Origin of the sequence: Streptomyces sp. NPDC058685 (assembly GCF_042714725.1) — a bacterium.
Lineage (GTDB): Bacteria > Actinomycetota > Actinomycetes > Streptomycetales > Streptomycetaceae > Streptomyces.
Window position 1 is genome coordinate 1 of record NZ_JBHXSL010000028.1, and the last position, 55,700, is coordinate 55,700.

At 70.7% G+C, this 55,700-nt stretch carries 51 protein-coding genes, 1 tRNA gene and 2 pseudogenes (1 of these 54 running past the window's edge); 29 read left to right on the forward strand and 25 right to left on the reverse strand.

Annotated features, from left to right (window positions below; all coding sequences use genetic code 11):
* Window positions 1-72 precede the first annotated feature (72 nt).
* The 3 genes from ACFWU3_RS22010 to ACFWU3_RS22020 form a co-directional block, all read right to left on the reverse strand.
* Window positions 73-3,279, reverse strand: coding sequence for an alpha-L-rhamnosidase (locus ACFWU3_RS22010; protein ID WP_384440068.1), 3,207 nt, complete (start codon window positions 3,277-3,279; stop codon window positions 73-75).
* A 248-nt stretch (window positions 3,280-3,527) separates the two neighbouring features.
* Window positions 3,528-4,430: a serine hydrolase gene (locus tag ACFWU3_RS22015; RefSeq protein WP_384440071.1), complete on the reverse strand. Its 903-nt coding sequence runs from the start codon at window positions 4,428-4,430 to the stop codon at window positions 3,528-3,530.
* Window positions 4,427-5,377, reverse strand: a complete 951-nt coding sequence (locus ACFWU3_RS22020) for a LysR family transcriptional regulator (RefSeq protein WP_384440073.1) — start codon at window positions 5,375-5,377, stop codon at window positions 4,427-4,429. Before ACFWU3_RS22020 ends, ACFWU3_RS22015 begins: the two co-directional genes overlap by 4 nt.
* Window positions 5,378-5,542: 165 nt before the next feature.
* Here ACFWU3_RS22020 and bla point away from each other — a divergent pair, with 165 nt between their 5' ends.
* The 3 genes from bla to ACFWU3_RS22035 all read left to right on the forward strand — a co-directional run bounded on the left by bla (window position 5,543) and on the right by ACFWU3_RS22035 (window position 8,334).
* Window positions 5,543-6,478, forward strand: coding sequence for a class A beta-lactamase (gene bla / locus ACFWU3_RS22025; protein ID WP_384440076.1), 936 nt, complete (start codon window positions 5,543-5,545; stop codon window positions 6,476-6,478).
* Window positions 6,479-6,715: 237 nt separating this feature from the next.
* Window positions 6,716-7,693 (forward strand): magnesium transporter CorA family protein, encoded by a 978-nt coding sequence (locus ACFWU3_RS22030; protein ID WP_384440079.1) that lies wholly within the window; start codon window positions 6,716-6,718, stop codon window positions 7,691-7,693.
* A gap of 92 nt (window positions 7,694-7,785) precedes the next feature.
* Window positions 7,786-8,334, forward strand: coding sequence for a YciI family protein (locus ACFWU3_RS22035; protein ID WP_384440082.1), 549 nt, complete (start codon window positions 7,786-7,788; stop codon window positions 8,332-8,334).
* Window positions 8,335-8,372: 38 nt separating this feature from the next.
* Here ACFWU3_RS22035 and ACFWU3_RS22040 read toward each other — a convergent pair whose 3' ends face one another.
* Entirely contained in the window at window positions 8,373-8,918 is a 546-nt protein-coding gene (locus tag ACFWU3_RS22040) for a hypothetical protein (RefSeq protein WP_384440085.1), read from the reverse strand.
* A 369-nt stretch (window positions 8,919-9,287) separates the two neighbouring features.
* On the opposite strand from ACFWU3_RS22040, the pseudogene ACFWU3_RS22045 reads away from it, so the two are divergent.
* The 5 genes and pseudogenes from ACFWU3_RS22045 to ACFWU3_RS22065 all read left to right on the forward strand — a co-directional run.
* Window positions 9,288-10,163 (forward strand): annotated as a pseudogene (locus ACFWU3_RS22045) (endonuclease/exonuclease/phosphatase family protein); the annotation flags it as partial.
* Between the two features lie 156 nt (window positions 10,164-10,319).
* The gene (locus tag ACFWU3_RS22050; protein ID WP_384440088.1) at window positions 10,320-10,703 is read left to right on the forward strand and encodes an MmcQ/YjbR family DNA-binding protein; all 384 of its coding nucleotides are present in this window, start codon (window positions 10,320-10,322) and stop codon (window positions 10,701-10,703) included.
* Between the two features lie 522 nt (window positions 10,704-11,225).
* Entirely contained in the window at window positions 11,226-14,573 is a 3,348-nt protein-coding gene (locus ACFWU3_RS22055; RefSeq protein WP_384440091.1) for an RHS repeat-associated core domain-containing protein, read from the forward strand.
* A gap of 48 nt (window positions 14,574-14,621) precedes the next feature.
* Window positions 14,622-14,756 carry a hypothetical protein gene (locus tag ACFWU3_RS22060; protein WP_384440094.1) on the forward strand — a complete coding sequence of 45 codons (135 nt, stop codon included), beginning with the start codon at window positions 14,622-14,624 and terminating at the stop codon, window positions 14,754-14,756.
* A 372-nt stretch (window positions 14,757-15,128) separates the two neighbouring features.
* Window positions 15,129-15,689 carry a peptidase inhibitor family I36 protein gene (locus tag ACFWU3_RS22065; RefSeq protein WP_384440097.1) on the forward strand — a complete coding sequence of 187 codons (561 nt, stop codon included), beginning with the start codon at window positions 15,129-15,131 and terminating at the stop codon, window positions 15,687-15,689.
* Window positions 15,690-15,819: 130 nt separating this feature from the next.
* Here the strand turns inward: ACFWU3_RS22065 and ACFWU3_RS22070 are convergent, their stop codons facing one another.
* Window positions 15,820-16,248, reverse strand: a complete 429-nt coding sequence (locus ACFWU3_RS22070) for a TIGR03668 family PPOX class F420-dependent oxidoreductase (RefSeq protein WP_384440100.1) — start codon at window positions 16,246-16,248, stop codon at window positions 15,820-15,822.
* A gap of 15 nt (window positions 16,249-16,263) precedes the next feature.
* Complete coding sequence (locus ACFWU3_RS22075; RefSeq protein ID WP_384440103.1) at window positions 16,264-17,088, reverse strand: LLM class F420-dependent oxidoreductase; 825 nt, start codon at window positions 17,086-17,088, stop codon at window positions 16,264-16,266.
* 260 nt (window positions 17,089-17,348) lie between these two features.
* On the opposite strand from ACFWU3_RS22075, the gene ACFWU3_RS22080 reads away from it, so the two are divergent.
* Complete coding sequence (locus ACFWU3_RS22080) at window positions 17,349-18,887, forward strand: hypothetical protein (RefSeq protein WP_384440106.1); 1,539 nt, start codon at window positions 17,349-17,351, stop codon at window positions 18,885-18,887.
* Here the strand turns inward: ACFWU3_RS22080 and ACFWU3_RS22085 are convergent.
* Window positions 18,877-19,359, reverse strand: coding sequence for a hypothetical protein (locus tag ACFWU3_RS22085; RefSeq protein WP_384440109.1), 483 nt, complete (start codon window positions 19,357-19,359; stop codon window positions 18,877-18,879). The genes ACFWU3_RS22080 and ACFWU3_RS22085 overlap by 11 nt on opposite strands.
* 111 nt (window positions 19,360-19,470) lie before the next feature.
* Window positions 19,471-20,517, reverse strand: coding sequence for a GlxA family transcriptional regulator (locus ACFWU3_RS22090; protein ID WP_384440112.1), 1,047 nt, complete (start codon window positions 20,515-20,517; stop codon window positions 19,471-19,473).
* Between the two features lie 131 nt (window positions 20,518-20,648).
* On the opposite strand from ACFWU3_RS22090, the gene ACFWU3_RS22095 reads away from it, so the two are divergent.
* The 3 genes from ACFWU3_RS22095 (at window position 20,649) to ACFWU3_RS22105 (ending at window position 22,194) form a co-directional block, all read left to right on the forward strand.
* Window positions 20,649-21,062 (forward strand): hypothetical protein, encoded by a 414-nt coding sequence (locus ACFWU3_RS22095; RefSeq protein ID WP_384440115.1) that lies wholly within the window; start codon window positions 20,649-20,651, stop codon window positions 21,060-21,062.
* On the forward strand, window positions 21,059-21,487 hold the full coding sequence (locus ACFWU3_RS22100; protein WP_384440118.1) for a hypothetical protein: 429 nt from the start codon (window positions 21,059-21,061) through the stop codon (window positions 21,485-21,487). The genes ACFWU3_RS22095 and ACFWU3_RS22100 overlap by 4 nt, the downstream gene beginning before the upstream one ends.
* Window positions 21,488-21,633: 146 nt before the next feature.
* Entirely contained in the window at window positions 21,634-22,194 is a 561-nt protein-coding gene (locus tag ACFWU3_RS22105; protein ID WP_384440121.1) for a cysteine hydrolase family protein, read from the forward strand.
* An 85-nt stretch (window positions 22,195-22,279) separates the two neighbouring features.
* On the opposite strand, the gene ACFWU3_RS22110 is transcribed toward ACFWU3_RS22105, so the two are convergent.
* From ACFWU3_RS22110 to ACFWU3_RS22135, 6 genes are all read right to left on the reverse strand, one after another.
* On the reverse strand, window positions 22,280-22,837 hold the full coding sequence (locus ACFWU3_RS22110; protein ID WP_384440124.1) for a GNAT family N-acetyltransferase: 558 nt from the start codon (window positions 22,835-22,837) through the stop codon (window positions 22,280-22,282).
* Between the two features lie 642 nt (window positions 22,838-23,479).
* Complete coding sequence (locus ACFWU3_RS22115; protein WP_384440127.1) at window positions 23,480-24,151, reverse strand: response regulator; 672 nt, start codon at window positions 24,149-24,151, stop codon at window positions 23,480-23,482.
* Window positions 24,148-25,503 (reverse strand): sensor histidine kinase, encoded by a 1,356-nt coding sequence (locus ACFWU3_RS22120; protein ID WP_384440130.1) that lies wholly within the window; start codon window positions 25,501-25,503, stop codon window positions 24,148-24,150. Before ACFWU3_RS22120 ends, ACFWU3_RS22115 begins: the two co-directional genes overlap by 4 nt.
* Window positions 25,496-26,686: an acyltransferase gene (locus tag ACFWU3_RS22125; RefSeq protein ID WP_384440133.1), complete on the reverse strand. Its 1,191-nt coding sequence runs from the start codon at window positions 26,684-26,686 to the stop codon at window positions 25,496-25,498. The genes ACFWU3_RS22120 and ACFWU3_RS22125 overlap by 8 nt, the downstream gene beginning before the upstream one ends.
* Window positions 26,679-27,671, reverse strand: coding sequence for an alpha/beta hydrolase (locus tag ACFWU3_RS22130; protein WP_384440136.1), 993 nt, complete (start codon window positions 27,669-27,671; stop codon window positions 26,679-26,681). The genes ACFWU3_RS22125 and ACFWU3_RS22130 overlap by 8 nt, the downstream gene beginning before the upstream one ends.
* 229 nt (window positions 27,672-27,900) lie before the next feature.
* Window positions 27,901-28,785, reverse strand: a complete 885-nt coding sequence (locus ACFWU3_RS22135) for a hypothetical protein (RefSeq protein WP_384440139.1) — start codon at window positions 28,783-28,785, stop codon at window positions 27,901-27,903.
* Between the two features lie 89 nt (window positions 28,786-28,874).
* Here ACFWU3_RS22135 and ACFWU3_RS22140 point away from each other — a divergent pair, with 89 nt between their 5' ends.
* The 3 genes from ACFWU3_RS22140 (at window position 28,875) to ACFWU3_RS22150 (ending at window position 31,581) form a co-directional block, all read left to right on the forward strand.
* Window positions 28,875-29,495, forward strand: coding sequence for an L-threonylcarbamoyladenylate synthase (locus ACFWU3_RS22140; RefSeq protein WP_384440142.1), 621 nt, complete (start codon window positions 28,875-28,877; stop codon window positions 29,493-29,495).
* Window positions 29,496-29,609: 114 nt separating this feature from the next.
* Window positions 29,610-30,704: a hypothetical protein gene (locus tag ACFWU3_RS22145; RefSeq protein ID WP_384440145.1), complete on the forward strand. Its 1,095-nt coding sequence runs from the start codon at window positions 29,610-29,612 to the stop codon at window positions 30,702-30,704.
* Window positions 30,705-30,795: 91 nt separating this feature from the next.
* The gene (locus ACFWU3_RS22150) at window positions 30,796-31,581 is read left to right on the forward strand and encodes an HAD-IIA family hydrolase (RefSeq protein ID WP_384440148.1); all 786 of its coding nucleotides are present in this window, start codon (window positions 30,796-30,798) and stop codon (window positions 31,579-31,581) included.
* Between the two features lie 91 nt (window positions 31,582-31,672).
* Here the strand turns inward: ACFWU3_RS22150 and ACFWU3_RS22155 are convergent, their stop codons facing one another.
* A complete protein-coding gene (locus ACFWU3_RS22155) occupies window positions 31,673-32,170 on the reverse strand; it encodes a GNAT family N-acetyltransferase (RefSeq protein ID WP_384440151.1) in 498 nt (165 codons plus the stop codon).
* Between the two features lie 40 nt (window positions 32,171-32,210).
* On the reverse strand, window positions 32,211-32,621 hold the full coding sequence (locus ACFWU3_RS22160; protein ID WP_384440154.1) for a hypothetical protein: 411 nt from the start codon (window positions 32,619-32,621) through the stop codon (window positions 32,211-32,213).
* Between the two features lie 211 nt (window positions 32,622-32,832).
* Between ACFWU3_RS22160 and ACFWU3_RS22165 the strand changes: the two genes are divergently transcribed.
* Window positions 32,833-34,107 carry a hypothetical protein gene (locus ACFWU3_RS22165; protein WP_384440157.1) on the forward strand — a complete coding sequence of 425 codons (1,275 nt, stop codon included), beginning with the start codon at window positions 32,833-32,835 and terminating at the stop codon, window positions 34,105-34,107.
* A gap of 215 nt (window positions 34,108-34,322) precedes the next feature.
* On the opposite strand, the gene ACFWU3_RS22170 is transcribed toward ACFWU3_RS22165, so the two are convergent.
* A complete protein-coding gene (locus ACFWU3_RS22170) occupies window positions 34,323-36,446 on the reverse strand; it encodes a transglycosylase domain-containing protein (RefSeq protein WP_384440160.1) in 2,124 nt (707 codons plus the stop codon).
* Between the two features lie 272 nt (window positions 36,447-36,718).
* Here ACFWU3_RS22170 and ACFWU3_RS22175 point away from each other — a divergent pair, with 272 nt between their 5' ends.
* Window positions 36,719-36,925, forward strand: a complete 207-nt coding sequence (locus ACFWU3_RS22175) for a hypothetical protein (protein WP_384440163.1) — start codon at window positions 36,719-36,721, stop codon at window positions 36,923-36,925.
* Between the two features lie 73 nt (window positions 36,926-36,998).
* On the opposite strand, the gene ACFWU3_RS22180 is transcribed toward ACFWU3_RS22175, so the two are convergent.
* A complete protein-coding gene (locus tag ACFWU3_RS22180) occupies window positions 36,999-37,559 on the reverse strand; it encodes an NADPH-dependent FMN reductase (RefSeq protein WP_384440166.1) in 561 nt (186 codons plus the stop codon).
* Between the two features lie 117 nt (window positions 37,560-37,676).
* Between ACFWU3_RS22180 and ACFWU3_RS22185 the strand changes: the two genes are divergently transcribed.
* Both ACFWU3_RS22185 and ACFWU3_RS22190 read left to right on the forward strand, forming a co-directional pair.
* Window positions 37,677-38,135, forward strand: coding sequence for a MarR family winged helix-turn-helix transcriptional regulator (locus ACFWU3_RS22185; protein WP_384440168.1), 459 nt, complete (start codon window positions 37,677-37,679; stop codon window positions 38,133-38,135).
* A 68-nt stretch (window positions 38,136-38,203) separates the two neighbouring features.
* Window positions 38,204-39,268, forward strand: coding sequence for an LLM class flavin-dependent oxidoreductase (locus tag ACFWU3_RS22190; protein ID WP_384440171.1), 1,065 nt, complete (start codon window positions 38,204-38,206; stop codon window positions 39,266-39,268).
* An 18-nt stretch (window positions 39,269-39,286) separates the two neighbouring features.
* On the opposite strand, the gene ACFWU3_RS22195 is transcribed toward ACFWU3_RS22190, so the two are convergent.
* The gene (locus ACFWU3_RS22195) at window positions 39,287-40,498 is read right to left on the reverse strand and encodes a cytochrome P450 (protein ID WP_384440174.1); all 1,212 of its coding nucleotides are present in this window, start codon (window positions 40,496-40,498) and stop codon (window positions 39,287-39,289) included.
* 140 nt (window positions 40,499-40,638) lie between these two features.
* Between ACFWU3_RS22195 and ACFWU3_RS22200 the strand changes: the two genes are divergently transcribed.
* From ACFWU3_RS22200 to ACFWU3_RS22210, 3 genes are all read left to right on the forward strand, one after another.
* Complete coding sequence (locus tag ACFWU3_RS22200) at window positions 40,639-41,253, forward strand: TetR/AcrR family transcriptional regulator (protein WP_384440176.1); 615 nt, start codon at window positions 40,639-40,641, stop codon at window positions 41,251-41,253.
* A gap of 102 nt (window positions 41,254-41,355) precedes the next feature.
* Window positions 41,356-41,994, forward strand: a complete 639-nt coding sequence (locus tag ACFWU3_RS22205; RefSeq protein ID WP_384440179.1) for a LysE family translocator — start codon at window positions 41,356-41,358, stop codon at window positions 41,992-41,994.
* Window positions 41,995-42,290: 296 nt separating this feature from the next.
* A tRNA-Leu gene (locus ACFWU3_RS22210) sits at window positions 42,291-42,378 on the forward strand.
* A 144-nt stretch (window positions 42,379-42,522) separates the two neighbouring features.
* Here ACFWU3_RS22210 and ACFWU3_RS22215 read toward each other — a convergent pair.
* Window positions 42,523-44,352, reverse strand: coding sequence for an AMP-dependent synthetase/ligase (locus tag ACFWU3_RS22215; protein WP_384440182.1), 1,830 nt, complete (start codon window positions 44,350-44,352; stop codon window positions 42,523-42,525).
* 465 nt (window positions 44,353-44,817) lie between these two features.
* On the opposite strand from ACFWU3_RS22215, the gene ACFWU3_RS22220 reads away from it, so the two are divergent.
* Window positions 44,818-45,300, forward strand: coding sequence for a GtrA family protein (locus ACFWU3_RS22220; RefSeq protein WP_384440184.1), 483 nt, complete (start codon window positions 44,818-44,820; stop codon window positions 45,298-45,300).
* Between the two features lie 40 nt (window positions 45,301-45,340).
* Here the strand turns inward: ACFWU3_RS22220 and ACFWU3_RS22225 are convergent, their stop codons facing one another.
* Window positions 45,341-46,126: a CDP-alcohol phosphatidyltransferase family protein gene (locus ACFWU3_RS22225; RefSeq protein ID WP_384440187.1), complete on the reverse strand. Its 786-nt coding sequence runs from the start codon at window positions 46,124-46,126 to the stop codon at window positions 45,341-45,343.
* 109 nt (window positions 46,127-46,235) lie between these two features.
* On the opposite strand from ACFWU3_RS22225, the gene ACFWU3_RS22230 reads away from it, so the two are divergent.
* The 5 genes and pseudogenes from ACFWU3_RS22230 to ACFWU3_RS22250 all read left to right on the forward strand — a co-directional run.
* On the forward strand, window positions 46,236-47,228 hold the full coding sequence (locus ACFWU3_RS22230) for a zinc-binding alcohol dehydrogenase (RefSeq protein ID WP_384440189.1): 993 nt from the start codon (window positions 46,236-46,238) through the stop codon (window positions 47,226-47,228).
* A gap of 78 nt (window positions 47,229-47,306) precedes the next feature.
* Entirely contained in the window at window positions 47,307-47,705 is a 399-nt protein-coding gene (locus ACFWU3_RS22235; protein ID WP_384440192.1) for a 6-pyruvoyl tetrahydropterin synthase family protein, read from the forward strand.
* Window positions 47,706-47,761: 56 nt separating this feature from the next.
* Window positions 47,762-48,832: a glycosyltransferase family 4 protein gene (locus tag ACFWU3_RS22240; RefSeq protein ID WP_384440285.1), complete on the forward strand. Its 1,071-nt coding sequence runs from the start codon at window positions 47,762-47,764 to the stop codon at window positions 48,830-48,832.
* Window positions 48,829-49,674, forward strand: a complete 846-nt coding sequence (locus ACFWU3_RS22245; RefSeq protein ID WP_384440194.1) for an SAM-dependent methyltransferase — start codon at window positions 48,829-48,831, stop codon at window positions 49,672-49,674. The genes ACFWU3_RS22240 and ACFWU3_RS22245 overlap by 4 nt, the downstream gene beginning before the upstream one ends.
* Window positions 49,671-50,501: pseudogene (locus tag ACFWU3_RS22250) on the forward strand (lysylphosphatidylglycerol synthase transmembrane domain-containing protein); the annotation flags it as partial. The gene ACFWU3_RS22245 and the pseudogene ACFWU3_RS22250, both read left to right, overlap by 4 nt.
* 99 nt (window positions 50,502-50,600) lie before the next feature.
* On the opposite strand, the gene ACFWU3_RS22255 reads toward ACFWU3_RS22250, so the two are convergent.
* Both ACFWU3_RS22255 and ACFWU3_RS22260 read right to left on the reverse strand, forming a co-directional pair.
* The gene (locus ACFWU3_RS22255) at window positions 50,601-51,446 is read right to left on the reverse strand and encodes a RibD family protein (RefSeq protein ID WP_384440197.1); all 846 of its coding nucleotides are present in this window, start codon (window positions 51,444-51,446) and stop codon (window positions 50,601-50,603) included.
* On the reverse strand, window positions 51,443-52,195 hold the full coding sequence (locus ACFWU3_RS22260; RefSeq protein WP_384440200.1) for a creatininase family protein: 753 nt from the start codon (window positions 52,193-52,195) through the stop codon (window positions 51,443-51,445). Before ACFWU3_RS22260 ends, ACFWU3_RS22255 begins: the two co-directional genes overlap by 4 nt.
* Before the next feature lie 138 nt (window positions 52,196-52,333).
* On the opposite strand from ACFWU3_RS22260, the gene ribA reads away from it, so the two are divergent.
* Window positions 52,334-52,984 carry a GTP cyclohydrolase II gene (ribA, locus tag ACFWU3_RS22265; protein WP_384440203.1) on the forward strand — a complete coding sequence of 217 codons (651 nt, stop codon included), beginning with the start codon at window positions 52,334-52,336 and terminating at the stop codon, window positions 52,982-52,984.
* A gap of 167 nt (window positions 52,985-53,151) precedes the next feature.
* Here ribA and kstD read toward each other — a convergent pair whose 3' ends face one another.
* Both kstD and ACFWU3_RS22275 read right to left on the reverse strand, forming a co-directional pair.
* Window positions 53,152-54,930 (reverse strand): 3-oxosteroid 1-dehydrogenase, encoded by a 1,779-nt coding sequence (gene kstD / locus ACFWU3_RS22270; protein ID WP_384440206.1) that lies wholly within the window; start codon window positions 54,928-54,930, stop codon window positions 53,152-53,154.
* A gap of 257 nt (window positions 54,931-55,187) precedes the next feature.
* Window positions 55,188-55,700: the 3' end of an amino acid transporter gene (locus ACFWU3_RS22275; RefSeq protein WP_384440209.1), read on the reverse strand. The gene runs 1,455 nt beyond the window's last position; 513 of the gene's 1,968 nt are visible here — the last part of the coding sequence; its start codon lies off the right edge, out of view; the stop codon is at window positions 55,188-55,190.

The following is a 55,700-nucleotide window of genomic DNA, read 5'->3' on the forward strand; positions in this document are numbered from 1 at the left end:
CCACCGTGAGGTGGTGCGAGCCGGTGCGCGTTGAACCCGCAGACGCCGGCCCGGAGGGCGAACCGCCCCCGATCACACCGTGAAGCGGTGGCTCCCCGACCCCACGTCGAACACCGCGCAGCCGTCCTCCGCGCGCGCCGGGCCTCCGGCCCTGTGCCGCACACGGTCGGGGTGGTTCGTCGGGATCCACACCTCCGCCGTGGTGTTGGGCGGCACGGTGCACGACAGCGTGAAGCCGCCCGGCCGCTGTTGCCAGTCCGTCGAGACCGGGCCGTAGAGCGAGGCGAACGTGGCCCGGGCGGAGGTGACCCCGCCTCCCGGGCGGGGGCGGACGACGATCTGCCGGTAGCCGGCCCGGCCCGGGGCGATGCCGGCGATGTTGGTGTACATCCACTCACCCACGGAGCCGTACGCGTAGTGGTTGAAGGAGTTCATCTCCGGGGTCTGGAAGCCGCCGTCCGGCCTGATGGAGTCCCAGCGTTCCCACATCGTCGTCGCGCCCCTGTCGATCTGGTAGCCCCAGCTGGGGAAGGTGCGCTGGTGGAGCAGGCGGTGGGCGACATCGGTGTGGCCGGTGTCCGTGAGGACGGGCAGCAGCCGCGGTGTGCCGAGGAAGCCGGTCGACAGGTGCCAGTCCTTCGCCCGGATGAGGTCCACCAGGCGGTCGGCCGCCGCCGTGCGCAGGGCGTCCGGCATCAGGTTCATGGACAGGGCGAGGACGTACGCCGTCTGTGTGTCGCCCTTCACCCTGCCGTCGGACGCGACGTACGCGGTCCGGAACGCGGTGCGTATGCGGGCGAAGAGATCGGCGTAGGGCGCCGGATCCTTGCCGAGCTCCGTCGCGAACCGTGCCGCGAGGTCGGCGCTGTGGGCGAAGTAGGCGGTCGCGATCACGTCCTTGGGCGTCTCGTCCGACACGTTCAGCCAGTCGCCGTATCCCGCCGCCGGCCGCAGCAGTCCGTTGCTGTGCTTCTCCAGATAGCCCAGCCACGCCTGGACGGACGGCCATGCGTCCGCGAGGACCTGCCGGTCTCCGTACGCCTGGTACAGCGCCCAGGGGACGGTGACACCGGCGTCTCCCCAGCCCGCGACACCGTTGCCGACAGTGCCGACCATCGGTGCCACATCCGTGAACGAACCGTCGGCCGTCTGCGCGTCGCGCAGGTCGACCAGCCACTTGGTGAGGAAGCGGGCCGACTCCATCGTGTAGGCCGCCGTGGGAGCGAAGACGTTGATGTCACCCGTCCACCCCAACCGCTCGTCGCGGGCCGGTGTGTCCGTCGGGACGGAGAGGAAGTTGCCCCGCTGCCCCCAACCGATGTTGCTGTGCAGCGTGTTGAGCATCGGGACGTTCGTCTCGAAGTCGAACGTGAACGGCGCGGAGGTGTGCATCACCCGACCGGTCACCGCCGTGGTCGACGGTTTGCCGGGGAACCCGGTCACCTCGACATAGCGGAAGCCGTGGAAGGTGAAGCGCGGCTCGTACGTCTCCTCACCGCGCCCCTTGAGGATGTAGGTGTCCGTCGCGGCGGCCGACCGCAGGTTCGCCGTGTAGAGGGTGCCGTCGGGGTTGAGCACCTCCGCGTGCCGCAGCCGCACCGTGGTACCCGCCACGCCGGACACGCGCAGCCGCACGGAACCGACCATGTTCTGTCCCAGGTCGAACACATGGACGCCCGGTGCGGGCTCGGTGACCCTCCTGGCGGCGAGTTCCTTCGTAACGCGTACGGGACCGTCCACCTGAGCGACGATCCGCTCCGGGACGTCGTCATCGGCGGCGCCGCGAACGGCGTGCCACGACCCGTCGTCGTAACCGGGCGAGGTCCACCCGGCGGTCTCCTTCCGCGCGTCGTACGACTCGCCCGACAGGAGGTCCGCGGAGGTGATGGGACCCGAAGTCGCGCGCCAGTCGGGCCCCGAGATGATGCGCTCGCTCGTTCCGTCCGCGTAGTCGATGTCCAATTGGGCCAGGAGAGCCGGTCGTTCGCCGTACTGGTGTGGGCCGAACATACCGACGTTGCCCGCGTACCAGCCGGGGGCAACATACGCGGCGAGGGCGTTGGCGCCCGGGCGGAGGGAGGCGGTGACGTCGAAGGTCTGGTACTGCACCCGCTTGCGGTAGTCGGTCCAGCCCGGGGCGAGCTGATCACGTCCCACGCGCCGGCCGTTGAGATGTGCCTCGTACAGTCCGAGAGCGGTGGCATACAGACGGGCGCGACGCACCTTCCTGCGCGGCAACCGGAATTCGTGGCGCAGTTGGTTCGCGGCGAAGACGGCCGGCACGACGCGTCCCCACGGTCCGGCTCCCCACGCGGCGACCTCCTTCGCCGCGCCCCACGCGCTGTCGTCGAAGGCCGGCTCGCGCCAGTCGTCGGCGGGCTCGCGGTCCGTGGACCTCCACGAGGCGTCGGTGAAGACCTTCTGCTCGCCGGAGGCCGTGGTGAGGACCAGCACGCAGATCAGACCGGCGGGTCCCACCGTGGCGTTCACGGCGGAGACCGCGAGGGTGTTGGCGCCGGATCGGACGTGGCCGAGGACATCGACGACGGCCGGGCGGCGCCAGCCCTCGTTGTCCGTCTCCAGGTCGGTGTGGGCCAGTTGGGCGCCGTTGAGGGAGACGGCGTAGACGTTGTCCGCGGTGATGGCCAGCGTGGCCGCGGTGACGCCGGCCGGCAGGTCGACGGTACGGCGGAACCACCGGGTCGCCGCCGGAGCACTGCTCGCCGGATCGCCCTCGGGGAACCAGATCCACGAACTGCCCTCCAGGGACGGCGCATCCGTGAGCACGGAGGGAGCGGAGATCCACTTCGCCGACCACTGGCCCGCGCCCATCAGACCGGTCTCCCACCACGAGGGCGCGCTCCATTCCGAGGCGCCGCCTTCGCCGTCCCACACCCGTACCGACCAGAAGTAGCGCGTCCGGGGCTCGAGCGGGGGACCGGCGTACGGAACGAGGACGGATGCGTCCGAGGCGACCTTGCCGCTGTCCCACACGTCCGGTTGGGGCAGGCCCTCGGCGCTCGTCGCGACCCGCACCTGGTAGGCGCTCTGCCGCTGCCCCGGCAGGGCCGAGGTCATCGGCCAGCTCAGTCGCGGGCGGTCGGCGTCGAGGCCCAGGGGCTGCCGGACGTACTCGACCGTCGGGGAGACGATCCGTAAGGCGCTCCTGCCCGCGCGTTCCGCGATGGGCGCGGGAACGGCCACGGCAGGTCCGGTTCCGGCGGCCACGGCTCCCGCGGTGGCGACGGCGCTCGCGAGGATGTTCCTTCTACTGATCACAGCGGCCCCTAGAGGGAGAAGGTGAATCGATTCACGGCTGTGAAGGTAGGGGTGCGTGGGGTGGGCGTCAATGCGCGTGCGCGCCATTTCTCACCTGTGCAGAGGCGAGCTGCGAAAATGGCTGACGACAGATCAGTTGGGCTGTGTTGAACGGCGATTGAACCCTTTCAATCGTGAGTCGACCGTGAGGGTACGGACGACACCGACACCGACAAGGGGAGGGGCAACGACAACGACGCCGAGCCGGGCTACAACTGCCGCAAGTGGTCCCGGAGTCTGCGGGCCGCCTGTGCCATGAGGGCATCGGCGCCCGGCTGAGTACTGGCCGGTACCAGCGACTCGGTGAAGGCGGCGACGGCGAACGCCTGGCCGTCGGAGTGCTCGACGACCCCGACCTCGTGGCGGAGGTTGAGCAGCGTGCCGGTCTTGGAGGACCACGAGGTGGCGTCGGAACTGAAGTCGGGGGCGAGCCGGTGCCGGAGGATGTTGTGGGCCATGAGGTCGCGCACCCGCTCGGCCACCTCCGGGTGGATCGCCGACGGCGTCCACAGGGCCTGGAGCAGATCCACGTAGGCACGCGGGCTGCCGGTGTTGGCGCGGGTGGTGTCGAGTTGCGGCACCCGGTGCCCCCTGCCGCTGGTGCCGGCGTCGATCGCGAGGGCGTGCGCGAGATGGGCCTCGGCGGCGTCGAAGCGCTCCACGGGGGTGTCGGACAGCTCGCGCATGCTGTGCCGGACGGTGATGCCGCGCAGGCCGAACCGATAGAGGATCTCGGCGACCCGGGCCGGCGGGGTGAGGTCGAAGAGGACGTCGGCGGCTGAACCGTCACTCACGCATGTGCTCAGATAGAGAAGATCGTCGATCGCGATCCGGGCGGGGTGGCGGAAGCGGCTCAGTCCGGTGGGGCCCGGTGTGGTGATCCGCCCGGGGCGCACATCGAGCACGGCCGCTCCGTCCAGTTCGCCCAGGCGGATGCGCTCCGCCGTCGCCAGCGCGAGCGGGACCTTGACCACGGAGGCGGTGGGCAGTTGGGTGTCCGGCTCGATCCCGAGTTCGTCCCCGGTGTGCAGATCCCGGACGAGCAGACAGCCGTGCAGACCGCCGTCGTCGAGCTCCCGGCGCAGGTCGCTCAGCAGGGCCTCGGTGCTCATGTCGCGGTACCTCCCGTGCTGTCCCCCGGTGTCCCTGCCGTGCTCTCTGCCGGAGTGCGGGCCGCGCTGCCCACCGAAGTGCCGGCGCCGAGACAGCGGGCGATGGCCTCGCCCAGGCGGGCTTCGACGGTCTGGGCATTGCCGCCCCCGGAGGCGGCGAGAGCGAACCCCCGGCTGAGCGCGATCTCGCCGATGGGCCGCCAGTGCAGGGCGAGTTCCCCGGCCTGCGCGGGGGAGCACAGCAACAGATCGCGTGAGCAGAGGACTTCCGCCGCGGCGGAGGTCAGATCGGCCGCGGCGACGAGCTGGGCGGGGCGCAGCCCGAGTGCGTCGCGGAGTCGGGTGAGTGGATCGCGGATGTGCGGCACGTCGTCTTCCGGCTGGATCCAGACACGGGCCGCGGGATCGACCGAGGCGCGGCCGACCCGCAGTGTTTCAAGGTAGAGGCGCTTCACCCCGGGATCCCGGGCACCGGCGAACCCGAGCGGCACGGACCACGTCGCCTCGTCCGCCGGCACCGCCAGCAGCGCGGCCCGCACCTGCTGCGCATGGACGAGTTCCCTGCGCTGGGCGGGTGTGGCGATACGGAGGTCGAGGGTGACACCGTGCCCGCGCGCCTCGGCGACGAGGCGGGCGAGAGAGGCCACCGAGCAGATGCCGGGCACGGCGAGCCGCCAGGGCTTGCGCTTGGCGGCCTCCGACTCGTTCAGCAACACCTCGGCCGCCTGCACGAGCTGCCTGGCCGTCGGCAGCATGTCCCGGCCGAAGGGGGTGAGGACGGCCCGCCGCGAGGTGCGCTCGAACAACTGCTCACCGAAGCGTTCCTCCAGGGCGGCGACGCGACGGCTGGCCACCGGCTGCGACATCCGGGCGGCCGCGGCGCCGACGGTGAAGCTCCCGTGCTCGCTCACGCTGACGAACGCGCGACATGCTGCCACCAGATCCACACCTCGACTCTATGCCGTTTCGGCATGGAACAGCGCAGGACCGTATTGGACCGCATGGTCGTCGGAAGGTGAGGGTGGTCCCGGCACACATGACCACGTACCGGGACGGAGCCGAGCTCCGTCCCCTATGCGCCCTGCGTGCGGGGCGCCCCGGAGGTTCGGACCTTGCACCACACCCGTGTCCGCGACGCCCTTCTCGGCGCACTCGCCACGCTCGCGCTCGTCCCTCTGGTGGCCTGCACCGGCTCGCAGCAGTCGTCGTCCCCGGCCGTGTCGTCCTCGTCCGCCACGCCGGGGACCACGCGTACGGACGCGAAGACGTTCGCGGGCGAACTCCAGGCGCTGGAGCGCACGTTCGACGCACGGCTCGGTGTGTACGCCATCGACACCGGCACCGGGCGCGAGGTGGCCCACAACGACGGCGAGCGGTTCCCCTACGCCTCCACCTTCAAGGCGCTGGAGGCCGGTGCCGTGCTGCGCAGGTACTCCATGAGCGGGATGGACCGGGTGATCACCTACTCCAGAAACGACCTGATCGCCAACTCCCCCGTGACCGAGAAGCACGTCGAGACCGGGATGACCCTGGCCCAACTCTGCGAGGCCGCCGTCCGCTTCAGCGACAACACGGCGGCCAATCTGCTCTTCGACGCGTTGGGCGGCCCGAAGGGTCTGGGCGCCGTACTGAAGGAGATCGGCGACGACGTCACCCGGATGGAGCGCCGCGAGCCCGAACTGAGCCGATGGACCCCGGGCGACACACGGGACACGACCACACCGCGGGCACTGGCCGAGGACCTGCGCGCCTTCGTACTCGGAGACGTCCTCGGCAGGGCCGAACGCGCCCAGCTCACGAAGTGGCTGCGGACCAACACCACCGGAGCGAACCTCATCAGGGCCGGAGTCCCGAAGGGCTGGGTGGTCGGGGACAAGACCGGCACGGGCAGCGGCTACGGCGCCCGCAACGACATCGCGGTGGTGTGGCGGCCGGGCGCTGCCCCGATCGTCATGGCGATCATGTCGAACCGCGCCGGGGAGGCCGCCGAGCACGACGACAAGCTGATCGCGGAGGCGGCGTCGGTGGTCGCGGACACGTTGTCGTAGCGGGATTCTCCGTCGCTACGGATGCGCGTGTCACTCCTGTGACGCCCGCACGGGATTCACGCCGAACTCGGTCTCCCTCCGAAATTCGCGGTTCTGCCGAAATCCGGCCGACTTCCTGCCGGCGAGGCGCTCAGGGCCGTCCCGCAATCCCCGGCGGGCGCACGACGACAGCTACGGCCCCTCGCCCGCCGCGCGCTGATCCACCGGGGATGACGGGACAGCCCTTAGGCTCGCGCCATGGCGACGCGTACACGGCTGTACCAGAACGGAACTCTCGTCCTGGAGGACTTTCCCGCCAGTGATGTCTCCGAGCATCTCGCCGACCCGACGTCCGTGGTGTGGCTGGACCTCTACCGCCCCGGATCCGCCGAACTCGTCATGGTGGGCGAAGAATTCGACATCCACGAACTGGCTCTGGAAAACGCCGCACAGCACGGGCAGCGGCCGAGGCTCGATCGTTTCCGCAGCCACGATGTCCTCACCGCCTATGCCGTCACCATCGGCGGGGACGGTGCGGAACTGTCCACCAGCGAGATCGCCGTATTCCTCACCGGCCGGGCAATGATCACCGTCCGAAAGGACGACGGATTCGACATCGGTGCCGTCGTCACCCGCTGGGACGAGAGTCCTGACCTGGCCCGTCATGGTGTGGCGTTCCTGCTGCACGGTCTGCTCGCCGACATCGTCGACGGACACTCCGCCGCGGCCCAGCAACTCGACGACAGCATCGAGGCATTGGAGGATCTGCTTTTCTCGTCGGACCGGCGGGAGATCGAAACCGTGCAGCGACGGGCGTTCGCGTTGCGCAAGTCCCTCGTCCGGCTGCGCCAGATCGTGCTGCCGATGCGCGAGGTGGTCAATGCGGTCATGCGCCCCGGCCTGCACGTCAACATCGAGCCTCTGGTCGCCTATTACCAGGACGTCTTCGACCATGCGCTACGCGTCACCGAATGGACCGAATCGCTGCGGGAGATGATGGCCTCCGTCATGGAGACCAACCTGTCGGTCCAGGCCAATCGCATGAATCTGATCATGAAGAAGGTGACGAGCTGGGCCGCGATCATCGCTGTCCCGACGGCGATCACCGGCTACTTCGGCCAGAACCTTCCGTATCCCGGCTTCGACCGTGAGTCGGGATTCATCGTCTCGACCACCCTGATCGTGGCCCTGTCGGCTTCGCTGTACATGATCTTCAGGCGCCGGGACTGGCTGTGACCTCGCCCGTGAAGGGCGGTTCCGCGGCGGGTGTCGGGGGCCGCGGGGACCCGTTGCCGGAGCGTCGCGCACCGTGATGAAGACTGTGGACCATGGAGTTCTTCTGCTACCACCGCGACCGGCCGGATTCCCTGGAGCTGCGTCACGAACTGCTGGAAGCCCACTGGTCCTACATGGACGGATACGCGGCGGAGATGATCGCCCGCGGTCCGACCCTCACCGGTGACGGCGAAGTGCCCACCGGCAGCGTGCACATCGTCGATCTGCCGGATCCCTCCGCCGCGCGCGTGTTCGCCTTCGACGAGCCCGGCTACCAGGCAGGTGTGTACCGCGATGTGCTGCTGCGTCGATGGCGCAACCTGCTCGGTCGCACGATGTGGGACTTCGCCGGTGGGCCCGACGACGGCAACCGGTATCTGGTGCTCGGCCTCGGCACGGGACAGGCCGCCGACCTCACGGTCCCCGACGACCGGGACGAACTGATCGCCTACGGACCGCTGCTGTCCGACGACGGCGCCACCTGGGTGGGTACGGCCGCGTTGCTGCGGGCGCCGGACGTGAACACGGCACGCGCCGTTCTGACCCCGGACCGGTACGCGGACATCGAGGTCCACCGCTGGCAGTTCGGCGGCCGGTCCTGAACTCCCGTACACGGTCACGGGATGAGCCCGAGCCGGGGTCAGCCGGTGGCTCGTGAGGTGTCCGGGGATCGGGCGAAGTCGGCGAGCGTACGGAAGTCGTCATCGCGCAGCCCGACCCGCGGATCGACATGGTGCAGCAGCCCACGCCCGCGGTGGTGAGAGGTCACGTACTCCTCGTCCGGGCCGCTCTGTTCGTCGTCGACCCAGGCGAAGGAACGACTGTCGGCGAAGTCCACCAACGCAGCGGTCTTCCAGTGGACCCCGTCGGAGCGTTCCTGGAACAGCGCGTCGCCGAAGTCGACGTAGGGGAGTTCGGGAAGCCCGAGCACCGGGGCGATCCACCGGTTGGCATCGGCCATCCACGTCGTGGCCCAGCACAGCTCGTAGCCGAGCCCGAGCAGGGCCGGGCCGTGCTCAGGGTTGAGCCACACCCGCAGGGGGCGCCGCCGGACCGACAGTCCGTCCGGGGTTCCGGCCGGCCGGGGCACTCTGAGCGTGGTGTACCCGTCAGGGCGTCTTTCCGGCTTGGCCGCATAGGGGTTGAGCGGCCCGTCCACGTCGAGGAACAGCAGTGGTCGGCTCACGATCGCCCCCGGCTCCGGTTGATGTCGGCCTCCGTCGTGGAGCGTAACCGCACCGGCCGCACTGCAGGTCCGCCCTCATGAACGGTTCCGGCACATGCCCCGGCCCAGCCCGGAACCCCGATCGCTTATCACGCGTGGTACTGAGCACGTCGTGCGATCACGACCAAGGGGTGGGACGAGCAAGAGACGGATGGGTGGACCGTGGTGGAGCAGGCGGACAGCGCTGTGGTCTCGGGCACTTCCGCTGCGCCCTCGGCCGCGAGGGCCGCGACCGCCCGGCGGCGGCTCCTCACCCCGTGGCGCCGCGGCAAGGACGCGAAGCACCCGTCGCCCTGGGCCCGCGGGCGCGTTCTCGCCGCGCTCGCCGTCCTGACCGCCGGACTCCTGGCGTTCCACTCCGCCGTCCCCAACACCGCGGTTCGTCTCGGCAGCCTGCTGGAGGCCTTCCTGCCCTGGCTCGGTCTGGCCGTCCCCGTGCTGCTCGGACTCGCCCTGTTGCGCCGCTCCGCACTCGCCTTGGTGGCCCTGCTGCTGCCCGCCGCCGTCTGGGCCGGCCAGTTCGGCGATCGGCTGCTCGGTGAGGGCCGGACCGCGTACGACGTCCTCGCTGTGCAGCACAACGTCAGCGACGAGAACACCGACCCCGCGGGAACCGTCGCCGCCCTGGTCGACTCCGCACCGGACCTCATCGCCCTGGAAGAGCTGACCCCGGCCGCTCTGCCGGCGTACGAGAGGGCGCTGAAGCCGGCCTACCCCCACCACGCTGTCAGAGGCACCGTCGGGCTCTGGTCGGCGTATCCCCTGGCGGACGTGCGCACGGTGGACATCAAACCGCGGGGGATCGGGGACGGCTGGAGCCGCGGGCTGCGCTCCACCGTCCGTACTCCGCGCGGCGACCTCGCGGTGTACGTCGCCCATCTGCCCTCGGTCCGCATCGGGCCCAGCGGGTTCGGCTCGGACCGACGGGACGAAAGCGCTCACCTGCTGGGTGAGGCCCTTGGCGCGGAGGAACTGGACGAGGTGGTCCTCCTCGGGGACCTCAACAGCACGCTGGACGACCGCGGACTGGAGCCGGTCACCTCGCGGCTGACCTCGTCCGAGCAGGGCTTCTCCTTCAGCTGGCCCGCCGGATTCCCGGTCTCCAGGATCGACCACGTCATGGCCCGTTCGGTGACGGTGACCGACGTGTGGACCCTGCCCGCCACCGCCAGCGACCACCTGCCGGTGGCGGCCGGAATCGACTGGGGCCCGAGCGCTGACCGGCCGCGAGCTGCTGCGGGCGGGCTTGCCCTCTCCGGCCGCCGTGCGACGGCACGCACCGGACGACGCTCGTCAACGGGCGAACACTGCCGGTCGAGGCACTAGCGTGGGAGGGACGGATCGCGCGATCAGGAGGACGGCATGGCGGCACCACCGAAGGCCGCGCTGGCGAAGTGGAACAAGGTGCGCTCCTTTGCTCTGGGACTGCCCGGTGCCGGCGAGGAGTTCCCCTGGGGCGAGACGGTCGTCAAGGTGAACAAGAAGATCTTCGTCTTCCTCGGAGTGGCGGACGGCAGTTACCCGTTGGGTGTCGGCGTCAAGCTCAAGGACGAGGCGATGCACGCTCACGCCCTGTCCTGCCCGGGCGCCGAGCCATCCGGATACGGTCTCGGGAAGGCGGGCTGGGTGCGGGTCCCGCTCGCCCAGAAAGGCGCACCCTCGGCGGAGGTGCTCTGCGACTGGGTGGAGGAGAGCTACCGCGTCATCGCGACGAAGAAGCTGATCGCCGAGCTCGACGCCCGCTGACCGGCCGTCACCCGATGACCGAGCCGTGGCCGCCGCCGCCCTGTCGCCGGCTGACCGAGCCGTAACCGCCGCCCTGTCGCCCGCTGACCAGGCCGTAGCCCGCCTGCCTTTCGCGCGCCGACCGGGCCGCAGCCCGCCGCCCTTTCCTCCGCGGACCGTCCCGACCGCCACTGCCTCCCGGGCTGTTCCCCCAGGCCCCCCGCAGACCCTCACGCCTCCCACAGGCGTCCCGCACGCCAAGTGCAGGAATGTATTCCGGCCACGTTCGCCAGGGGAAAGCCCTTCCTGTTGATCAGGGAAACTGTTGCCGCAGGGAAATGTTCCGTGTGTGTTCCCGTCTCGAATGATCGGCTCAAATTCGCCCGCATGTGCGAACAGTTGGCGGGCATGCCATGTCGCCGGTGAACGCGCCGTGAAAACGTGTGCGGCTCCAGTGGCCGTGGGGGCCACTGTGGTTTCTCTTCCTGTGGGGGGAAGTGCATGGTTTCGCGTGCTCCCGGCACGCCGTTCCGGCGTGCCCGTATGTCCGCAAGACACTCATTGACAGCGGCGGTTGCCGTGCTCGCGCTGGGCGCCTCGGCGCTCCCGGCGTTCGCCGCGCCGACACCGCCGCCTGCCGATCCGGGCCCGGGATCGGTGTGGGGAAAGAAGGCGGCGCCGCTCACCCAGCCGCCGGTGAAGGTGGGCTCCACCAAGCCCGTACCGGGGGAGGCGGAGGCAGCTCCGTCGAAGGAGGAGGCTGCCTGGCGTGCGGCGCAGAAGGAGCGCGCCCGCACCGGTGAGACACCCGGCGGCACCGCCCGGAGCTCCGCGGCGCCTCTGGTCCATGTCCCGGAGGGACAGGGCTCGGTGCCGTGGCATCAGATCTCCGACTTCCGGATCACGGACTCGCTCGTGGCGCGGGTCAACCTGTCGAACGGCAATCTGATGCTCGCCGGGACCGATTTCGACGTGGCGGGTGTGGGCCAGAAGCTGCGCCTCGCCCGTACGTACAACTCGCTGGACGCGCCCTGGGGCAAGGTCTCGCAGCGCTGGTGGCAGGAGTACGAGCGGTATCTGCACATCTTCGACTCCGAGGTGGTCGTCTACGACGCGACCGGCGATGCCGTCCGCTTCACCGAGAACACGGACGGGTCCTTCGCCACACCCAAGGGCTACTCGAAGGACCTGAAGAAGAACGCCGACGGCACCTACACCCTGACGAGTCGCAAGTCGGGCGTGAAGGACACCTACGACGCGAGCGGGACGCTGACGAAGGTCACCGACCGCAACGAGGGCACCATCACCGTCGAGCAGCACGACGACGGCAGCGAGCACAAGGGTTTCAAGGTGACCGAGACCCGCTCGGGCCGATGGGTCGACCTGGTCAAGAGCTACCCGAATCAGTGGCAGGCCAAGGACCACACGGGCCGTACCGCCGTCCTGGACCTCGACCCGGCCGGCAACCTGACCCGGACGACCGACACCGAGGGCAAGGCCACTACCTTCGGCTACGACTCCTCACGCCGCCTGACGAAGATCACCACCCCCGAGGGGCGGGTCACGGTCTTCAGCTACGACGACCAGAACCGTGTCCGTTCCATGCTCCGCGCGACGGACTTCGACGGATCCGGCCACACCGGCCCGACATACACCTACGGATACTCCGCGAGCACTCCCGCGGCGGCGGGAACCACGACGGTCACCGACCCGGAGCAGCACGCCACGAAGTACGAGCACGACGGCGAGGGCAAGATCGGCAAGGTGACCGACGCTCTCGGGCACTCGCGGTCGCGGACGTTCGACGCCAACAACAACGTCCAGACCGCCACCGACGCGATGGGGACGGGCGGGACGGGTGGCAATGTGACCACCTACGGCTGGGACGGCCGCAACAACCCGACCTCCGCCAAGCTGCCCACCGGCGCGACATCGTCGCTCACCGGCTACCAGACCAAGTCCGGCGCGGACCTGCCCGGTTCGATGACGACCGCCGACAACGAGAAGACGGACTACACCTACGACGACGCCGGCAACACCAAGTCGGTGGCGGTCACCGGCACGGGCGGCGGCTCGGAGACGTACGACTACAAGCCCGCGTCGCCGACGTGCGGCGGCTTCGAAGGTCAGCGGTGCAAGGCGACGACGAAGATGAGCTCGACCAAGTCGGTCTCCACGTCGTTCCACTATGACCCCAAGGGCAACCTCGACAAGGTCACCCCGCCCGCGCCGCTCGGACAGACGACCTTCAGCTACGACGAACTCGGCCGCCCGACGACCGTCAAGGACGGCCGGGGCGTGACCACCCTGTACGAGTACGACCACCGCGACCGGGTCACCAAGGTCGACACGTCCGGCTACGCGACCGTCACCTACTCCTACGACGGTGACGGCAACCTCAAGCAGCGATCCGACCGCACGGGCGTCATCGCGTACGACTTCGACCCGCTGTCCCGCGAGACGATCCGCACCCTCCAGAACGGGTCGCAGACCAAGCTGACCTACACCCCCGCGGGCAACGTCGACACCTACGAGGACCCGGCCGGTGTCACCGACTACACCTGGAACGAGGTCAACACCCTCAAGGAGCTGAAGACCCCGACGGGCAAGAGGACGACGTACACCTACAACAACAACGACGTCCGCACCAAGACGTCCTACCCCGGCGGCACGGTCCACGAGGTGACGCCGGACAAGTCGGGCCGGCCCGAGAAGATCAGGGCCACCTCCCCCAAGGGCACGCTCGTCGACCTCACGTACTCGTACCTCAACGTGGGCAAGGACGGCGGGAAGATACGGACCAGCACCGACGCCGTCGCCGGGCTGAAGACCAGCTACACCTACGACAGTGCCGGCCGCTTCTCGTACGCGAAGGAGGAGAAGGGCAGCACGCTCACCTCCTCCTGGCAGTACTGCTACGACATGGCGGGCAACCTCACCTCTCAGGGCACCGAGTCCGGCTGCCCGCGCGGCACGACCTACACCGTCAACGACGCCCAGCAGATCACCGCGAAGAACGGCTCCACCACCAACTGGTCCTACGACAAACTCGGCAATGAAACGGCCGGCGCCTCCACACCGGAGGAGACCCGCACGGCCGAGAAGTGGTCGGACTACTCCCAGTTGACCTCGCTCACCGTGGGCGGCACGACCTACGCCGGTCAGTACGGCTCGACCGACCAGAGCGAGCGCATCAAGCTCGGTGACACGTTCTTCCACAACGGACCGCTCGGGCTCTCCGCGAAGTCGACGGCCGGAGTGGACATGGGCTTCAACCGGGAACCCGGGGGCACCCTCAACTCCGTGACAACCGGGGGCAAGACGTACTACTACCTCACCGACGCGATCGGTTCCGTCGTCGCGGTCGCCGACGAATCCGGCGCCAAGGTGAACTCGTATTCCTACAGCCCCCGCGGAGTTCAGCGCGCCGGAACCAGCGAGCAGGTGCCTCAGCCGTACCGGTTCGCGGGCGGGTTCCAGGACCCGACCGGCCTGTACCACTATGCCGCCCGTTACTACGACCCCAACATCGGCCGTTTCACCAGCCCCGACCCCTCCGGCCAGGAGAAGAATCCCTATCTGTACGCGGAGGGCGACCCGGTCAACCGGATCGATGCCACCGGACTGCTGTCGCTCCAGGGCTTCGCAGGTGAGGCGATGAAGAAGGTGGGCGCGGCCGGAGACCTTCTCGCGATCGGTGAGTTCGCGAGCCAGGTCTCCAGCGGAGACTACAAGGCCGCCGCCGGAACGGCGATCAGTTTCGCGGCCGACAAAGCCTTCACCGCCGGCTGCACTTATCTGACCGGTGCGGTGGGTGCCGTGCCCTGCGCCGTAGGAGGCATGGCGGTGGGCGAAGCGACAGAAGCCGCCTACGAAGACGCCGTCGGCTAATACCGGCCGAGGCGTCGACAGCGTTCGACCACTGACGGAGGAGTTGCGATGTACGAGTCTGCCGACTGGTCCACCCTGTCCTACAAGGGCTTGGACGGCGTCCCCTTGTGGGTGATCCTGATCGTCGTGGTGATCGCCTTCGCCTGGATGGCCGTGAGTTGGCGCCGGCGCAACAAGCCGTAGCCTTCGGACGGCTGGGCCGGGATCCCAGACCCAGCGCGACCCGCCCACTCGTGCGTCACCGGGCGGCGGAGACCGGGGGACGGGCGATCAAGAAATACGCGCGGCGGAATTCGGCCAGCGCATTCACGGCATTCATCGAATTCACGGAATTGAGACATGTGGAGTGTCGCACCCCAATTCTCCGAAGGAATGGCTTGTTCCCCTGCCAACCTTTCGTGCGCTGTTGACGGGGTATTCGCGCGGCCCCTTTAGTTGCCCTGTCCGCACGAGGGAACGGCCAGGAGGATTTCGCGCCCTGAGTGACCACAGGGGACGTTCGACCTCTCCCGGGGCGCGCCTGGCCGGCCCGCTGAATTCGATCAGGGGGAAACAGTGAAGACATCACGTTCCGTCTTAGCCGCAGCCGCGCTGGCAGCGGCCGCCGCGCTGCTCACCGGCACGGCGCCGATGGCATCCGCCGCCGGAACCCAGGGTGGCGGCGCCGTCGCCGCCTACGGGGAGAAGACGGTCAACCTCAAGCAGGAAGGCTGGGGCGACGCCAGCAGTTGCGTCGTGTACTCCAAGACCGCGGTCCGCTGCTTCAAGACCCACACAGAAGCGGACAAGGCGCTCGGCTACTCCCGCGCCACGGACCCGCTGGCCCGCACCATCGGCACCCGGGCACTGCCGGCCTGTGCCTCCGGCTGGACATGCCTGTACGAGCACGCGAACGGCGGCGGTCGTCGGCTGATCTTCAGCGACTACTACTGGCACAACCTCAACGAGTACGGCTTCAACGACCAGACGTCGTCGTGGCGCAACCGGCAGTCGAACTCGTACGCCTGGCTCGCCCGTGACGAGGGAGGCAACGGCGGCACGATCTCCATCAGCCCCAACTCCTACAGCTCCAACCTCGGGGCCTACAACGACTGGGCCAGCTCGGTCGCCGCCTGACGCCGAAGGACAGCACGAGGAACAGCGACTCCGCGCCTGCGGGGTGCCGGCTCGACGCCGGTGCCCCGCAGGCGCACTGCGCACCGTGGGCGGGTTGTGGCTGGAAGGACAGGCCGGCTCGCGTCGCCGCTCACCACGCCCGCCAGCCGCTCCAGCGCGCGACGTGGACCACGACGACCGGCCCGTCGGGTTGCCGGTCCGCGTACTGCTCGTACTTCGCCGTGAGCAGGCCGACCCACCGGGCCGCCTCGGCTGAGTGGTCCGGTGGCGGAAGCACATGGGCCCTGCCGTCCGCACGCGCCCACCACAGCCGGTCCCAGTCCTCCTCGTAGTGGTCGACGATCAGGCACACCGAGGGGTTGGCGGCGATGTTGGCGAGGCGCTTCAGCTGTGTCGTCCGCTTCGGTTTGTGGTCCACGGACAGCGCCACCGTGTCGCCGTCCACCGCGAAGACGACCGGTACCAGGTGCGGGCGGGCCGTCGCGTCGGCCGTCGCGAGGTGGGCGACGCGTGCCGCGGCGAACCGCTTCCGTACCTGGGTGCTCGTCAGAACGGGCATGGCAATCTCCCTGCCTCAGCGGTACCGGGCGGCGAGGCCGGCAAGCCGGTCCAGGAACGTGTGTGTCTCCCGTTCGGGCGTCGTCGGCACATAGAACAGCAGCCGCTCGACCCCCAGGCGGGCGTACCCCTCGATCTGCTCGGGGTCGTCGGACGCCGCGTACACCGTCACCGGCACCTCACGGTCGGCCAGGGCGCGCAGCCGCTCGATCTGCGGTCCGAGCTGCTGTGGCGACATGCTGTTGGCCAGCCAGGCGTCGCCGAGCTGCGCCACGCGCGGGAACGCGCCTTCCCCGCCGCCGACGTAGATCGGCGGATGAGGGCGCTGCACCGGCTTGGGCCAGGCGAACACCGGATCGAAGTCGACGAACTCGCCGTGGAACTCGGCCGTGTCCTCGGTCCACAGCGCGCGCATGGCGCGCAGTCGCTCGTCCGTGAGCCGGCCACGGGTCGCGGGGTCGGTGCCGTGGTTCCTCATCTCCTCACGGTTCCAGCCGACCCCGATGCCGAAGATCACGCGGCCGCCGGAGACCAGATCGAGGGAGGCCACCTCCTTCGCCGTGATGATCGGGTCCCGTTGCGGGATCAGCGCGATGCCGGTGCCCAGCAGAAGCCGTTCGGTCACCACGGCGACCGCGGTCAGGGCCACGAAGGGGTCGAGGGTGCGGTAGTACATGTCCGGCAGGTCGCCGCCGCCCGGGTAGGGCGTCTGGCGGTCCACCGGGATGTGGCTGTGCTCGGCGATGAACAGGGAATCGAACGCGCGCTCCTCGAGCGCGGTGCCGAGTGCGGTGGGGCTGATGCCCTGGTCGGTGATGAAGGTCGAGACTCCGAATTTCACGTCGGCTCCGGGGACGGTCGGACAGAGGAAGGAACGGGCGGCACAGAACTGCTGACTACCCGCCCCGGGAGGTACGGCTCCCACTGACCACCCGGGTGAACCACCCGTCTCCCCGATCCCCGTACGGCCGCCTGCCGATCCCCGCGCTGCGCACCCGACTTCTGCGGGGTAATTTGTCCCTGTTTGCTTTGCTTTACCTCTCCCGTCCTTCGGGCCGAGGACGAAGGAGGGCCCCGGCCGACAGGCGCGAAGGGTGGACGATGCCGAAGACGACCGTGCACTCGCGGCGGACCCGGACCACGTCGCGCGGACTGCCGGTGGTCGGCAGGCGGTTGTGGAGCCCGGCGGACACGCGGCTGCTCGCGGCCGTGGCGGTCGCGTTCACGCTGATGCAACTGATTCTGGTGCGGCCCTGGATGGGTCTCGGCTGGGACGAGACGGTGTACGTCAGCCAGGTCGGCGGGCAGGCGCCGGCGGCCTTCTTCAGCGCGCCCCGGGCCCGAGGGGTCTCGCTGCTGGTCTCTCCGATCGCTTCCTGGTCCTCGTCCACCGCTTTGCTGCGCGTCTTTCTGGCGGTGCTGGCCGGGCTGGGGCTGTTCATCGCCCTGCGGTGCTGGCGGGGCCTGTTCCCCGTGAGAGTGCTCGCGTCGGGCGGCGCACTGTTCGCGACCCTGTGGATCACGATGTTCTACGGCCCGCAGGCGATGCCCAACTTCTGGGTCGCGATCGGCGCGTTGACGGCGGTGGGCTGCTTCCTGCGGGCCCGGGCCGACCGCTCCGCCCGGGCGCCGGTGTGGGGGGTGGCGGGCAGCGCGGCCCTGATGGCGCTGATGCGGCCGGCCGACGCGGTCTGGGTGGTGCTGCCCCTGCTCGTGCTCCTCGTGTGCGTACCCGGATGGCGGCATCTGCGTCTGTCGGCCGCCCTGTCGGCCGGGCTGCTGGTCGGGGCGGCGGAATGGGTCGTCGAGGCGTACGTCAGCTTCGGGGGTCTGCGCACCCGGATGGCCGAGGCCTCTCGTGTGCAGGGCGACCTCGGCTGGAACATCGCGGTGGGCGACCAGTTGCGCAGCCTGAGCGGCCGCACCTTGTGCCGGCCGTGCACCACTTCGATGCCCGACGTGGCGGTGCTGGTCTGGTGGTGCGCGCTACCGCTGCTCGCCGCCCTCGCGCTGGCGGTCGCGGTCCGGGCCCGGCGCACGTCCCGCACGCTGGTGCCACTGGCGTGCGCCTTCAGCGTGGCCGTGCCGTATCTGTTCCTGATCGGCTATGCCGCTCCCCGGTTCCTGCTGCCCGCCTACGCTCTGCTGGCCATTCCGGTCGCCGACGGGCTCCTGCGTCTGGCCGTCACGCCGAGCGGGCGGTGGCGTCCGGTGGCCGTCGCCCTGCTGGCGGTCGCCCTGGCCGCCCATCTGGCGGTGCAGTACGCGGTACTCTCACGCGCCGTGGAGCGCACGACGGTCTCCCACGCGGCCTGGTCCCGCGTCGTCGACCAGCTGCACCGGCTGGGGGTGCGACCGCCGTGCCTGCTCTCCGGGCACGAGTCCATTCCGATCGCCTACTACGCCGGATGCGCCTCCGTCCACACCCACGGAAACAACGCCAACACCACCGCGGCGGAGATCGGCCGTGCGGCGCGGAGGATGCCGGTCGCCGTGCTCACCACCAGCCCCTCGGCCCTGCCGCGGTACGCCCGCACCTGGCGCGCGTACCGCCTGGAGGACCCGGGTCCGTACCGAGGGCAGTACGTCCACATCGCCCCGGGGCCGACCACCGGACAGCTCGGCCGCGCTACGCGGTGAACGGCAGCCTGTCACGGCCGAGTTGCGCCACCACCAGTCGGCCGTCCGCCCGCACGTTGCACTCGCTGATGACCCGTTCGAACTGGCAGGCCTCGCCGTCGCGGGGATCCAGGCGCAGGGTCACCGTGACCTCGCCCAGGCCCTGGCGTGGGCCGTCCTCCGCCGTGAGTTGGCGGTAGAGCGTGTTCGGCCAGTGGTCCGGGTCGGTGTCCTGCCACATCGTCAGGCTGGGTTCGCTGAAGCGGCAGGCGTGGCCGCCGTGTGGCTCCTGCAAATACGAGTGGCTCAGCGGGAGCGTGCCGAGGAGGGGGGTGAGCCGGGTGCGGAGCTGGTCGTTCTCGATCAGACGATGGCGCTGCCACGTCCTGCCGCTGGTCACGCTCATCCGCAGCGTGGCCAGGAGATAGGGATGGCCGTCCGGCGCGGTCACGGGTTCGTCGCCGCGCCACTTGGGCCAGGGGGAGACGGGCACGGGTAACGGACCCCCGTGGTCCGGTTCTTGGCTGTCTTTGCCGGTCAAACGCATCATCCGCCGCCCTCCATCGGCAAATTATGCCTCGCTGTCGGCTCCGTGCAGGCACGATCACCCTTCACGGCGCGAATATCCGGCCAGCCCCGGGGAGTTGTTGCCGCCCATCGGCGGTGAGGCCGGCACGGGATGGTGTGTTCCGGACTGTGCCTGGGCCGCCCGATAGCGCGAGGGCGGGATCCCGTAGCGGTCGACGAACGCCTGGCGCAGGGTCTCGGCCGTCCCGAAACCGCAGCGCTTCGCGACGCTTGCCACCGGCAGTCCGGTGGCGGCCAGCAGGTGGGCCGCCGCCTCGGTCCGTGCCTGACGCACGAACCGGCCCGGTGTCCGGCCGAGATGCTCGAGGAACAGCCGCGTGAGGTGGCGTTCGCTCACCCGTACCAGCGCGGCCAGCGACTTCGTCGTCAGATCGGCGCCCGGGTGGCTGGTGACGTGGTCGACGACGCGGCGTACGAGGTCGTGCTCGGGCGGGGCGGCGGCGACGAACATGCTCATCTGCGCCTGGTTGCCCGGTCGTTGCAGATAGGTCACCAGTGCCTGGGCCACCCCTCGTGCCAGCTCGGGGCCGTTGTCCTCCGCGACGAACGACAGTGTCAGGTCCAGCGCGCTGGTCACACCGGCCGACGTCGACACCTGGCCGTCGCGGATGTAGATCGGGCTCGGGTCCACGGTGACCTTCGGGTACGCCGCGCCGATCTCGTCGGCCCACATCCAATGGGTCGCGGCGCGTCTGCCGTCGAGGAGACCCGCGGCCGCCAGGACTCCGGCGCCGGTGCACACCGACGCCACACGCCGGCTCTCGCCCGCGAGTCGGCGGACATGGCCCACGATGCGCGGGTTCGCCGCTGCCGCCTTGAATCCCAGGCCACCGGAGACGATCAACGTGTCCAGCGGGCCCTTGATCCGTTCGAGAGACTCCTGTGCCTGGAGAGTCAGCCCCTGGTCGCAGCTGACCGCCCGGCCGCCGGACGTGGCCAGGCGCACGCGGTACGGAGGTCTGGCGCCTCCCAGATTGGCCGCTTCCAGCGTCGAGGTCACGCAGGCGATGTCCAGCAACTGCGCCTCGTCGTAGGCGACGACGACCACCAACCGCTCGTCCATGACTCCCATGCTATGTCCGAATGACAGGGATCCCAAGTATCCGGACACGGTATCCGGCCTTCCTTGCCGCTCCCACGCCGGAATCCGAGGGTGAGGACATCGGTCCGGTCGTCACAGCAGGGAGGGTTCTCATGAGCAACGTCGCAGCGGAACGCGGACACTGGCCGCGCTTCGCACTGCACTACGCGGAGATGGTCGTCGCGATGTTCGCCGGGATGATGGTCTTCGGCGCGGTCGTGGAGGGCATCGCCGCCGCCGCCGACCTCGGGTACTCGGCGGAGCGGCAACCAGCCCTCGCCTCGGTGGTGATGACCGTCGACATGGCGCTCGGGATGGCGATCTGGATGCGCCTGCGAGGTCACCCGCGGGCGGGCATCGCGGAGATGTCGGGGGTCATGTTCGTACCCCTGCCCGTACTCCTCCCGCTGCTGTGGCTGGACGTCATCTCGGACGAGACCCTGATGGTCCTGCTGCATGTTGCGATGTTCCCGCTCATGCTGCTCGTCATGCTCCGCCGCCGCGCCGCCCACGGGGTGCGGTCATGAGCCCGTCCGGCATCGCCGCCCGGATGCGACCGGTGCTGGTCAGGTACCACTGGCCCAGCTGGGTCGGGGCCGCGACCGTGGCGCTGCTCGCCGTCATCGGGGTGCACACGAAGTTCGCGCACGGCATCGTCGTCGCGGCGATCGTCTACTGGGTCTGGGGCGCGGTACGCGGACAGCTGCGGCGGCCCGGCTGGCTGACGCTGGAGACGGCGGGTGTCCTCCTCTTCGGTGCGGTCATGCTGGTGGCCCTGGCTCTCGACGGGGAGCAGGCACGGCTGGTGCTCGCGGCAGGATGGCTGGCCCACGCCGGCTGGGACGTCGTGCACCACCGGGCGGACATGATCGTCCCGCGGTGGTACGCGGAGTTCTGCGGGGTCCTCGACGTCCTGCTGGCGGCCGTGGTGCTGACACTGCCGACGTCGTAGAGCCGGTCGTTCTGGTCCGGCCCGGCTCATCGGTCCGGTCGGGCCGACCCGAACGACAGGCCCTGCCCCGGGGCATACCGTGGGCGGACACCCGTGCCCGGCGCGCAGGAGCTCCGCCTGCCGAGCCCCCTGCCGAGGAGGAGACCATGACCACGCTCGAGAACCGGCCCCACACCGCACTCCTCGTCGTCGACGTGCAGAACGGCGTCGTCGCGGGGGCGCACCAGCGTGACGCCGCCGTCGGGAACATCGGCAGTCTCGTCGAGAAGGCGCGCCGGGAACGCGTCCCCGTCGTCTGGATCCAGCAGACCGACGACGAGCTGGCCAAGGGGAGCGAGAAGTGGCAGATCGTTCCCGAACTGGCCCCGGACGACGCCGAACCCCGCATCGAGAAGGGCTACGGCGACTCGTTCGAGGAGACCACCCTGGAGGCGGAGCTGTCGGGCCTCGGCGTCGGGCGGCTCTTCGTCGTCGGCGCACAGACCGACGCGTGTGTTCGCGCCACGCTCCACGGCGCGTTCGTGAGGGGATACGACACGACGCTTGTCAGTGACGCCCACACGACCGAGGACCTGACCGAGTGGGGCGCGCCGCCGCCCGCCCAGGTCATCGCGCACACGAACCTGTACTGGGCCCACGAGACGGCGCCGGGACGGACGGCCGGGACGGTGGAGACCAAGGAGGTCGATTTCGGCGGCAGGTCCTGACCTGTCCGGCGGGGGGAGGCGCGGGGCGTCCGACCGGCCACGCCGGCCGCCCCCGACAGGCAGTGCGGTCAGGACACGCCGGCGTTCAGGACGCCCTGCCCGCCCGCCAGTCCGGGGCCAGCACCGACCAGATCTCCTCGTCGTGCCGCTTCCCCCGGTACAGATAGCTCTCGCGCAGCACGCCGTCCTTCGTCATCCCGAGCCGCCGGGCCACGGCGATACTGGGCTCGTTCGCCGCCGAGACCCACCACTCGACCCGGTGGATGCCCCGTTCCTCCACGGCCCAGTCGATGATCACGCGTACGGCCCGGGTCACCAGCCCTCTGCCCACGGCCGACGGCTCCAGCCAGCAGCCGGCCTCGGCGGTGCCCTGCTGTACGTCCATCCTCCGGAAGATGACCGCGCCGACGAGCGTGCCGTCCGTCCGGATGCCGTAGATCCGCCCGGTGTCGGCGGCGGCCTTCTCCGCGTACGCGCGGAGGAAGGCCCGGCTCGACTCCAGGTCGGTGACGACATCGGGCAGGCCGTTGTACTGCCCGATGAACTCCCGCCCCCGGTCCACGTGAGCGAGGAACTCCTCGGCCTGCCACGGTTCGAGCGGCCGCAGCTCGGCACCGTCGTCACCCAGGGATGTCGCGTACATCGTCACCTTCTCGTCCACCGTCGGAGTCGGTCCCCGTGGTCTCCGGGGCCGGGGCACGGTATCAGTGCGTGTGCCGCCGGCAGTCGCGCGGTGACGGAGCAGCAGATGGGGCCGTCGCCCGGTTCGTTCTTCAGGGCGGTGACCGCCAGGACCAGGTCGCCGTCGAGCAGCTCGGAGTTCCGCCAGGTGAGGTCGAGCCGCTGGTTCGAGACGGCCGGCGGTGGGCTCTTCCCATAGGTCGTCGGTGATGTCCCGTGTCCTGACAGACGGCGCGAGCGGGCGGAGTCATCGCCCCGCGCCACCCGAATCCCGCGCCGGCACCGACCACGGGCTCCGCGTCCTCGCCAGGGCCCCGGCGCCCCCCCGATCCGGGGTACGAGCCGCACCGGCACCGGGCGCGGTGAAGCCCGGCGAGGCCCCGGGAACAATCCGGGGACGCCCGCGGTTCTGGTCTACGTGGCTGCGGAGGGGACAGTGTCCCCGGGCCCTACCTATAGCCCATGGGGAAGATCGTTCGGCTGAAGCCCCATGGAGCCTTTCGCCGCGAGGCGACCGCCCTCCGTCCGCCACCACGAACGGCCCCGGCAGGCCTCCTCAGTCCTCGGCCGGGGCCTTCTCGTGCGCCGGCAGGCCGGCGCGGGGTCAGTAGCCGGCCGGGCGGACGACGCCCGTTTCGTACGCGTACACCGCCGCCTGCGTACGGTCGCGCAGACCCAGCTTCAGCAGGATCCGGCCGACATGCGTCTTCACCGTCTGCTCCGCCACGACCAGTCGCGTCGCGATCTCGGCGTTCGACAGCCCCTGTGCGATCAGGGCGAGGACCTCGGTCTCGCGTTCCGTCAGAGCTCCGACGCGCTCCATGAGCGGAGCGCGGTGGGTGCGGGTCACCCGCGAGAACTCTGCGATCAGCCGCTTCGTGATGTTCGGGGCGAGCAGCGCGTCACCTGCCGCCACCACCCGTACCGCCTGTGCCAGCTCGGCGGCCGACGCGTCCTTGAGCAGAAAGCCGGAGGCCCCGGCGCGCAGCGCCTCGTACACGTACTCGTCGAGGTCGAAGGTGGTGAGGACCAGCACCTTCACGGCCGGGTCGCCGGCGGGTCCGGTGATGCGGCCGGTGGCCTCAATCCCGCCCAGTCCCGGCATACGGATGTCCATCAGGACGACGTCGGGCGTGAGTTCGGTCACCTTGGCGATCGCGTCGAGGCCGTCCACCGCCTGGCCGACGACCTCGATTCCCGGCTCGGCGTTCAGCAGCACGGTGAAGCCCTGGCGCACCATTATCTGGTCGTCCGCGATCAGTACGCGGATGGTCATGATCCGTCCTCCAGGGGAAACGTGGCGAGCACCTCGTAACCGCCGTCGGGCAGCGGTCCGTTCACGAGATCGCCGCCCAGCATGTCAGCCCGCTCACGCATGCCGAGCAGCCCGTGCCCGCCGTCCCGGGCGGGCGGGGCAGGACCGGAGGCGGCGGTGTTCGTCACACGGACGGCGAGCACGGCCGCGTGGTAGCCGACCTCCACCCGCACACGAGCCCCGGGCGCGTGCCGTATCGCGTTGCTGAGCGCTTCCTGCACGATGCGGAACGCCGACAGTTCGACGCCCGGAGCCAACGGTCGTCGCTCGCCCCTGATCTCCGTGACGACGGTGACACCGGCGCCCCGCACCGTGCCGATCAGTTCGTTCAGCCGGTCCAGGGTGGGCTGCGGGGCATGGCGCACCCCGTCCGCGGCGGCGTCCTCGGAGCGCAGGACGCCGAGGACCCGGCGCAGTTCCGCCAGTGCCTCGACGGCACTGTCCCGGATACCCGCGAGGTTCTCCCTGAGTTCGTCGGACGGGGCTTCGACGAGGTGGGGCGCCACCTGTGCCTGGATGGAGATCACCGACATGTGGTGGGCGACCACGTCGTGCAGCTCGCGGGCGATGCGGTTGCGCTCCTCCAGCAGCGTGCGCCGGGCCCGCTCGCCGGCCGTGAGTTCCTCCTGCACGACCAGTTCGGTCCTGGCGATCTGCCGGCCGCGCAGCGCGGCGCCCAGGACCGCGGCCGTGGCCAGGATCGCGACGGCCTGGCCGAATCCGGCGGGGTGTGACCCCGGCGCCGGCAGAGCGCACAGCAGCCCCACAACGACGCCGACGGCCAGCGCCCCGGCCGCCGCCCGGGGCCGCAGGCGCAGTGCCAGCAGGAACAGCACACCCGCCTGCACGGTGATCGCGGGCCCGGTCCACGGGATCAGACCGCCGGCCGTGGAGGCGTCTCCCACGAGCGCCGGAAGGGCGGCCGTGACCGCCATGGCGGCTGTCGTCACCCACCAGGCCATCACCGGACGGAAGGCCGCCACGACCAGAGTCGCCGCCTGCACCACACCGAGCAGCAGGGCCGTGCCCATGCCGATGCCGTACCGCGGGGAGAAGGCCAGGGCGTTGACGGCGAAGGGGGCGATCACGGCGGCGATCAGCACCAGCAGGACGACGACGGCCGGCTGCCACATCTGCCCGCCCGGTGTGGCGATCGGCGGCAGCGGGCGCGCGGCCGCACTCCACAAGTCCTCGCGCAGCGCCCGCAGGACCGCCCGCGCCGCCGCGGGCACGCGTCGCCCGACGCCCGCCACGCGTCCCGCGTGCGCCCTGCGTCCCACCCCACCGTTCCCCACTCGATCAACCCTAGGCATCGCGTGCTGCCTCCCTCCGGGCGGGACTGCCCCTGCGTACCACCGTGGTGCGCCCCCGCCTCTCCCGTTCGTGGGCCCGGTCCTGCTCGTAGGTTCTGAAAGCGGCCCAGCACACCAGCAGCGCCGCCGCGAACACCGGCAGCCAGAGCACCCTGGCCTGCACCCAGCCCGGGCCGTCGGGAACCGTGTGCAGACCGGGCACCGCTCTCCCCACGAGCAGGGCGGTCGCGGTGACCGCCATCATCGCCGTCTGATGCCAGAGGAAGACGGTCATCGCCGACAGGTTGACCAGCGCCACCGCGGCCCAGGCCGCCGGCCTGGCACACAGCCGTCGCAGCGGGTCGAGCAGCAGCAGGGCCGAGCCGCACTGGGCGAGTCCGAAGGTGACGGCGGCGAGTGTGGGCGGGTCGAGGTTGGAGATCCCGGCGCCCGGCACCCCGACCATGGCCGCCGGATAGCCGGCGAACAGCACCAGCAGGGTGGTGGCCGCCGCGCCGCCCGCCAGCAGGATCCACGCCGTCGCGCGGCTGCGCAGACCGCCCCGCGCCCAGGCGGCCCCCAGGCAGTACGGGATCAGCCAGCCCGCCACCAGGTTGAGTTCGCCGATCCGGTCCGGTCCGGACAGACCGAAGCGGAACAGGTCGACATGCAGGACGACAGCGAGGGGCCACAGCGGATGCAGTCGCGCGGCCACGGGAGTCGCGGCCGTCAGGACGGCGAAGATCAGCAGGAACCAGAGCGGCGAGAGCACCAGCTTCCCGAGAGCGTGCACCGTCGCCCAGCCCGTGCCGCACACCAGCATCGTCCCGGCGGCCGCGGACCACACCACCAGCACGGCGCGGACCGGCCCGAACAGCCTCCCCAGCCGGGTGCGCAGCCACTGCCGGTACGTCACACCGCGTTCGCGTGCCGACAGGTAACTCCTCGCCCCCACCTGCCCGCCGACGAGGAAGAAGACCGCGAGCGTCTGCAACACCCAGGAGACCGGTGTCAGTTGGGGCAGATGCTGGAGAGGGCTCGCGACCCGCACCGTGCCGCTGTCGGCGACCAGCGCGGTCACCAGCCAGTGCCCCAGCACCACTCCGAGGACGGCGAACGCCCGCAGGCCGTCGACGGCACGATCGCGGCCCGGCGGGGTGGCGGCGTCGATACGGCGTACGACGTCCCGTGCGACGTCACGCATGGCGTTCCCCCGCCCGCTCGGTCGCCGAGACGATGCGGGCGATGTTCCGCAGGGAAAGCGACCCTGCCCGCAGATAGCCGCTGTGTCCGCACGTGCCCGCGTTGAAGCGACGCGCACCGAATCGCTCCGACACCGGGTCCGTGCCGAACCCGACGGTGGTGATGAGCAGACCCAGCCGTACGTGGGGCACATCCGCTATCCAGTCGCCGCTGCCCCGGCCCGCCCAGACGGTCGCCCGGGCGCGCAGGTCCCGGACGTTGTTGACGCCGGTGCCGGGGCTGCCGTAGAGCACGATGTCCGATGCCTTCAGCCCGGAGGCGGCACGGGCGCACACGACCGAGCCGTAGGAGTGGCAGAGCACCGCGATGCGGGTGGCCGGGGCCGCCGCCGCCAACTCGGCGACGAAGGACCGCAGGGCGGGTGCCGCGCTCTCGGCCGACCCGGCGGTGAGAGCCGCCGCACTCGGGGTGGCCGGGGTCCGGTAGCCGAGCCAGGCGACGACGGCGCCGCCGTCACCGAGCTGCCGCCGCAGCTCCTGGGCGCCCGCACGGAAGCGCTGGTATCTGTCGAGGCCGGTGTCGGAGCCGGGGACCAGCACGGCGATCCGGTCGGCGTGCGACAGATCGCCGAACACCTCGGCGGCACGGCCGCCGTCGCGGCCGTCGAAGGCGAGGAACCGGCGGTCGGGCCCGGCCATGGCCGACAGCACGGCGGCGCGCCGGCGGTCGCCGTGGCCGGCCGCCGCGCGCTCGGCCGCCCGGATGCCGTCCCGCTGGGCCGCGTAGCGCGCGGCCAGGGCACGGGGGGCGATGTTCACCGGACCGAGGGCGACCGGGGCGGGTGCCGGAACGGCCGAGGGCCGCGCGGCGCCCGACACCGGCACGGCGACGGACGCAGTGACCAGCGCGGCGAGCAGGCTTCGACGCAGACGCAGACGCAGACGCAGACGCAGACGCAGACGGCGGCGGGGTGGGCGGGACGCCATGGGAGGTGCTCCTTCCGTGGTGCAGCAACACGCGGCTGCGATAAGGAAGTTAGGGACAGCACCTCATGGCCGGCGTCCCGCTGGGGAGGGCACCGCGCGGGTAGCTCTCAGGTATGGGGGGTAGGGGCGACGCACCCCCGCCGGACCGCGGACCGCTCACCCCGCCGGGCCGTCCCCCTCCGCCGGACCGCGCACCGGCCCCGCCCCCGGGGAGACCCGCCGATCGACCTCAGTGCCGTGTGCGAGCGTCCGGCGGCAGGACCCGCTCGATCGCCCGCACCATGCGGGTCGGTCGCGCCGGATGCCACACCGCCCGGTCGGCGAACGGCCACGCGTACGTCGGGCTGCCGTCCCGGATGCAGTCGAGGAGCCGCGGCTGGTCGAGCTCCTCTGCCGACCATGCGTACAGCTGCTGCAACCGCGGCCCGATCAGGCCGTAGTCCAGCACCCGGCCGATGTTGTGCTCGACGGCGAGGTAGTCGGCCACCGCGTCGTCGAGGGGGTACCGGTCGGGAAGGACCCGCGAGAGCGACAGGAAGATCCCTGCCATCCCGAGGCGGGGATCGCCGAGCCGTGGACCGAGCGGGGCGAGGCGACCGAGCGCCAGACGCGGGGCCGAGACCAGGGCGTGGGTGTAGAGGACGCGCAGCAGCACGACATTCATGAAGAAGCGTTCTGGCCGGCTCTCCTCGCCCGCCAGATCACGGTGGTCCAGGTAGGCGGAGGCGATGCTCGCGTTGTGGGCCCGGTACCACGTGCGCGCGGTCGGCTCGGAGATGAAGGACATCCACAGTCCGACCGTGGGCGACGAAGGCGTACCGCCCAGTCCGCCGCTGCGGGCGACCGCCTCGCAGCCGTCGCGCAGGAGCCGCTCGTTGACCGCGCGCCACCACGGGCTCCCGGGAAGCGCCCCGTCCGTCGGAGCCAGCACACCGCGACGGATCTGCCAGCGCATGAACGACAGCGCGGCCCGCCGGAAGGGCAGATGCTGCGGGGCCCGGCCGACCGGGCCGTGATACGTGCGGGTGACCAAGGCGAGGCGGGCCGCCGGATCGTCCCGCACGGCCTCGACCTGACTCAGTGCCCACGCTGCGGCGGAATTCCCCGAACCCACGGGCCCATCGTGGGACACGGCCGTTCCCCGTGTCCACCGCGAACGGCGCCTGCGGGGGCCGAACGGGTTCCAGCCCGTAAGCTCGCCGGATGGCGAAGTACTTCGACGTGCACCCCGAGAACCCTCAGCGGCGCACCATCAGCAGTGTGGCGGACAGCATCCGGTCGGGTGCGCTCGTCGCGTATCCCACGGATTCCTGTTACGCCCTGGGATGTCAGCTGGGCAGCCGTGACGGCATCAGCCGGATCCGGAGCATCAGAAACCTCGACGACCGTCACCACTTCACGCTGGTGTGCCAGAACTTCGCGCAGCTCGGGCAGTTCGTGCACATCGACAACGACGTGTTCCGCGCGATCAAGGCGGCGACGCCCGGCAGCTACACCTTCATCCTCCCCGCGACGAAGGAGGTGCCCCGCCAGCTGCTGCACCCCAAGAAGAAGACGGTCGGCGTCAGGATTCCCGACCACGTCGTGGCCCAGGCCCTGCTCGCCGAACTGGGCGAGCCGCTGCTCTCGAGCACCCTGCTCATGCCCGACGAGGACGAACCGATGACCCAGGGCTGGGAGATCAAGGAACGGCTCGACCACGTGGTGGACGCGGTGATCGACTCCGGCGACTGCGGCACGGAGCCGACCACGGTCATCGACTTCTCCGGCGATGGAATCGAGATCGTGCGCCGGGGGGCGGGCGACCCCGAGCGCTTCGAGTAGCCGCGCCGACGGCCGCCGGCGCATGCCCACGGCTGCGTGCCGGCCGACCGGAACCGCGGTCGGCCGCACGTCGTGATAGCACCTGGAAGACGGCCGGGACGAGGGGAGTTCGCTGTGTCCACCAGCGATGTGCGGATCGACGGTAACTGTCTGGTGCTGGGCGGGGGAGTACGGGTGCGGTTCATCCGCACGCTGCGGCTTCCGGAGTCCGGCACCCACCCGCTGCCGCCGGGGCTCGGCGAGTTCCCGGTGCGGCGTGTCGCCGACTTCCCGGACACCGTGCCGGCCGAGTGGCTGGCACGCGGTGGGGTGATGCTCCCGGTGTATCTGCGGGAGGCGATGTGGCTGAGCTTCTCCGGCACCGTGGAGCCGGCCGCACTCCAGGTCGGGGTCGGCAAGGTGTGTGCCGTGTCCGGTGAGCGCTGGAGCGGCAGGCTGACGCGGAAGCCGCAGAACTACGTGGTGCTGCCCCGTCAGCCCTGGCTGGACGGCATCAACTCCGGCAAGGGGACGGTCCGTCAGTTCGTTGCCGTGCCGCTGGGGATGGGTGCCACCGTGGAGGGCCAGGTGACCGGCGAGGAGACCTGGGGCGGTGTGCAGCTCCAGTCGTTCCCGCTCGCGAGCGGTGTTCTTGAGGCCTGGCGCGAGGAGCAGCGTGCCCGCGCAGAGCGCGAGGCGCGGGCCAGGGCGGCGACCGCTCAGGCAGGCTACGGAGGCATGCCGATGCCCGGGGGCGCACCCGCACCGCCCGCCGCGTTCGGCGCCCCGCCCATGGCACCGGCGATGGCCGCGCCGGGCATGGCCCCGCCCCAGCCGCGGGCGGCCGCGATGGGGCTGGGCGTGGGCGGCACCATGCGCCAGGAGGTCTACCAGGACGACCGGCCGCTGTCCGACTGGGCCCAGACGCCCGCGGGCCGGGTCTTCGTCCACCTGGTGACACCCCCGGAGTGGCGTCGCATCACCGGTGAGGCGGCACCCCCGTCACCGGTCGACCGGGCCGCGTACACGCGTGCCGGACTGCCCTGGTTCGACTACTACGACGACGGCGCGGACGATCTCGCGCCCACGGACTCACTCGGCGGGGTCAAGCCGGTCGGCGACTGGCTCGGCGACGACTCCGTGCCCTGGCAGGCACCCGGCGCCCACCAGGTGCATCCCCTCGGCGACGCGCCGCAGCCGGGCAAGCCGGTGGCCGACGGCGACTGGTGACCTCCCCTCGGCGGCCGGCCCCGCAGTACGACGGGGCCGTCCGCCGGGAGGCTCCTTGGTCCGGCCCCCGTCCGTCGGTACGGTCGGGCCCATGGAACGGGTCGGCGCTCTCCTGATCGATATCGACGGTGTACTCACGGTCTCCTGGAAGCCGCTTCCGGGAGCCGTCGAGGCCATGGAACGCGTGCGCGAGGCGGGCGTACCACTGGCCCTGCTCACCAACACCACGTCGCGTACCAGGAGTTCCATCGCGCGGCTGCTCGTGGAGTCGGGGTTCCCGGTCACGGCTGACGACATCCTCACCGCGCCGGCGGCGACCGCCGCGTATCTCACGGAGCACTTCCCCGGGGCCCGGTGCGCGGTGCTCAACAGCGGTGACATCGCCGAGGACCTCGCGGAGGTGACCCTCGTGGACCTCGACGACCCGGATTCCCTCCCCGATGTGGTCGTCGTCGGCGGCGCGGGACCGGAGTTCGGTTACGAGGCCCTCAACACGGCGTTCGCCCACCTCCAGCGCGGAGCCCACCTGCTCGCGATGCACCGCAATCTCTACTGGCGTACGGACGCGGGGCTGCAACTCGACGCGGGTGCCTTCCTCCTGGGCCTGGAACGCGCGGCCGGTGTCGAGGCGGAGGTGCTCGGCAAGCCGGCCGGGGCGTTCTTCGACACCGCCCTGGCCCGCCTCGGCGCGGACGCGTCGCGGACGCTGATGGTGGGCGACGACATCGAGTCCGACGTACTCGCCGCCCAGCGCCGGGGCATCACGGGTGTCCTGGTCAGAACGGGGAAGTACCGCCCCGAGACACACCGGGCCGCGTCCGGTGAACCCGACCACGTCGTCGACTCGTTCGCGGATGTGCCGGGACTGCTGGCGTAGTCGCAGGCCGTGGGCCGAGGGGGCGCCGGTCCGAAGCGGGAGCAGGGACGCCCGCTGGGAGTACGGCACAGCGGCTGACCGCTCCCCGGGGTCAGCAGTCTCTCTCGTACTCCACCTGGTCGAGCAGATTGCCCTCACCGAAGTCGAAGGCCCGCGCGGCGCCGGTCTCGGCGAAGCCGGACTTGGCGTAGAAGCGACGCGACTGCGGGGTGTCGCGCAACGTCCACAGGTGCACCCGCGTGAATCCGTCATCGCGCAGGCGGCTCAGCGTCTTTGTCATCAGCACGGCGGCGACCCCGCTGCCCCAGGCGTCGGGATGGCTGTAGAAGCTGCGGATCTCCGCCATGCCCGGGCGGGCCGGGGACGGGAGGCAGAGGGACAGCGCGACGGGGCGGTCGTCGAGCACCGCGAGCAGGATCGTTCCCGTCCCTCCCGCGACGCGGTCGTGCCAGCGGGTCAGCCTGCTGCGGACACCGCGTGCGGCGAAATCCCGCGCGAAGAAGGGGGCGTACGCCGCCTCCCAGGCGGCGGAGTGGATCTCTCCGAGCACACGTCCGTCGTCCGGCTCGGCCTGGCGCACCTTGATCATCGGCTCATCCTCGTGATGTCGTCCGGGCGTCCCGGTCCGGTCAGGTCTGCGGTCGGACGGACCACGGCCGGAGCCGGCCCGGCCAGACCGCCCAGCGCAGGGAGTCGCACTCCTCCGGCGGCAGCAGGCCCGCGCCGATGAGTGCCGCGCGGCCGGCCTGTCGGCCGGCGATCCGGTAGCCGTACTCGGACGAGTCCACCTCGTGGTGCCTGCCGTCCGTGAGCATGACCGCGGCGGCCACTCCGCCCAGCCCGTCCAGCAGGCCCTCCCGCAGCGCGGGCACGTACTCCGGGGGCAGCCGGTTCTCCGGCAGGGAGTTCCGGAGCTCGAACCCCGCGTCCGCGCGCGGCGGTTCGAAGGTGGCGACGATGTACGCGAAGGGGCCACAGGCGCCGATGTTCATCTTGACGTGGACACGGACGTCGGGTACCCGTACAGGCAGGCCGGTCATGGTCGACACCGTAGAGGTGTCCCGGATCGGCGGTCGACCGGTTTGACGTCGGGGGACGGGGATCGCGGCACCGTCACTCGCGGCGCGTCGGCCACATCCGCCCGTGCAAAACACGTCACATCATGGACCACTTCCGCCCTGTTCCGAATCAACACGTATATTCGGACAGGTGTAACCGGGGGCACGTGTTCGTTTTCTGGGGGCGGAATCTATGGCGCAGAGTGTGAGGGCCCAAGCGCGTGCCCGTGCCCGTAAACGGGCACGCATCCGGTTCGGAGCCGCGGGGGTGGCGGCCGTCGTGGCCGGCGCGGTGGGAATCCTGGCATTGTCCGGCGGGGACGGGGACGGCGCCGCCAACGCGGCGTCACGCAGTGGTGTGGGGGAGAAGTCCGCCAAGGACGACGAGGAGAAGTGGGACGGCACGACCAAGGTGCTGGGGGACGGGTCGACCTCCTACACCGGGCCGCAGCCCAAGCAGCTCGAACCCAGGAAGCTCAAGCCGGGGGAGAAGCCCCCGCAGTTCGTCGTGTTCTCCTGGGACGGCGCCCTGGAGGGCGACGACCGGACGTTCTCCCGCTTCCGCCAGGTGGCCAAGGAGAGCGACGCCACCATGACGTTCTTCCTCACGGGCATCTATCTGCTGCCCAAGGACAAGGCCGGTCTCTACCGCCCGCCGCAGCACGACGTCGGCGCGGCCGCGATCTCGTACCCCACGGACGAGCACATCCGCACCACCCTGAAGGAGCTCGGCGGCGCCTGGAAGGACGGCAACGAGATCGGCTCCCACTTCAACGGCCACTTCTGCGGTGAGAAGGGCGGCGGCGACTGGAGCGTCGAGGAGTGGAAGAGCGAGATCGAGCAGACCTATGGGTTCGTCAAGAAGTGGAAGACGAACACGGGCATGAAGGATCTGCCGCCGCTGCCCTTCGATGTGCAGAAGGAGACCGTGGGCGGCCGCGCTCCGTGCCTGGAGGGCCAGAAGAACCTGATCCCCGCGATCAAGAAGTTCGGCTGGCGCTACGACGCGAGCTCGTCCGGCGACTTCCAGATATGGCCCTCCAAGATCAACGGCATCTGGAACTTCCCGCTCCAGCTCCTGCCCTACCCGGACAAGGAACTCCAGGTCCTCGCCATGGACTTCAACTTCCTCTACAACCAGTCCGGCGGTACCACCGAGGGTGATCCCGCGCGCTACGCGGAGTGGGAGAAGGAGACCCGGGACGCCTACCTCAACGGCTTCGAGCGGGTCTACAACGGCAGCCGCGCCCCCATGTTCATCGGAAACCACTTCGAGAACTGGAACGGCGGCATCTACATGGACGCCGTCGAGGACGTCATGCGGAAGGTCTGCCCCCGCTCCGACGTGAAGTGCGTGTCGTTCCGGGAGCTCAGCGACTGGCTCGACGTGCAGGACCCCAAGGTCCTCGCCAATCTGCGCGGCCTCGACCCGGCGCAGTCCCCGGACTGGAAGACGCTGATCGACTAGGTCCTGTCCGGGGGAGTGCTCGGACAGGCGCGCGTCTCGGGACCGCCCCGTGCCCCTGGCCGCCGCGCCCTCACCCGGACCGCCCGTACGCTCTGCCGCCGCACGCGCCTTGATCGCCGCACGCGTCTTGATCGCCGTACGGAGCCCGGGCGCCTGTACGCCCTCCGGGAGCGACCACCCCCGGCCGCTCCCAGCCCCTCACGCCCGGCGGCGGGTCACCGCGCCGTCGCCATGTGGTCCTTCCAGATCTTCGTCGCCATGGACACCGGCGAATCGGCGTCCGGCCCGCCCAGCCCCTTGAGCGGCAGCAACTCCAGCTTCCTCAGGTCCGTCCGGTAGAGCACCACCGCCGTGGACTCCTGCGGTGTGTACCCGACGAACCAGGCCGCCGTGTCGTCCTGCGTCGTGCCGGTCTTGCCCGCCGCGGTCTCGCCGACCGACTTGGCCGCCCGTCCGCTGCCCTCCTGGACCGAGTCCCGGAGGGCGTCGGTGACCTTGGCGGCCACATCGGGGCTCATCGCCCGGTCCGCGTCCGGCCGGGGCAGCCGGAGCAGCTTTCCGTTACGGGTCACCTTCAGCACCGAGTAGGGCTCGGTGTGCAGGCCTCCCGCGGCGAAGGTCCCGTACGCCGTCGCCATACGGATGGCACTCGGCTTGGAGTTGCCGAGCGAGAACTCCGGTATGGAGCGCCCGAAGCTGGACGTCAGCAGGCCGGCGTCGGCCGCGGTCTTGCGGACCTTGTCCAGGCCGACGTCCATGCCGAGCTGGAGGAAGGGGGTGTTGACCGAGTTGGCCATGGCCGTGCGCAGGCTGATCGCCTGGCCCCATGACCGGTTCTCGTCGTTGCGGCCCTTGACGATCTTGCCGCCGCGGTCCCAGTACGGGCCCTCCGGCGTACGGACCGCGATGTTGTCGTTGCCGTTGTAGAGGGTGTCCGGCGACACCGGAACCCGTGGCGTCTCCCGTTCCTTCTGGACGCCCTCGGCGAGCCCCGCCGCGTACACGAACGGCGTGAAGGCCGAACCGGCGGGCACGGTCACCGCGTTCGCCTCGTTGAAGCCCTGCTTGAGGTAGTCGGGTCCGCCGTACACGGCGAGAATGCGGCCGTTCGGGGCGACGGACGCGGCGCCGGTCTTCACGTAGGTGTCAGTAGGACGCTTCTTCGGGTCGAGTTTGGCCCGCACCTTCTCCACCGACGAGGTCAGCGAGGCCACCCGCTGCTTGTCGAACGTCGTGTAGATCTGGTAGCCGCCCAGGTCGAACTGGGCGTCGGAGATCTCCACGTGCTTGGACGTGTAATCCTTCGCCAGCTCCACGAGATAGCCCTGCTGGCCGCTCAGATTGCCCGGCGGCGCCGCGGGCTTCGGCTCGGGGAACTTGGTGTACCGGGCCCGCTCCTCGCGCGAGAGCTTGCCGACCGCCACCATGCGGTCGAGCGTCCAGCTCCACCGCTGCTCCACCCGCTCACGGTTCTTGGCGCTGATGGTCGGGTCGTAGAGCGCGGCGCCCTTGAGCAGCGAGGCCAGGAAGGCGCCCTCGCTGGCGTTGAGCTGCGAGGCCTCCTTGCCGTAGTACGCCTGCGACGCCCGCTGGATGCCGTAGGTCCCGCGGCCGAACCAGCTCGTGTTGAGGTACCCCTCCAGGATCTCCTTCTTGCTCAGCCGGTTGTCCAGCTTCACGGCGAGCAGAACTTCGGTGAACTTCCTGGAGTAGGTCTGGTCCTGGTTCAGATAGGCGTTCTTGATGTACTGCTGGGTGATGGTCGAGCCGCCCTCGGTGCTGCCGCCACCGACCATGTGACCGAGCGCTCTGACGATGCCCGACACGGAGATGCCGGGGTCCGAGTAGAAGTTGGCGTTCTCGGCGGAGAGAACCGCCCACTGGACGTCCTCCGGCACCTGGTCGAGGGACGTCTCCTGCCGGCTGACCCAGCCGGACCGCGCCATCTGCGTCCCGTCGGACCAGTAGTAGACGTTGTCCTGCTGGGTGGCGAACCCGTTGAGGTTCTTGGGGATGTCGGTCTTGACGTAGGCGAACATCACCAGCAGCGTCACACCGGCGGTGGAGACCAGGAACAGGCTCAGGGACTGGCGCCACGACGGCACCCAGCGCCGCCAGCCCTGCCGGGCCGAGCGCGGGTAGTCCACGCTGTGCCACATGTCCGCCAGCCGGGTGCGCAGTCCGAGCGCCCGCACGATGCGCCTGACGTTCGGCTGCTGCATCGCCTCCCGCAGGCGGGCGACCCTGAGGTGCGCGACGAGGCTGCTCAGACCGGTGCGGCCGGAGGCCGGTGCGGCGTCGTCACCGTCCGTCTCGGGCCCTCGTCCGTGTCTACCCATGGTCCGGCACCGCCCCGTGCCCCCGGACAGTCCCGACGTCCTCGCCGTTGAACATCTAGCCCCCACGCTCCCACTGGCCCTGGCCGGACCACTCCCCAGGGATTCACCCTACGAAGCGCCGCATGTCCGTCGGCACCCGGGGTGCCCGAAAGGAGACCACTGCCGGTCGGCGGCGTGCCGCACCGGCCAGACGAGTGTTTTAGGAGGAGCGGGAGCGCGCTCGGACGGGGGGTGGGTACGAGGGGACACATCGGACCGAACAGGGAGAGACCATGACCGATCCACAGTCCGGCGCGAACCCCCCGCCCGACGATGCCGTCACGCCCGACTCGTTGCTGCACACCGGCTCCGAGGGCGAGGTCTCACCCGAGGATCTCGTGCTCGCCTCGGGCCGGGACCTCACCCCGGAGAACCTGGCCTGGGCGCAGCGCAAGCTGGCCGAGGAAGGCCCCGGCGCCATCGACAGACTCCTGCCCTGACCGCCCGGCGGGCGGCTGCCGAAGGTGGTGGCGGTGCTGGCGCCGGGGTCCCGCCGCCGGGTCTCGCCCGGTCTCAGGCCGCCCGCAGCGGCGCCAGCGCCTGGCTCCAGGAAACGACCTGGTCGAGCACCGTCGTGAGCGAGTCCCGCTGGAAGTCGCCCGGCTTGAACACGCTGAAGTTCTCGAAGTCCGTGAACAGCGACAGGGCGACCTGCGCACGCACGTCGGCCATCTGGAGCTCGCCGGCTATCAGGCGCAGGTGCTCCACCGCGCGGGTGCCGCCGGCCGACCCGTAGCTGACGAATCCGACGGCCTTGTTGTTCCACTCGGCATAGAGGAAGTCGATGGCGTTCTTCAGCGCGCCGGAGGTGGAGTGGTTGTACTCCGGCGTCACCATGACGAAGCCGTCGAACGAGGCGATCTTGCTCGCCCAGCTCAGCGTGTGCGGCTGCGAGTACTGGCCGAGTGACGGCGGGTACGCCTCGTCGAGGTGGGGGAGCTTGTAGTCGAGCAGGTCGACGAGCTCGAACTCCGCGTCGTCGCGCTGTGCGGCGATGTCGTGCACCCAGCGGGCGACGGCCTCTCCGTTACGCCCCGGGCGGGTGCTGCCGAGAATGATGCCGATCTTGGTCATGGGTGTCCCTCGATAGCTCTGTGGTGATCCGGAACTCTGTGGTGATCCGGCGCAAAGGTCCTTGCCTCGTCAAGTATCCACCTAGAACTTGCTTCGTCAAGCAAGTACTATCGAGACATGACCGACGCCGAGCAGCAGCCGCTGCGCCCCCTGAGCACCGACGAGGAAGCGCTGCTGCGCGAGCTCGGTCGCGTGATGATCGTCCTGCCGCGCGTCATCGACGCCGACATGATGCGCGAGCAGCGCATCCCGGTCTCCGAGTACACGACGCTGATGCATCTGTCCGAGGCGCCGCACCGGCTGATGCGGATGAGCGAGCTCGCCGCGGCATGCAATCTCTCCCTCAGTGGGATGACCCGCGTGGTGACCCGCCTGGAGACCCAGGGCCTGGTCGCACGGACCCGCTGCGACGAGGACGCCCGCGGCTGGAACGCCGTACTCACCGACGAGGGCTTCGCCCGGCTCGAACAGGCATGGCCCGCCCATCTGGCGAGCGCCCGCCGCCACGTCTTCGACCACCTCGAAGGCGCCGATCTGGCTCGGCTCACCCAGGCGCTGCGGCGCATCGCCAGCTGACCCACCCGTCCCGTGAGGCGCGGCGCCGACCGCGAGAACCACGGGTCACACCATGCAGGGAGTACGACATGACCAGTCCTTCGACCGGCCGGACCGATGGGGGAGACCTCACGCTCGGCCTGGACACGTTCGGCGATGTGACCGACGACGCCGACGGCCGTCCGCTGTCCCACGCGCGGACCATCCGCCATCTCGTGGAGGAGGGCGTCCTCGCCGATCAGGTGGGCCTCGACCACTTCGGCATCGGCGAGCACCACACCGACACCATGCCCCTGTCGGCCGCCGACGTCGTCCTCGCCGCCATCGCGTCGCAGACCTCGCGGATACGTCTCGGCTCGGCGGTGACGGTGATCAGCTCCGACGACCCCGTCCGCGTCTTCCAGCGGTACGCCACCCTCGACGCCGTGTCGAACGGCCGGGCCGAGCTCATCCTCGGCAGGGGATCGAGCACCGAGTCGTTCCCGCTCTTCGGCTACGAGCTGAGCGACTACGAGGAACTCTTCGAGGAGAAGGTGGGCCTGTTCGTTGAGCTCCTGAAGGAGAAGCCGGTCACCTGGTCGGGCAACACCCGCGCCTCCCTCGACGGTCTCCCGGTCTACCCGCACAGCGAGTCGGGGGCGATCCCGACCTGGATCGGTGTCGGCGGCAGCCCTCAGTCGGTGGTCCGCACCGCCCGCCACGGCTTCTCCCTGATGCTCGCGATCATCGGGGGCGAGACGGCCCGCTTCGCACCCTTCTCGCAGCTGTTCCGGCAGGCGCTGGAACAGTTCGGTCAGCCGCGGCGGCCGGTCGGCATCCATGCGCCCGGTCATGTCGCGGCCACCGACGAGCAGGCGGTCGAGGAGTTCCTGCCCGCCCTGGAGACCGCGATGCGCAGGGTGTCCCGCGAGCGCGGCTTCCGCACCCCCACCCGCGAGACCCTGCTGCGTGACGTGGGCCCGGGCGGCGCACTGCACGTCGGCTCGCCCGAAACCGTGGCCCGCAAGATCGTGACGACGCTCAGGGACCTGGACGCGACCCGTTTCGACCTGAAGTACGGCATGCACGGCATGGCGCACAGTGCGGTGATGACCAACATCGAGCTGTTCGGGGCCGAAGTGGCGCCGCTGGTACGGGAGATGATGGCCGACTGACGCCTGCGGCCCCGCTGCTCACCACGTCACGTCCAGCCGGTCCAGCCCTCGCAGCAGGCTGGGCCGCCACGCGGACGGGGCGGACGGGTCGGCGAGCGCGAGACCCGGGAGGCGTTCGAGCAGGGTGCGCAGGGCGATCGCGGATTCCATCCTGGCCAGCGGAGCGCCGAGGCAGTGGTGGATGCCGTGGCCGAACGACAGATGCGTACGCGTGGCGGCCGGATCGCGGTGGATGTCGAAGCGGTCCGGATCGGCGAACACCGCCGGATCGCGGTTGGCGGCGGCCAGGCCGAGCACGACGGGGTCGCCCTTCGGCACAGTGGTGCCGGCGATCGTCACGTCGGTGACCGGATAGCGGTAGGCCGCGGCGAGGGCCGGAGGCTCGTAGCGCATCGCCTCCTCCACGGCGCCTTCGAGGAGGGTCCAGTCCGCACGGAGGGCCGCGAGCTGCTCGGGGTTGCGGAGCAGCAGGTCCACGGCGCTCGAGATCAGGTTGGCCGTGGTCTCGTGGCCGGCCACCAGGAGCAGGAAGGTCATCCCGAGCAACTCCGGCGCGGTCAGGGGCTCTTCATCCGTGCTGTCGGCGTGGGCGAGAGCGTGCAGCAGGTCGCCCCGTGCCGATCCGGCCGCATCGGCTTCCACCGGAAGGGCCCGCTTGGCCTCGATGAGGTCGGTGAGGTACGCCGTCATCGCCAGGCCCGCGGCCGACGCGGCCTCGTGGCTGGTGGCCGCGACGATCTCGGCGGACCAGGCACGGAAGGGGTCCCGGTCCTCCTCCGGTACGCCGATCAGTTCGCAGATCACGGTCACCGGCAGCGGAAAGGCGAAGGCGTCGACCAGGTCGGCCTCTCCGGCCGGCGCCAGCGCGTCGATCAGGCCGTCGGCTGTCTCCTGGACGCGCCCGCGCATCGCCTGGACGCGGTGCCGGGTGAACTCGCGTGCCACCAGGCGTCGTAGCCGGGTGTGGTCCGGCGGGTCGACCTGGAGCAGATTCCGTCCGATCGCGTACCCGCCGTCATGGGCCCAGGACGCGGAGTGCCGTACGTCGTTGCGCAGTCGCTCGTCGGTGAGCGCGGCCCGCACCGCTCGGGCGTCGGTCACCAGCCAGGCGGCCTCCTTCGACGGCAGCAGCACATGGTGGATGCCTCCCCGCGCGCGCAGTTCCGCGTAGCGGCTGTGCGGATCGGCGGTGAAGCGGTCCTGGTCGGGGACCAGTTCGACGAGTGTCACGGTGCCTGCCCTCCGGTGGCGTGGACGTGCGACGGGTGACGGCGGCAGCAGTCCGTCCACCAAGTGGGGACTGCTCCCCGTTTACGGTGCGACCGTAGCAGAAAGTGGGGAGTGCTCCACGGTTCGGGTAGCGTGAGGGCGTGAGACAAGACGCGGAACGCAACCGGCTACGCATCCTGGAAGCAGCCCGGGAGGTCTACGCGGAGCAGGGCGTGGAGGCACCTCTCGACGTGATCGCCCGCCGGGCGGGCGTCGGCAACGCCACGCTCTACCGCCGGTTCCCGGACCGCGCCGCCCTGATCGAGGTGGTGTTCCACGACCTGCTGGCAGCCACGCGCGAAGCCGGCGAGCGTGCCCGCGAGGCCGAGGACCCGTGGTCAGGTCTGGTCGACTACGTGACGCACATCTTCACGGGACTCGCCGCCGACCGGGGCGTCACCGACCTGATGACCACGACGATCCCCGGAATCCCGTCCCTGGAGGGCCTGCACGCCCACAACACCGCAACCTTCGGCCTGCTGCTCGCCCGCTGCCGCGAGAGCGGCACGGTCTGCGAGGACGTGACGGTCGAGGACCTGCTCTTCGTCCTCGCCGCCCTGGGCCGCGCCGTCCCCGCCGCCGAGGAGGCGTCGCCGGGCGCATGGCGACGCCCGCTGGCGCTCCTCCTCAACGGACTGCGTGCCCCCGGCGCCTCCCTGCCCGGCCCCGCGCTGACCCCGGGCGGGCTGGAGCAGGCGCTGTCGCGGCTGCACTGATCGCGCCGGCCGGCGGACGGTGTGCCGGTGGCCCGCGGCAGAGGATCCGCAGGCAGAAAAAGGGCTGCGAGCGAGCGTGGTGCTCTGGCTACGATCGGCCGCATGCTCTCCACCGACCGTCTCCTCGCCTTCGCGGCGATGTCCTTCCTGCTGATCGTGATACCTGGCCCGAGCGTGCTGTTCGTGGTCGGGAGGGCACTGGCGCAGGGCCGTCGCGCCGCGCTGACCACCGTCGTGGGGAACACGCTCGGTGCCTACGTCCTCGTCGTCGCCGTGGCCCTCGGGGTCGGAGCCGTCGTCGAACGCTCGGTCGTCGTCTTCACGACGCTGAAGCTGGTGGGCGCCGCGTACCTGGTGTATCTGGGGATCAAGGCCGTGCGGGAACGCGGGTCGTTGCATGCCGCGTTCTCGGGCGAAGCCCCCGTGCACAGCAGTTGGCGCACGCTCGCGGACGGGTTCGCCGTCGGGGTGGCCAACCCGAAGACCATCGTGTTCTTCGCCGCTGTGCTGCCGCAGTTCGTCGACCGCGGTCAGGGAAACGTCACGGGCCAGATGCTGCTGCTCGGCCTGGTCTTCAACGTCATCGCGCTGGCCTCCGACAGTGTCTGGGGGCTGGTCGCCGCCACCGCGCGAAGCTGGTTCGCCAGGTCGCCGAGGCGGCTGGCACTGGTCGGCGGAGTGGGCGGGGTGACCATGATCGGCCTCGGCGTCACGGTCGCCGCGACGGGCCGCAAGGACTGACGCCGCCCGGTCCGCTTGTGGGGTGGGGGGGCGGGCCGGTGGGCCGCCAGCCGCACGGCGGGGGAGCGCGGAGCTGAGCGCGGGCCGTGACCGGTGTGACGCCGCAGTGCGCCGGCGGGCTCCCGAGCGAGGCCGGAACGGAGCGGCCGGCCGGTCGGCCGGGATCCTCCCGGAGGCTCGTCCTGCCTGGTCACGACCGATCCGGGGCCCGGGAAAAGGCAGTCACGGAGGGCCCCGAACCCCTGGTATTGTTGTCCATGTCGCCGCGGGGATGCCTCACGGCCGACACACACCTTGTCCGGGTGGCGGAATGGCAGACGCGCTAGCTTGAGGTGCTAGTGCCCTTTATCGGGCGTGGGGGTTCAAGTCCCCCCTCGGACACCACGGAGAAACCCCACATCGCGTGGGGTTTCTTTTGTTTCCGGGGTGCGTGGGAGCCCGGTTTCGGGCCACCGGCCGAACACCGCCCGGCCCGCGCACCGCGCTCGCTCACCCGGTGCCGGCCGCCCGGCCCGCGAGGCGCCGCCCTCACCGCCGGTACAGCGCGTTGATGTCCGCCGCGTACGCCCCCGCGATCGCCCGCCGCTTGAGCTTCAGCGTCGGTGTCATCAGACCGGAGTCCAGCGTGAACTCCCTCGGCAGGATCCGGAAGGCGCGGATCGACTCCGCCTGCGACACCCGGGTGTTGGCCCGGGAGACCGCCCGCTGGATCTGGGCCCGCAGGTCCTCGTCGTCCGTCATCGCCGACACGTCCCACTGCGGCTTCCCCTTCAGGGCCAGCCAGTGCGCCAGCGCCTCCGGGTCCACCGTGATCAGAGCGGCGATGTACGGCTGGTCGTCGCCGACGATCAGGCACTGGGAGATCAGCGGATGGTGGCGCAGCTGCTCCTCCAGCGGCAGCGGGGCCACGCTCTTGCCGCCGCTGGTGATGATGATGTCCTTCTTGCGGCCGGTGATGACGAGGTAGCCCTCCTCGTCGAGATGGCCGGTGTCACCGGTCGCGAACCACCCGTCCCGCAGCACCGCCTCGGTGGCCTTCGGGTTGTTCAGATAGCCCGCGAAGACCGTTTCACCGGCGACCCACACCTCACCGTCGTCCGCGATGTGCACCGCGCAGCCGGGAATCGGCCGGCCCACCGTGCCGAACCTGACCTCGCCCGGCGGCTGTGCCGTGATCGCCCCCGCGGTCTCGGTGAGGCCGTAGCCGTCGTACACGGTGACGCCCGCACCCGCGAAGAACAGCCCCAGCTCGCGGCGGAGAGTGGAGCCGCCCGAGACGGCTGTGCGCACCTGGCCGCCCAGTACCGCACGCAGTTTGGTGTACACCAGACGGTCGTACACGGCGTGCAGGACCTTCAGCGACGGACCCGGACCGTGGCCCGCGCCGGTCGACTGGCGCTCCACGGACTCCGCGTAACGCACGGCAACGGCGGCGGCCTTGTCGAAGAGACCGAGGTTTCCCGCGCCCTCGGCGGTCCGGCGGGCCTTGTGGAAGATCTTCTCGAAGATGTAGGGCACCGCGAACAGGAACGTCGGCCGGAAGGACGACAGGGCCGGCAGCAGCGACTCGGGGCTCAGATCGGGCTGATGGCCCAGCCGTATGCCGCCGCGCAGACACGCGACCCCCACCATCAGGCCGTAAATGTGCGCGACAGGAAGGAAGTTGAGGATCGACGGCTGCACACCGGGCTCGGCGAGAATCCCGCCCCACCCTTCGAGCAGGATGTCGCACTCGGCGGCGAGGTTGCCGTGTGTGATGAGGCAGCCCTTGGGGCTGCCGGTGGTGCCGGAGGTGTACGTGATCGCGGCGATCTGGTCCGGCAGCACCGCGGCCCGGTGACGATGAATCATCTCGTCGTCCAGCGCGAGACCTTCTTCGACGAGGGACGCCAGGCAGCCACGGTCCATCTGCCAGATCGCGGTCAGCGCGGACTGTGAGTCGGAGGCGGCCGCGACCGTCATCGCGTGGTTCTCGTGCTCCACCACGATCGCCCTGACCTGGGCGTCGTTGAGGATCCAGCGCACCTGCTCGATGGACGAGGTGGGGTACACGGGAACGATCTCCACCCCCACCGACCACAGGGCGTGGGCCAGCACCGTCCACTCGTAGCGCGTACGGGACATGAGCGCCACGCGGTCACCGAACCGGATGCCGTTGGCCAGGAAACCCTTGGCCACGGCGACGACTTGGTCGCACAGCTCCCGTGCGGTCACCGGCTCCCAGGCGCCCTCGCCCCGCCCTGAGTGGCGAGAGACTTGCACCAGGGAGGGATGGCGCAGTGCGGCCTCGAACACCGAGTCGGCGAGACCACCCGCGCGTTCGTACCCGGGACGGAACGGAGGACCGTGTCCTTGCATCGTGGCCTCTCCCTTCCCCACCCCCGGGGCGCCGTGCCGTGCACTCAGGGAGCGCAAGATACCGTCCGGACGGTCCGGCTGCCTAGGTTCCGGGCACATCGGCACATTTTCCGTGTGCCGGACGACTGCGCCACATGCGGGATGACGGTGCGTCATGCCGGACCGGACTCGCGCCGAGGGGTGCCGGCGACGTGCTCGCGGTCCCGGATGCTGTCCGCGGATTCCGTGTCGCCGTGCAGCTCGTACGCCCTGCGCTGTGGCGCGACCGGGTGAACTGCCCCTGTCACGCACCACGCGCGGGAGGTCCCCGGGCATAGGTGGTGTGTCTGCCGCCCGGGCGGACCCCTTCGTCCAGGGGAGACCCGTCGCGCGGGAGCGGTGGCGTCGAGCGCATCACCGGACGAGGGCCCAGTCGCACCTGACCGGTCCCACCGGCGCGTGCCTCGTCCCGTCCCGGAGCTGCCCATGCACGAGTCGAAGCCGAGCCGGCAGGCGACGCCGCCTCCGCTGATGCGCGAGATGCTGCGGTTCGGCACGGTCGGCGGCCTCGGCGTGGCGGTGAACTTCGCCGTGTTCAACCTCTGCCGGGCGGCCACGTCCGAGTCGGTCGTGCGATGCGGCATCGCCGGCACCACCGCGGCGATCGTCTTCAACTACCTGGGCTATCGCTACTTCACCTACCGCGAGAGGGACAAGCGCAGCCCCGCCCGGCAGTTCTCCCTGTTCGTCGCCTTCAGCCTCGTCGGCCTGCTGATCGAGAACGGAACGCTCTACGCGGCGACCTACTGGCTCGGCTGGAACGGTGTCCTGCAGAACAACCTGGTGAAGGCGCTCGGCATCGCGGCCGCCACGGCCTTTCGGTTCTGGGCCTACCGCACCTGGGTTTTCCTGCTGCCGACCGGCGCACACAGACGGGTCTCGCCGGCGCCTCAGGGCCGTGGGTCCTAGACGACCGGCCCCGCTGCAACGCCTCCGCGGGCGCCGCCCGTTACGCCGCGGAGGGGTGCCGCACCGCATCGGCCGCCGTGTGACGCGGCGTTGCGAAGACCTCGGACTCCGGAACGTTCCGCACCCGCCACAGGTACCTGACGTCCCGGCCGAACGACCACAGCAGGAGCCCCAGCGCCATGCCCACGGCCGTCAGTGCCGGCCACTGCGGCAGGATTCCCGCTCCCACCACCAGGAGCACGATGCCCTGGAGCGCCGCCACCGTCTTGCGGGCCGTGCTCGGCGGGAGGGCGCCGTTCAGCCAGGGGAGGACACGGGCCGCGGCGACGAACGCGTAGCGCATCGTGCCGATCAGCAGCACCCAGGGGCCCAGCGACATGGCGACATAGACGCTGAGCACCAGGATGAGAAAGGCGTCGACCTCCATGTCGAAGCGCGCCCCGAGTGCGGACGACGTTCCCGTGCGGCGGGCCACCTTGCCGTCGACCGCGTCGAGTATCAGCGCCACCGCTGTCAGGGCGACCAGCACGGTGACCGGGCGGGGGCTCTCGAAGGAGTCCGCGACGAGCGCGGTCACTCCGCCGACGAGCGTGGCCCGGGCGAGCGTGACGCGGTTGGCCGCGCCGAAGGAGCGGAGCCAGGAGCGGGACAGGGCGCGGGTGAGCACCGCCCAGGTGACGAGCGCGAACGCCAGGCCCGTCAGCCACCCCGCGAGCCCCAGGCCCATCGCCGATCCGAGGAGGGCGAGCAGCAGCAGTTGAGCACCCGCACCCACGGCCGTCTCCTGGTGCAGGAGCCTCCTGTCGAGCGTGTCGTTCAAGGTCACCGTGTGTCCTCCGGCTGTGTGACAGAGTCCGTGAGTGCCGCGTACCGTGTCCGCGGCTTCGTAAAGATCAGTACGTGGACCGCTGCCCGAATGTTCAGGAGGACGCCTCATGGAGCTCACCGCCCGCGCCTTCTGGCTCCGCTCACCCGGTCACGGAGAGATCCGGGACGTGTCCCTGCCGGCCCCCACGGACGACGACGTCGTGGTGCGCACGCTCTACTCCGGGGTGAGCCGGGGGACGGAGACACTCGTCTTCCGGGGCGGTGTTCCGGAGAACCAGCGCACGACGATGCGGGCGCCGTTCCAGGAGGGCGACTTCCCCGGTCCGCTGAAGTACGGGTACCTCAATGTCGGCCTGGTGGAAGCGGGACCGCGGGAGCTGGTCGGCCGTACCGTCTTCTGCCTCTATCCGCACCAGACCCGCTATGTCGTCCCCGCGAGCGCCGTGACACCGGTGCCGGACGGCGTGCCCGCCGCACGGGCCGTTCTGGCCGGGACGGTGGAGACCGCTGTGAACGCCCTGTGGGACGCGGCGCCACTGGTCGGCGACCGTATCGCCGTCGTCGGAGCGGGCATGATCGGCGCGTCGGTGGCCGCCGTCCTCGCCCGGTTCCCCGCCGTCCGCGTCCAGTTGGTCGACGCCGACCCCGGCCGCGCCGCCGTTGCCAAGGCCCTCGGGGTCGACTTCGCGCTCCCGGAGGACGCCACGGGCGACTGCGATCTCGTCGTCCACGCCAGCGCCACCGAGGCCGGGCTCACCCGCTCACTGGAGCTGCTCGCGCCGGAGGGCACGGTCCTCGAACTGAGCTGGTACGGCGACCGCCGCGTCAGCCTCCCGCTCGGGGAGGCCTTCCACTCCCGCCGACTGGTCGTCCGCAGCAGCCAGGTGGGGACCGTGTCCCCGGCCCGCGGCTCCCGCCGGACCTTCGCCGACCGGCTCGCCATCGCGCTCGATCTCCTCGCGGACCCCGTCTTCGACACCTTCGTCACCGGCGAGTGCGCGTTCCACGAGCTTCCGGAGGTACTGCCGCGGCTCGCCTCGGGCGACCTGCCTGCGATGTGTCTCCGGGTTCTGTACGAATCTGCTGCTGATCCGGCCTGAACAAGGAGAACAGGCCGGCCGTACTACACGACAGACCCCGGCAGGGGGTCAGAGGCGCCGTACCTGGAGGATCGTCCGTTGTTCAGCATCACCGTCCGCGATCACCTCATGATCGCTCACAGCTTCCGTGGAGAGGTCTTCGGACCCGCGCAGCGCCTGCACGGAGCGACCTTCCTCGTGGACGCCACGTTCCGGCGTGCCGCACTCGACGCCGACAACATCGTCGTCGACATCGGCCTCGCCACCACCGAGCTGGGCACCGTCGTCGCCGCCCTGAACTACCGCAACCTCGACGACGAGCCCGACTTCGCGGGCATCAACACCTCCACGGAGGCGCTGGCCAAGGTCATCGCCGACCGTCTCGCCGACCGCGTGCACGCCGGAGCACTGGGCGAAGGCGCCCGGGAGATCGCCGGCATCACGGTCACGCTGCACGAGTCCCACATCGCGTGGGCGAGTTACGAGCGAACGCTGTGACGCCCGTGGACCGTGCCGACGCCGCCACCCCGCCCTCGCGCGCGGTGCACTTCGTCATGCCCGGTGGTGTCGACGACCCCGCCGCACCCAGCGGCGGCAACGTGTACGACCGCCGGGTCTGCCGGGACCTGTCCCGAATCGGCTGGCAGGTCCACGAGCACACCGTCGCGGGCGGCTGGCCGCAGCCCGACGCCGCGGCCCGCAACGAACTGCGCCGCATCCTGGCCGAGCAGGCCGACGGTTCCCTCGTCCTCGTCGACGGAATCGTCGCCTGCGGGGTGCCCGACATCGTCGTCCCCGAGGCGGAGCGGCTGCGCCTGGTGGTCCTCGTGCATCTGCCGCTCGGCGACGAGACGGGACTGGTCGCCGCCCAGGCCGCGGAGCTGGACGCCCTGGAGCGCGAGACCCTGCGCGCCGTCAGAGCGGTCGTGGTGACGAGCCATTGGGCGGCACGCCGCCTCGCGGCCCACCACCGGCTCGCACCCGACCGGCTCCACGTCGCCGCCCCCGGCGTCGACACCGAGCCCGCGGCACCCGGCACCGACGGTGTCTCGCGGCTGCTGTGCGTGGCGGCCGTGACTCCGCGCAAGGGCCAGTACCGGCTGGTGAAGGCGCTTGCCGGTGTCGCGGACCTTCCCTGGTCCTGTCTGTGCGTCGGCGGCCTCGACCACGACCCCGGCTATGTCTCCGGGCTGCGTGAACTCATCGGCAACTCCGGTCTGTCCGACCGTGTCCGGCTCGCGGGTCCGCTCCCGCGGGAAGAACTCGCCGCCCACTACGCCGCCGCCGATCTGCTCGTCCTCACCTCCTACGCCGAGACGTACGGCATGGCCGTCACCGAGGCACTCGCCCACGGCGTGCCCGTCCTCGCGACGGCCGTGGGCGGACTCCCCGAGGCGGTCGGCCGGGCACCCGACGGCAGTGTGCCGGGGATCCTCGTCCGGTCGGAGGACCCGACGGCCCTCCCGGCGGCGCTCCGCAGCTGGTTCGACGAGCCCGAGCTGCGTCGCCGGCTGAAGGCGGCGGCACTCGGCCGCCGCGCCGTGCTCGACGGCTGGGAGACGACAGCGCGTCATCTCGCCGGAGCACTCGAACACCTCCTGCACGAACCCCGGAGGGTCGCATGACCGCCACCGAAGTACCCCGTTATGCCCCGGAGTGGCTGGAGCTGCGCGAGCCCGCCGACGCGGCCGCACGCGCGAGCGAACTCCTCGACCCTCTGACCGGTGCTCTGACGAGCGGTCAGGAGGACGGCACGGGCCTCGTGATCCACGATCTCGGCTGCGGCAGCGGGTCCATGGGCCGCTGGCTCGCACCCCGCCTGACCGGCGCGCAGCACTGGGTCCTGCACGACCGCGATCCCGAACTGCTCGTTCTGGCCGCCGACCGTACGCCCCGGACCGCCGGTGGCGGCGGCCCGGTCACGGTCGCGACCGTACGCGGCGATCTCGCCGGTCTCACCGCCGCCACCCTCGCGGGCGCCTCGCTCGTCACGGCGTCGGCCCTGCTGGACGTCCTGAACCGCGACGAGATCGACGGCCTCGCCGCGGCCTGTGCCGAGGCCGGCTGCCCGGCGCTGCTGGCCCTGTCCGTCATGGGCCGGGTCGAACTGACCCCCGCCGACCCGCTGGACGCCGAGATCCAGGAAGCCTTCAACGCCCACCAGCGGCGCGGCGGGCTGCTCGGTCCCGACGCCGTGACGCAGGCATCGGAGACCTTCGCACGGCACGGCATGACCGTACGGGTGCACGCCAGCCCCTGGCGGCTCGGCGCGGAGGAGTCGGAGCTGACGGGGGAGTGGCTGCAGGGCTGGGTCGGCGCCGCGTGCGAGGAGCGCCCGGAGCTCGGGCCGCGCGCCGTCGAGTATCTGCGGCGCCGCCTGGCGGCCTGCGCCGCACGCGAGTTGGAGGTGGTGGTGCATCACAGCGATCTGCTGGCACTGCCCCGGCCGACGGGCGGGACGTCATGAGCGCACAGAACCTCAAGGGCCGGATCGGCACGATCGCCGGTGCGGCGATCCTCGCGGTACTGCTGTGGCGCCTGGGCACCGGCGCCTTCCTGGACGGACTGCGCAGGATCGACGGTCCCACCCTCCTGGCCGCCCTCGGGATCGGTCTGTTCACCACCGTCCTCAGCGCCTGGCGCTGGTGCGTGGTCGCCCGCGGACTGAACATCAGGCTGCCGCTCGGCGGCGCGGTCGCCGACTACTACCGGGCCCTGTTCCTCAACGCGGCACTGCCCGGTGGCGTACTCGGCGATGTGCACCGAGCCGTACGGCACGGGCAGAACACGGGCGACATCGGCAGGGGAGTCCGCGCCGTCGTCCTGGAGCGGACGGCGGGCCAGGTCGTCCTGCTCGTCGCAGGCGTAACGATCCTGCTCACGCTGCCCTCGCCCGTCCTGGCCGTGACCCGCGACGCGGTCGCGTCCCCCCTGGCTGCCGTCGTGCTCGCCGCGCTGTGCGCCCTCGGCGTCGCGGCAGCCGTCCGCAGGCGGCGCGAGCCCGCAACGTCCCGCTGGCGCCGTGCGGTCCGCGCCACGCTGACCGAGGCACGGACCGCGCTGCTGGCCCGCGGGAGCTGGCCCGCCGTGGTGGTCTCATCCGTCGCGGTACTGGCGGGCCACCTCGCGATGTTCCTCGTGGCGGCCCGCGCCGCCGGCTCCACCGCGCCCTTCGCCGAACTGGCGCCGCTGATGGTGCTCGCGCTGCTCGCCATGGCGCTGCCGCTCAACGTCGGCGGCTGGGGCCCAAGAGAAGGCGCCACCGCCTGGGCCTTCGGCGCCGCCGGCCTCGGCGCGGCCCAGGGACTGACGGTCGCCGTGGTGTACGGAGTTCTCGCCTTCGCCGCGAGTCTGCCCGGCATGCTCGTGCTTGCCGGGCAGTGGCTCGTGCGGCTACGGCGTTCCGAGTCCGAACTCGAAGAGGGTGTCCTCGCCGAGCATGGCGCGCCGCGTCGGCGGACGCAGCGCCTCACGCATCACGGACGTGCCCGCGAAGCGCAGACCGGGAACGCCGTCGCCCAGCAGGACCGGTGCGACGGTGACGTAGAGCCGGTCGAGCGCCTGCTCGTGCAGGAAGCGCGACACGGTGACCCCGCCGCCCTCGATCAGCATCCGGCCGAGACCGCGGCGCGCCAGGGTCTCGACCAGACGCCGGGGGGCGAACGCGTCGTCGTCCGGCAGCGTCAACACGTCAACACCGCCACTGCCGCCACCGACACCCTCGCGCACCCGCTTCTCGTGGTCGCCGCCGGCGCCGACCACCCACAGAGTGGGAGCTGACCCATCGGTGAAGACCTTGCGCTCCAGAGGGACCCGGCCGCGCGGATCGAGCACTACACGCACCGGGTTGGCACCGGCGCAGGCGCGCACCGTCAGCTGGGGGTCGTCCGAGACGGCGGTGCCCGCCCCGACCACGACCGCGTCGGCGAGAGCCCGGAGCCGGTGCAGATGACGACGGTCCTCCTCGCCGGTGACGAAATCGGCGTCGCCGGTACGCGTGGCGATGAAGCCGTCGACGCTCTGGCCGAGCTGTGCCACCGTCAGTCGCGGACCGGCCAGGCACAGCGGCAGATAGAGGTCGGCGAGCGCCTCGGCCTCGGGCGACGCGCTCTGGCTCCACCGCCGGACCCCGTCCGGTCCGCGCACGAGCCCGGCGGCCTCGGCGTCCGCCTCGGAGCGCACGCCGAGCAGCCGTTCCCAGGCCTGTTCCTCCGTCAGGGAGATGCCGTGAACGCTCATCGTGCCTCCTCCCGGGAGAGAAGTGACAGGTATTCACCGAAGGAATCGACGAGTGAGGCCAGCAGTTCCTTCCCCTTATCCGCGGACGCCAGCGACGGGCGGCCGATGACACCGGACTCCGTATAGCCCGGCATACCGAGAGTGAGCAGATGCCTGCGGTCGTCGGCGAGGTGATCGGCCGTCTCATATCCGGGACGGACCACCTCCGGATGGGCGTGCAACAGGATCGACGTCTCCACTTCTCCGGCATGCATATCGCTGTGCGACGAGGTCTCCAGGCCGGCTCTCGTGCGGGCCGCGCCCCAGTCGCCCGACCCCGGGAAAAGAGCCATTCGCATACCGCTGGAGGAGGCGGATTCCTGAACAACATTGCGCAGCACGTAATTTCCGCCGTGCCCGTTCACCAGAACCAGCGAGGTGATGCCGGAGCGGTGGAGGGAGTCGGCGATATCACGGACCACGGCATAAAGCGTCGTGGCGGAAATACTGACCGTTCCCGGCCAGGCGGCATGCTCGTGGGAGCAGGACACCGTCAGCGGAGGAAGGTGGAGAACCGGATGCGCGGCGGCGATCTCGGCGGCGATCGTGCCGGCGATGACCGTGTCGGTCACCAGGGGGAGAAATGCGCCGTGTTGCTCGAAGCTGCCGATGGGAAGCACGGCAACGTCGGCCCGGTGGGCCCGTACGTCCTCCGTGGTGTCCGTCGGGAGCAGGCCCGAAGCCCACTGTGGTGTTCCCGAACCGCTCATGTCGTTCCGGCCTTTCGTACGTCACTGCAAGGGATATGGCCGGTCGAACGTGATGAACCGGGCACTCGGTTGATGCGTCGTCTCTCATTTTCCCCCACGCCGCCTTGGAATTACCACCTGCCCGGTTAGGATCGAGACATGATTGAAAGTGATGACGTGTTCGACGACGGTACTCGTCCGTCCGGAGTCGAACGCGCGGTGAGTGTCCGGCTTGCCACCGTGCACGGCGATTTCCTGGCCATCGGCTATCTCGACCGCAATCGCGGTGAGGAGCAAATGGTGCTCGTTTACGGAGACGTCGAGACCGAAGGTGCGCTCACCCGACTGCACTCGGAGTGTCTCACCGGAGACGTCTTCGGCTCCAAGCACTGCGATTGCGGTGAGCAACTGTCCACGGCCCTCGGCGCGATCGTCAAGGAGGGCCGGGGCATTCTCGTCTACCTCCAGGGACATGAGGGCCGGGGAATCGGACTGCTCGCCAAACTCCGTGCGATGAAACTCCAGGCGGAGGGCATGGACACGGTCGAGGCCAATATCGCCCAGGGGCTGCCGGTCGACGCGCGTGACTACCAGGTCGCGGCCGACATCCTGCACGACCTCGGCGTGCGGTCCGTGCGGCTGCTGTCCAACAACCCGCGGAAGCGGGAGTCGCTGCAACGGCACGGGATCAAGATCGACTCCCAGGTGCCGCTGCTGATTCCGCCGAGCGAGGAGAACAAGTCCTACCAGTGGACGAAGCGCGACCGCCTCGACCACTACCTGCCGCATCTGGACGTCGCGGCGGAATAGCCGGCACGGACGCGTTCGCGGCCGGGTCGACGCGGTGGCCGGCCGGTCCGAGGCACGACTCGGGCCGGCCGGTGCTCATGTCCGGGCGCCGGCTCGGTGCTCGGGTCCCGATGTGTCTGTACCCGGGGTGCGGCTGAGATCCCGTCGCGCTCGGACCCCGAGCGAGCTCAGGGCCTGTCCGCGATGTCGTTCGCCGCGATGTGGCCGAACGTCATCGCCGGACCGATCGTCGAGCCCGCACCCGCGTAACTGCGCCCCATGACCGCCGCGCTGGCGTTCCCCGCCGCGTACAGGCCCGGGATCACCGACCCGTCGGCGCGCAGAACCCGGGCGCGGGCATCGGTCGTCAGCCCGCCCTTGGTGCCGAGGTCGCCGGGCACGATCCGGAACGCGTAGAACGGCGGCAGCCACAGCGGTGCGAGGCAGGAGTTGGGCGCGATCCCGGGGTCCGTGTAGTAGTGGTCGTACGCGCTGTCGCCTCGGTGGAAGTCGGCGTCCGAACCCGTACGGGCCTGGCTGTTGAAGCGGTTGACCGTTGCCCGGAGCGCCGCCGCCGGTACGCCGATCCGCCCCGCCAGCTGGTCCAGGCTCCACGCCTTGTGCACGGCGCCGGACGCGTACCAGGACTCCGGGAGGACGAAGGTGGGCGCGATGTCCTTGAACAGGTACCGGTTGCGGTAGTTCTGGTCGACCACCAGCCACGCCGGGATGTCCGGTGACGTGGGGTTGCGCTCGTACATGACGTGGACGACATCGCTGTACGGCGCCGCCTCGTTGACGAACCGCGCCCCGGCCTGATTCACCAGGAGACTGCCCGGCAGGGTGCGTTCGGCCAGGCAGAAGTACGGTTCCCCCGGCAGCGGGATCGCCGGCCCCCACCAGGCGTCGTCCATCAGGGCGAGCGCCCCTCCTGCCCGTTCACCCGCCCGGATCCCGTCACCCGTGTTCTCCTTCGCGCCCACCGTCCAGTCGGTGCCGATCGGTTGCTGCTGATAGCGCTCGCGCATCGCCGCGTCGTGCTCGAAGCCGCCCGACCCGACGACGACCGCGCGCCGGGCCCGGACGAGCCCGGGTGCGCCGCCACGCGTCACGACCGCGCCGGTGACCCGGCCGTTCTCGATGTACAGATCGGAGAGCGGGGTGCTCAGCCACACCGGTACCCCCGCGCTCGTCAGCCCGGCCCGCAGTCCGCCCGCCAGGGCCTGGCCCATGGTGAGCGGCCGCTGTCCGAGCAGGGCGGCCCGGGTGCCGCGTGCCAGGCACTCGGCCGCGACGGCGGCACCCTTGATGCTGACCGCGGCGAGGGCGATCCACTTGTAGTCGGCGCTGAAGACGACCATCCCGGCGGGGACGGGGAGGTAGGGAGCGTTCAGCCGGGCCAGCTCCGCGCCGAGGATGTTGCCGTCCAACTGGGCGGGCTCGATGGACCGTCCCACCGACAGTCCGCCGGGCAGTTCGGGGTAGTAGTCGCTGTAGCCCTCCATCCAGCGGAACCGCAACGGGCTGTTGGCCATCACGAACGAGATCATGGACGGCCCGTGCGCGAGGAACGCCTGCTGCCGGTCCGCGCCGACCTCGTCCCCGACGACGGCGGCCAGATAGGCCGCGGCCTTCTGCGGGGTGTCGGGCACACCCGCGGCGAGGGTCACCGGATTGTTCGGAATCCAGATCCCCGCGCCGGACCGGGCCGCCGAACCTCCGTACGTGGCCGCCTTCTCCACGACCACGCAGCTCAGCCCGCGACGCGCGGCGGTGAGCGCGGCGGTCATCCCGGCCGCACCGGAGCCGACCACGACGACGTCGTACGTCCCGAGGAGAGGCGGTTCAGCGGCGTGGGCGGAGGCCGCCGGCAGACCGGCGGCGACGGCGAGCCCCGCGCCGGCGGCCCCGAGGACATGGCGGCGCGAGGGTCCGATGGTGTCCGGTACCGGCGTGATCTCGGGCATGGTGAATCGCTCCAGTGGGGTGACGGGGGCGGTGCGGCGCCATGCTGATGGGTCGTCAGAGAAGGTTGCGCGGGGGTCTTGTGAAGTCAAGACTCCGGTGGGCCTGCGCCCCGCCTCCCGCACGACAGGCTCGACGGCCTGCGGGTCCACCAGCGCGGGCTCAGAACCCGGGGGAGAGCCGCACAGCGGGCGCCGGGACCCGGAGGAGAGCCGTACGCGGGCGCGGATCCGCCCGCCGGCGGCCGGGCGATGCCTCGTCAGCCCACGTGCACCCGCGGCCTGCGCGCCGGGTCCGGTTCCGCCCGGCGCAGGATCTCGCGCGTCACCGGTGCCACCTCACCGCTGCCGAAGACGAGGAAGCGGAACAGCTGGCCGATCGGGCCGCCTTCCGTCCAGGTGAAGTACGCCTGCGGGATCCGGCCCGTTCTGTCGCGCAGCGCCATCAGCACCGCGGCGACCGTGTTCGGCACGGTCGTGCCCTGCACCCGCAGCCGGCGCACGCCGTGCTTCTCGTCGCCGTGGACGATCAGATCGGCGCTGAAGTCGGAGGAGTCCTTCACGAACGCCTCCAGGAAGAGGACCTGCCGTCCGAGCGGGATGGGGGTCTCCTCCCGCTGGCTCCGCTCCTTCTCGCGGTAGGCGGCTCTGCTGTGTTCCTGCGGTTCGTTGGCGATGAGCTGGAGCGGCCCCTCGGCCGCCGCCTCGTCGATGAACTGCGCCGCCCTGTCGTCGAAGACGACCTCGACCGCACGCAGCTCGAAGGCGCGGCG

Coding starts and splice junctions, on each gene's coding strand:
- ACFWU3_RS22015 (WP_384440071.1), bottom strand. CDS start 4,430: ATGAGCACCGAGGCCCTGCTGAGCGACCTGCGCCGGGAGCTCGACGAC.
- ACFWU3_RS22030 (WP_384440079.1), top strand. CDS start 6,716: ATGGCGACGCGTACACGGCTGTACCAGAACGGAACTCTCGTCCTGGAG.
- ACFWU3_RS22035 (WP_384440082.1), top strand. CDS start 7,786: ATGGAGTTCTTCTGCTACCACCGCGACCGGCCGGATTCCCTGGAGCTG.
- ACFWU3_RS22050 (WP_384440088.1), top strand. CDS start 10,320: ATGGCGGCACCACCGAAGGCCGCGCTGGCGAAGTGGAACAAGGTGCGC.
- ACFWU3_RS22055 (WP_384440091.1), top strand. CDS start 11,226: ATGTCCGCAAGACACTCATTGACAGCGGCGGTTGCCGTGCTCGCGCTG.
- ACFWU3_RS22060 (WP_384440094.1), top strand. CDS start 14,622: ATGTACGAGTCTGCCGACTGGTCCACCCTGTCCTACAAGGGCTTGGAC.
- ACFWU3_RS22070 (WP_384440100.1), bottom strand. CDS start 16,248: ATGCCCGTTCTGACGAGCACCCAGGTACGGAAGCGGTTCGCCGCGGCA.
- ACFWU3_RS22080 (WP_384440106.1), top strand. CDS start 17,349: ATGCCGAAGACGACCGTGCACTCGCGGCGGACCCGGACCACGTCGCGC.
- ACFWU3_RS22090 (WP_384440112.1), bottom strand. CDS start 20,517: ATGGACGAGCGGTTGGTGGTCGTCGTCGCCTACGACGAGGCGCAGTTG.
- ACFWU3_RS22095 (WP_384440115.1), top strand. CDS start 20,649: ATGAGCAACGTCGCAGCGGAACGCGGACACTGGCCGCGCTTCGCACTG.
- ACFWU3_RS22100 (WP_384440118.1), top strand. CDS start 21,059: ATGAGCCCGTCCGGCATCGCCGCCCGGATGCGACCGGTGCTGGTCAGG.
- ACFWU3_RS22105 (WP_384440121.1), top strand. CDS start 21,634: ATGACCACGCTCGAGAACCGGCCCCACACCGCACTCCTCGTCGTCGAC.
- ACFWU3_RS22110 (WP_384440124.1), bottom strand. CDS start 22,837: ATGTACGCGACATCCCTGGGTGACGACGGTGCCGAGCTGCGGCCGCTC.
- ACFWU3_RS22115 (WP_384440127.1), bottom strand. CDS start 24,151: ATGACCATCCGCGTACTGATCGCGGACGACCAGATAATGGTGCGCCAG.
- ACFWU3_RS22120 (WP_384440130.1), bottom strand. CDS start 25,503: ATGCCTAGGGTTGATCGAGTGGGGAACGGTGGGGTGGGACGCAGGGCG.
- ACFWU3_RS22125 (WP_384440133.1), bottom strand. CDS start 26,686: ATGCGTGACGTCGCACGGGACGTCGTACGCCGTATCGACGCCGCCACC.
- ACFWU3_RS22130 (WP_384440136.1), bottom strand. CDS start 27,671: ATGGCGTCCCGCCCACCCCGCCGCCGTCTGCGTCTGCGTCTGCGTCTG.
- ACFWU3_RS22140 (WP_384440142.1), top strand. CDS start 28,875: ATGGCGAAGTACTTCGACGTGCACCCCGAGAACCCTCAGCGGCGCACC.
- ACFWU3_RS22150 (WP_384440148.1), top strand. CDS start 30,796: ATGGAACGGGTCGGCGCTCTCCTGATCGATATCGACGGTGTACTCACG.
- ACFWU3_RS22155 (WP_384440151.1), bottom strand. CDS start 32,170: ATGATCAAGGTGCGCCAGGCCGAGCCGGACGACGGACGTGTGCTCGGA.
- ACFWU3_RS22160 (WP_384440154.1), bottom strand. CDS start 32,621: ATGACCGGCCTGCCTGTACGGGTACCCGACGTCCGTGTCCACGTCAAG.
- ACFWU3_RS22165 (WP_384440157.1), top strand. CDS start 32,833: ATGGCGCAGAGTGTGAGGGCCCAAGCGCGTGCCCGTGCCCGTAAACGG.
- ACFWU3_RS22170 (WP_384440160.1), bottom strand. CDS start 36,446: ATGGGTAGACACGGACGAGGGCCCGAGACGGACGGTGACGACGCCGCA.
- ACFWU3_RS22175 (WP_384440163.1), top strand. CDS start 36,719: ATGACCGATCCACAGTCCGGCGCGAACCCCCCGCCCGACGATGCCGTC.
- ACFWU3_RS22180 (WP_384440166.1), bottom strand. CDS start 37,559: ATGACCAAGATCGGCATCATTCTCGGCAGCACCCGCCCGGGGCGTAAC.
- ACFWU3_RS22185 (WP_384440168.1), top strand. CDS start 37,677: ATGACCGACGCCGAGCAGCAGCCGCTGCGCCCCCTGAGCACCGACGAG.
- ACFWU3_RS22190 (WP_384440171.1), top strand. CDS start 38,204: ATGACCAGTCCTTCGACCGGCCGGACCGATGGGGGAGACCTCACGCTC.
- ACFWU3_RS22205 (WP_384440179.1), top strand. CDS start 41,356: ATGCTCTCCACCGACCGTCTCCTCGCCTTCGCGGCGATGTCCTTCCTG.
- ACFWU3_RS22215 (WP_384440182.1), bottom strand. CDS start 44,352: ATGCAAGGACACGGTCCTCCGTTCCGTCCCGGGTACGAACGCGCGGGT.
- ACFWU3_RS22220 (WP_384440184.1), top strand. CDS start 44,818: ATGCACGAGTCGAAGCCGAGCCGGCAGGCGACGCCGCCTCCGCTGATG.
- ACFWU3_RS22230 (WP_384440189.1), top strand. CDS start 46,236: ATGGAGCTCACCGCCCGCGCCTTCTGGCTCCGCTCACCCGGTCACGGA.
- ACFWU3_RS22240 (WP_384440285.1), top strand. CDS start 47,762: ATGCCCGGTGGTGTCGACGACCCCGCCGCACCCAGCGGCGGCAACGTG.
- ACFWU3_RS22245 (WP_384440194.1), top strand. CDS start 48,829: ATGACCGCCACCGAAGTACCCCGTTATGCCCCGGAGTGGCTGGAGCTG.
- ACFWU3_RS22255 (WP_384440197.1), bottom strand. CDS start 51,446: ATGAGCGTTCACGGCATCTCCCTGACGGAGGAACAGGCCTGGGAACGG.
- ACFWU3_RS22260 (WP_384440200.1), bottom strand. CDS start 52,195: ATGAGCGGTTCGGGAACACCACAGTGGGCTTCGGGCCTGCTCCCGACG.
- ribA (WP_384440203.1), top strand. CDS start 52,334: ATGATTGAAAGTGATGACGTGTTCGACGACGGTACTCGTCCGTCCGGA.
- kstD (WP_384440206.1), bottom strand. CDS start 54,930: ATGCCCGAGATCACGCCGGTACCGGACACCATCGGACCCTCGCGCCGC.